Origin of the sequence: Janthinobacterium paucivorans, from assembly GCF_051380805.1 — a bacterium.
GTDB classification, from domain to species: Bacteria; Pseudomonadota; Gammaproteobacteria; order Burkholderiales; family Burkholderiaceae_D; genus Janthinobacterium; species Janthinobacterium lividum_D.
Window position 1 is genome coordinate 410,797 of the sequence record NZ_JBNYXR010000001.1, and the last position, 57,671, is coordinate 468,467.

General features: G+C 59.7%; 44 protein-coding genes and 1 tRNA gene (2 of these 45 only partly in view). 24 read left to right on the forward strand and 21 right to left on the reverse strand.

Annotated features, from left to right (window positions below; all coding sequences use genetic code 11):
- The 5 genes from ACQ4V8_RS01810 to cueR all read left to right on the forward strand — a co-directional run.
- Positions 1-712, forward strand: partial view of a ShlB/FhaC/HecB family hemolysin secretion/activation protein gene (locus tag ACQ4V8_RS01810; RefSeq protein WP_070346471.1) — the 3' portion only. The gene continues 899 nt to the left of window position 1, outside the view; the window shows 712 of its 1,611 coding nt (coding positions 900-1,611); the start codon falls outside the window, past its left edge; its stop codon occupies positions 710-712.
- Between the two features lie 16 nt (positions 713-728).
- Positions 729-6,203, forward strand: a complete 5,475-nt coding sequence (locus ACQ4V8_RS01815) for a YDG domain-containing protein (protein ID WP_436570797.1) — start codon at positions 729-731, stop codon at positions 6,201-6,203.
- A gap of 7 nt (positions 6,204-6,210) precedes the next feature.
- Positions 6,211-6,942 carry a FecR family protein gene (locus tag ACQ4V8_RS01820; protein ID WP_436570798.1) on the forward strand — a complete coding sequence of 244 codons (732 nt, stop codon included), beginning with the start codon at positions 6,211-6,213 and terminating at the stop codon, positions 6,940-6,942.
- 104 nt (positions 6,943-7,046) lie between these two features.
- Positions 7,047-9,494, forward strand: a complete 2,448-nt coding sequence (locus tag ACQ4V8_RS01825) for a heavy metal translocating P-type ATPase (protein ID WP_010399999.1) — start codon at positions 7,047-7,049, stop codon at positions 9,492-9,494.
- A gap of 1 nt (position 9,495) precedes the next feature.
- Positions 9,496-9,915 carry a Cu(I)-responsive transcriptional regulator gene (gene cueR, locus ACQ4V8_RS01830; RefSeq protein ID WP_010399998.1) on the forward strand — a complete coding sequence of 140 codons (420 nt, stop codon included), beginning with the start codon at positions 9,496-9,498 and terminating at the stop codon, positions 9,913-9,915.
- 132 nt (positions 9,916-10,047) lie between these two features.
- On the opposite strand, the gene ACQ4V8_RS01835 is transcribed toward cueR, so the two are convergent.
- From ACQ4V8_RS01835 to ACQ4V8_RS01890, 12 genes are all read right to left on the reverse strand, one after another.
- On the reverse strand, positions 10,048-10,248 hold the full coding sequence (locus ACQ4V8_RS01835) for a heavy-metal-associated domain-containing protein (RefSeq protein ID WP_010399996.1): 201 nt from the start codon (positions 10,246-10,248) through the stop codon (positions 10,048-10,050).
- A gap of 76 nt (positions 10,249-10,324) precedes the next feature.
- Complete coding sequence (locus tag ACQ4V8_RS01840) at positions 10,325-11,266, reverse strand: bestrophin family protein (RefSeq protein WP_010399995.1); 942 nt, start codon at positions 11,264-11,266, stop codon at positions 10,325-10,327.
- The gene (locus ACQ4V8_RS01845; RefSeq protein WP_142303445.1) at positions 11,263-11,556 is read right to left on the reverse strand and encodes a hypothetical protein; all 294 of its coding nucleotides are present in this window, start codon (positions 11,554-11,556) and stop codon (positions 11,263-11,265) included. The genes ACQ4V8_RS01840 and ACQ4V8_RS01845 overlap by 4 nt, the downstream gene beginning before the upstream one ends.
- 232 nt (positions 11,557-11,788) lie before the next feature.
- On the reverse strand, positions 11,789-13,606 hold the full coding sequence (locus ACQ4V8_RS01850) for a PhoH family protein (RefSeq protein WP_436570799.1): 1,818 nt from the start codon (positions 13,604-13,606) through the stop codon (positions 11,789-11,791).
- 311 nt (positions 13,607-13,917) lie between these two features.
- Positions 13,918-14,361, reverse strand: a complete 444-nt coding sequence (locus tag ACQ4V8_RS01855; protein ID WP_010399992.1) for a peroxiredoxin — start codon at positions 14,359-14,361, stop codon at positions 13,918-13,920.
- Between the two features lie 104 nt (positions 14,362-14,465).
- Positions 14,466-15,425, reverse strand: a complete 960-nt coding sequence (locus ACQ4V8_RS01860; protein WP_436570800.1) for a polysaccharide deacetylase family protein — start codon at positions 15,423-15,425, stop codon at positions 14,466-14,468.
- Positions 15,425-16,477 (reverse strand): bifunctional UDP-4-keto-pentose/UDP-xylose synthase, encoded by a 1,053-nt coding sequence (locus tag ACQ4V8_RS01865; RefSeq protein ID WP_436570801.1) that lies wholly within the window; start codon positions 16,475-16,477, stop codon positions 15,425-15,427. Before ACQ4V8_RS01865 ends, ACQ4V8_RS01860 begins: the two co-directional genes overlap by 1 nt.
- A 21-nt stretch (positions 16,478-16,498) precedes the next feature.
- The gene (locus ACQ4V8_RS01870) at positions 16,499-17,416 is read right to left on the reverse strand and encodes a formyltransferase (RefSeq protein WP_010399986.1); all 918 of its coding nucleotides are present in this window, start codon (positions 17,414-17,416) and stop codon (positions 16,499-16,501) included.
- Positions 17,416-18,411: a glycosyltransferase gene (locus ACQ4V8_RS01875; protein WP_029496566.1), complete on the reverse strand. Its 996-nt coding sequence runs from the start codon at positions 18,409-18,411 to the stop codon at positions 17,416-17,418. Before ACQ4V8_RS01875 ends, ACQ4V8_RS01870 begins: the two co-directional genes overlap by 1 nt.
- Positions 18,412-18,422: 11 nt before the next feature.
- Positions 18,423-19,559 (reverse strand): DegT/DnrJ/EryC1/StrS family aminotransferase, encoded by a 1,137-nt coding sequence (locus ACQ4V8_RS01880; protein ID WP_010399983.1) that lies wholly within the window; start codon positions 19,557-19,559, stop codon positions 18,423-18,425.
- 201 nt (positions 19,560-19,760) lie between these two features.
- Positions 19,761-21,434, reverse strand: a complete 1,674-nt coding sequence (locus tag ACQ4V8_RS01885) for a glycosyltransferase family 39 protein (protein WP_436570802.1) — start codon at positions 21,432-21,434, stop codon at positions 19,761-19,763.
- On the reverse strand, positions 21,431-21,823 hold the full coding sequence (locus tag ACQ4V8_RS01890; RefSeq protein ID WP_010399981.1) for an Mth938-like domain-containing protein: 393 nt from the start codon (positions 21,821-21,823) through the stop codon (positions 21,431-21,433). Before ACQ4V8_RS01890 ends, ACQ4V8_RS01885 begins: the two co-directional genes overlap by 4 nt.
- A gap of 418 nt (positions 21,824-22,241) precedes the next feature.
- Between ACQ4V8_RS01890 and ACQ4V8_RS01895 the strand changes: the two genes are divergently transcribed.
- Both ACQ4V8_RS01895 and ACQ4V8_RS01900 read left to right on the forward strand, forming a co-directional pair.
- Positions 22,242-23,471, forward strand: a complete 1,230-nt coding sequence (locus tag ACQ4V8_RS01895) for a pyridoxal phosphate-dependent aminotransferase (RefSeq protein WP_070346475.1) — start codon at positions 22,242-22,244, stop codon at positions 23,469-23,471.
- Between the two features lie 84 nt (positions 23,472-23,555).
- A complete protein-coding gene (locus tag ACQ4V8_RS01900) occupies positions 23,556-24,878 on the forward strand; it encodes a homoserine dehydrogenase (RefSeq protein WP_010399979.1) in 1,323 nt (440 codons plus the stop codon).
- 159 nt (positions 24,879-25,037) lie between these two features.
- On the opposite strand, the gene ACQ4V8_RS01905 is transcribed toward ACQ4V8_RS01900, so the two are convergent.
- The 4 genes from ACQ4V8_RS01905 to ACQ4V8_RS01920 all read right to left on the reverse strand — a co-directional run bounded on the left by ACQ4V8_RS01905 (position 25,038) and on the right by ACQ4V8_RS01920 (position 28,501).
- Positions 25,038-25,391, reverse strand: a complete 354-nt coding sequence (locus ACQ4V8_RS01905; RefSeq protein ID WP_010399978.1) for a ribonuclease E inhibitor RraB — start codon at positions 25,389-25,391, stop codon at positions 25,038-25,040.
- Between the two features lie 141 nt (positions 25,392-25,532).
- Positions 25,533-26,093 carry an outer membrane beta-barrel protein gene (locus ACQ4V8_RS01910; RefSeq protein WP_010399977.1) on the reverse strand — a complete coding sequence of 187 codons (561 nt, stop codon included), beginning with the start codon at positions 26,091-26,093 and terminating at the stop codon, positions 25,533-25,535.
- A 171-nt stretch (positions 26,094-26,264) separates the two neighbouring features.
- Positions 26,265-27,758, reverse strand: a complete 1,494-nt coding sequence (locus ACQ4V8_RS01915; RefSeq protein ID WP_436570803.1) for a sensor histidine kinase — start codon at positions 27,756-27,758, stop codon at positions 26,265-26,267.
- Positions 27,759-27,766: 8 nt separating this feature from the next.
- On the reverse strand, positions 27,767-28,501 hold the full coding sequence (locus ACQ4V8_RS01920) for a response regulator (protein WP_029496563.1): 735 nt from the start codon (positions 28,499-28,501) through the stop codon (positions 27,767-27,769).
- 201 nt (positions 28,502-28,702) lie between these two features.
- On the opposite strand from ACQ4V8_RS01920, the gene ACQ4V8_RS01925 reads away from it, so the two are divergent.
- The 6 genes from ACQ4V8_RS01925 (at position 28,703) to ACQ4V8_RS01950 (ending at position 37,161) form a co-directional block, all read left to right on the forward strand.
- A complete protein-coding gene (locus ACQ4V8_RS01925) occupies positions 28,703-29,764 on the forward strand; it encodes a porin (RefSeq protein WP_010399971.1) in 1,062 nt (353 codons plus the stop codon).
- A gap of 3 nt (positions 29,765-29,767) precedes the next feature.
- Positions 29,768-30,748, forward strand: coding sequence for a Bug family tripartite tricarboxylate transporter substrate binding protein (locus ACQ4V8_RS01930; RefSeq protein WP_010399968.1), 981 nt, complete (start codon positions 29,768-29,770; stop codon positions 30,746-30,748).
- 44 nt (positions 30,749-30,792) lie between these two features.
- Positions 30,793-31,890, forward strand: a complete 1,098-nt coding sequence (locus ACQ4V8_RS01935) for an ABC transporter substrate-binding protein (RefSeq protein WP_010399966.1) — start codon at positions 30,793-30,795, stop codon at positions 31,888-31,890.
- A 78-nt stretch (positions 31,891-31,968) separates the two neighbouring features.
- Positions 31,969-33,759: an ABC transporter permease gene (locus tag ACQ4V8_RS01940; protein WP_436570804.1), complete on the forward strand. Its 1,791-nt coding sequence runs from the start codon at positions 31,969-31,971 to the stop codon at positions 33,757-33,759.
- Positions 33,760-33,792: 33 nt separating this feature from the next.
- Positions 33,793-34,866: an ABC transporter ATP-binding protein gene (locus ACQ4V8_RS01945; RefSeq protein ID WP_010399963.1), complete on the forward strand. Its 1,074-nt coding sequence runs from the start codon at positions 33,793-33,795 to the stop codon at positions 34,864-34,866.
- Positions 34,867-35,274: 408 nt separating this feature from the next.
- Entirely contained in the window at positions 35,275-37,161 is a 1,887-nt protein-coding gene (locus ACQ4V8_RS01950; RefSeq protein ID WP_010399961.1) for an MFS transporter, read from the forward strand.
- A 32-nt stretch (positions 37,162-37,193) separates the two neighbouring features.
- Here the strand turns inward: ACQ4V8_RS01950 and ACQ4V8_RS01955 are convergent, their stop codons facing one another.
- Complete coding sequence (locus tag ACQ4V8_RS01955) at positions 37,194-37,364, reverse strand: hypothetical protein (protein WP_157998756.1); 171 nt, start codon at positions 37,362-37,364, stop codon at positions 37,194-37,196.
- 306 nt (positions 37,365-37,670) lie between these two features.
- Between ACQ4V8_RS01955 and ACQ4V8_RS01960 the strand changes: the two genes are divergently transcribed.
- The 5 genes from ACQ4V8_RS01960 (at position 37,671) to ACQ4V8_RS01980 (ending at position 44,378) form a co-directional block, all read left to right on the forward strand.
- Positions 37,671-38,882: an efflux RND transporter periplasmic adaptor subunit gene (locus tag ACQ4V8_RS01960; protein WP_010399957.1), complete on the forward strand. Its 1,212-nt coding sequence runs from the start codon at positions 37,671-37,673 to the stop codon at positions 38,880-38,882.
- Between the two features lie 15 nt (positions 38,883-38,897).
- Positions 38,898-42,062 (forward strand): efflux RND transporter permease subunit, encoded by a 3,165-nt coding sequence (locus tag ACQ4V8_RS01965; protein ID WP_010399955.1) that lies wholly within the window; start codon positions 38,898-38,900, stop codon positions 42,060-42,062.
- A 1-nt stretch (position 42,063) separates the two neighbouring features.
- Positions 42,064-43,515 carry an AdeC/AdeK/OprM family multidrug efflux complex outer membrane factor gene (gene adeC / locus ACQ4V8_RS01970; protein WP_436570805.1) on the forward strand — a complete coding sequence of 484 codons (1,452 nt, stop codon included), beginning with the start codon at positions 42,064-42,066 and terminating at the stop codon, positions 43,513-43,515.
- 69 nt (positions 43,516-43,584) lie between these two features.
- Complete coding sequence (locus ACQ4V8_RS01975) at positions 43,585-44,199, forward strand: TetR/AcrR family transcriptional regulator (RefSeq protein WP_010399948.1); 615 nt, start codon at positions 43,585-43,587, stop codon at positions 44,197-44,199.
- 102 nt (positions 44,200-44,301) lie between these two features.
- Positions 44,302-44,378: transfer RNA gene (locus tag ACQ4V8_RS01980), tRNA-Pro, on the forward strand.
- A gap of 122 nt (positions 44,379-44,500) precedes the next feature.
- On the opposite strand, the gene ACQ4V8_RS01985 is transcribed toward ACQ4V8_RS01980, so the two are convergent.
- Together ACQ4V8_RS01985 and ACQ4V8_RS01990 are read right to left on the reverse strand one after the other, a co-directional pair.
- Positions 44,501-44,632 (reverse strand): AlpA family phage regulatory protein, encoded by a 132-nt coding sequence (locus tag ACQ4V8_RS01985; protein WP_080570669.1) that lies wholly within the window; start codon positions 44,630-44,632, stop codon positions 44,501-44,503.
- 104 nt (positions 44,633-44,736) lie between these two features.
- Entirely contained in the window at positions 44,737-45,093 is a 357-nt protein-coding gene (locus tag ACQ4V8_RS01990) for a hypothetical protein (protein ID WP_142303444.1), read from the reverse strand.
- A 712-nt stretch (positions 45,094-45,805) separates the two neighbouring features.
- Here ACQ4V8_RS01990 and ACQ4V8_RS01995 point away from each other — a divergent pair.
- The 6 genes from ACQ4V8_RS01995 to ACQ4V8_RS02020 all read left to right on the forward strand — a co-directional run bounded on the left by ACQ4V8_RS01995 (position 45,806) and on the right by ACQ4V8_RS02020 (position 54,415).
- Positions 45,806-45,973, forward strand: a complete 168-nt coding sequence (locus ACQ4V8_RS01995) for a hypothetical protein (protein WP_436570806.1) — start codon at positions 45,806-45,808, stop codon at positions 45,971-45,973.
- Between the two features lie 446 nt (positions 45,974-46,419).
- Complete coding sequence (locus ACQ4V8_RS02000; protein ID WP_070346480.1) at positions 46,420-47,748, forward strand: lysine N(6)-hydroxylase/L-ornithine N(5)-oxygenase family protein; 1,329 nt, start codon at positions 46,420-46,422, stop codon at positions 47,746-47,748.
- Positions 47,745-48,914 (forward strand): MFS transporter, encoded by a 1,170-nt coding sequence (locus ACQ4V8_RS02005; protein ID WP_436570807.1) that lies wholly within the window; start codon positions 47,745-47,747, stop codon positions 48,912-48,914. The genes ACQ4V8_RS02000 and ACQ4V8_RS02005 overlap by 4 nt, the downstream gene beginning before the upstream one ends.
- Positions 48,911-51,319 carry a GNAT family N-acetyltransferase gene (locus ACQ4V8_RS02010; RefSeq protein ID WP_436570808.1) on the forward strand — a complete coding sequence of 803 codons (2,409 nt, stop codon included), beginning with the start codon at positions 48,911-48,913 and terminating at the stop codon, positions 51,317-51,319. The genes ACQ4V8_RS02005 and ACQ4V8_RS02010 overlap by 4 nt, the downstream gene beginning before the upstream one ends.
- Positions 51,320-51,392: 73 nt before the next feature.
- Positions 51,393-53,561, forward strand: a complete 2,169-nt coding sequence (locus ACQ4V8_RS02015) for a TonB-dependent siderophore receptor (RefSeq protein WP_436570809.1) — start codon at positions 51,393-51,395, stop codon at positions 53,559-53,561.
- 95 nt (positions 53,562-53,656) lie between these two features.
- The gene (locus ACQ4V8_RS02020) at positions 53,657-54,415 is read left to right on the forward strand and encodes a siderophore ferric iron reductase (RefSeq protein ID WP_082261002.1); all 759 of its coding nucleotides are present in this window, start codon (positions 53,657-53,659) and stop codon (positions 54,413-54,415) included.
- A 418-nt stretch (positions 54,416-54,833) separates the two neighbouring features.
- On the opposite strand, the gene ACQ4V8_RS02025 is transcribed toward ACQ4V8_RS02020, so the two are convergent.
- Both ACQ4V8_RS02025 and ACQ4V8_RS02030 read right to left on the reverse strand, forming a co-directional pair.
- On the reverse strand, positions 54,834-56,924 hold the full coding sequence (locus ACQ4V8_RS02025; RefSeq protein WP_010399935.1) for a methyl-accepting chemotaxis protein: 2,091 nt from the start codon (positions 56,922-56,924) through the stop codon (positions 54,834-54,836).
- 48 nt (positions 56,925-56,972) lie between these two features.
- Positions 56,973-57,671 carry the 3' portion of a TorF family putative porin gene (locus tag ACQ4V8_RS02030; RefSeq protein ID WP_043462389.1) on the reverse strand. The gene runs 102 nt beyond the window's last position, so 699 of the gene's 801 nt are visible here — the last part of the coding sequence; its start codon lies off the right edge, out of view; it ends in the stop codon at positions 56,973-56,975.

Genomic DNA, 57,671 nt, shown 5'->3' on the forward strand with positions numbered 1-57,671 from the left:
CAGCGACGATTTCGAACCCAAGCTCGTGTATGGCATCGACTACAAGGCTTACCGCAACAGCGTGCAGCTGCTCGGCATGGAGCTGGGCGCTGACGTCAGCGTGCACCCGCTGAGCATCAGCTACATCGGCAACTGGACCTTGCCGGCGGGAGAGGCCAGCGTGGCGCTCACGTTCGCGCATAATATTGCTGGTGGAAAACATGGCGCGCAAGCCGATTTCGAGCGCGTGCGCGCGCATGCCAAGGCGGCCTACAACACCGTGCGCCTGAGCGCCAGCACGGGGCGCGTACTGGCCGACGACTGGCAATGGCGCGCGCTGGCCAACGCGCAAGTGACGCCGGACGCACTGGTGCCGGGCGAGCAGTTCGGCGCCGGTGGTGCCGGGTCCGTGCGCGGCTTTGCCGAGCGCGCGGTGGCCAATGATTCGGGCGTCAATCTGAACCTGGAACTGTACACGCCGAACTGGTGTGGCCAGGTGCTCGCTTACCAGTGCCGCGCGCTGGCTTTCTATGACACGGCCTGGCTGCGCCGCAACCACGCGCTGCCAGGTGAAAGCGCATCGCAAGGCATCAGCAGCGGCGGCCTCGGCCTGCGCTTGCTGCTGAGCCGCTACGCCAATCTACAACTCGATTACGCCCAGGTCGTCAATGCCGGCGACACGGGACAGCGGGGCGCCAAGCGCCTGCATTTCCGTCTCGCCCTGGCCTACTAGCATCAGGATGAACACCATGCACAATCATGTCCAGCACGCCTCCGCGTCCATCTTGACGCCATCATTTTCGTCACCGTTTGCGCCGCCCATGCGCCGCACGGCGCTGGCGTTGCTGCTGGCTGGCTGTTTCGGCGTGGCGCAGGCCAACCCGGCCTCGCCGCAGTTGGTCCATGGACAGGCGACGTTCAGCCAGCAGGGCAATGTATTGTCGATCACGAACACGCCCAATACCATCATCAACTGGCAGAGTTTTTCCATCCACGCGGGCGAAATCACGCGCTTTATCCAGCAAAACGGCACTAGCGCCGTGCTCAACCGCATTACCGGGCAAGACCCCAGTAAAATTTTGGGCGCGCTCGAATCGAATGGCAAGGTTTTCCTGATCAATCCGAACGGCATCGTCTTCGGCCAGGGCGCGAAAGTGGACGTCAACGCTCTACTAGCGTCCAGCCTGGGCATGTCGAATGACGATTTTCTGTCTGGCAAGGGCCAGTTCACGGCCGGCAGCGTGGCCGGCGGCGTCAGCAATGCGGGTGTGATCAATGCGGGCAAGGGCGGGCAGGTACTCCTGATCGCGCCGAACGTGGAAAACACCGGCATCATCACGGCGCCGAATGGCGAAGTGATTCTGGCAGCCGGGCACAGCGTGCAGCTGGCCGACCCCGGCAATCCGCAATTACGCGTGCTGGTTTCGGCACCAAACGATCAGGCGCTGAACCTGGGACAGATCATCGCCCATGGTGGCAGCATCGGCATGGCCGGCGCGCTGGTCAGCCAGCGTGGCGTGCTCAACGCCAATAGCGCCGTCCTCGGCGAGCATGGCACGATCGTCCTCAAGGCCAGCGGCAAGGCGCTGCTCGAAGCGGGCAGCGCCACCAGCGCCACGGGCGCCGCTGGCAAGGGTGGCGAGATATCGGTGCTGGGCGAGCAGGTAGGCTTGCTCGGCAATGCGAGCATCGATGCCAGCGGCGCCACCGGCGGCGGCACGGTCTTGCTGGGCGGCGATTACCAGGGCAAGAATGCGGCCGTGCAAAATGCGCGCCAGGTGCTCGTCGGCAAAGACGCCAGCGTGCATGCCGATGCCATCGACAGCGGTAACGGCGGCAAGATCATTGCCTGGGGTAATGCCTCGGCGCAGGTGCACGGCAGCCTTTCCGCGCGCGGCGGTGCACAGGGCGGCGACGGCGGCTTGGTCGAAACGTCGGGCCATTATCTGGCCGTCGACGGCATCCGCGTCGATACCAGCGCCCGCTCCGGCAGAGGCAAGCGCGGCAACTGGCTGCTCGATCCATTCGATATCGATATCGTGCAGGGCAATGGCGGCAACCTCGAAGACGTCAACCAGTTCATGGAGGGCCCGCCCGCCAGTAGCACCAGCATCGGTGCCGATACCATTTCCGCCGCCAGCAGCAATGTCATCTTGCAGGCCCAGCACCGTATCAATTTCAGCGCCGCCGTCAACATGCTCAATCCGGGCATCGGCCTGAGCGCCACGGCCGGTGAAACGATCAACGTGTACGCTGCCATTACCACCAACGGTGGCAATGTGAGCCTGTCGGCGAACGACGCCAGCAGCGGTGCTGCGACCGGTCCCGGAGCGAACGTGAACTTGAACGCGCCTATTACCAGCAATGGCGGCAACATTTCGCTATCCGGTGCCGGCGTGGCGGGGGCTGCTGCCGTCAATGTCGGCAATGGCAATCTGAGCTTGCGCGCGAATCAAGTGCTGGGCGGCATCAGCCTGTCGGGTGGCGCAAACCAGCTCAGCGGGAGCGGCATCGCCGGCCAGACGGTGACCCTGCAGGCCGATAATGTCACCCTCGGCGGCGGCATCGATGTCGGCGGCACGGCGGGCGGCGCGAATGTCATCATCAAGCCGCTGAGCAGTTCGCGCAGCATCGACCTGGGCAGCAAATCGGGTACGGCCCTGAGTTTGAACGCGATTGAGCTGGCGGCTATCTCAGCGTCTTCGCTGACCATCGGCGACGGCACGAATACGGGTGGCATCAGCATATCGGATGCGCTCGCCAGGACAGGTGATCTGCACTTCAATGCAGCTGCCACCATCACGGCCACTGGCGCCGTGACGGTAGGTGGCAGCTTTGTGCTCGACGGCGGCAACTGGGTGCAAAACGCGGCGACCCTGCCAGCATTCAGCGCCAGAAGCTTTGCCATCGGCAGCGGCGCCAGTTTCCTGCGCGCGGTCGGTGGCGACGGCGTCACTGCCCCTTATCTGCTCGCCGATATTTATGGCTTGCAAGGCATCGCCAGCCTCGACCTTGGCAATAGCTATCGCCTGGCTGGCAATATCGACGCCAGCGGCACGAGTGCCTGGAATGGCGACGCCGGTTTTCGTCCCATCGCGCATAGCGACTCGGGCGGTTTTTCCGGGCTGCTGGACGGCGCCGGCTATGCCGTCAGCGGCTTGCAGATCCACGGCGCGAGCGCGCCGAACGGCAACCTGAACACCGGCTTGTTTGGCAAGCTGGGTAACGGTACGACAGGCACGGTGCGCCAGTTGAACCTGCTGGGTGGCAATGTCAGCGGCAACAACAATGTGGGCGCCGTGGCTGGCGTGGTCGCTGCGGGCGGCACGATAGAGCAGGTGCAAAGCAGCATGAACGTGGCCGGCCAGGATGGCGTCGGTGGCCTGGCGGGCATCAACCGGGGCCGTATTGCCGTCTCGTACGCCAGCGGCGGCGTCAGCGGCGCACGCAATGTGGGTGGCCTTGTGGGCAGCAACCAGGGCACGCTGGCTGATGTCTACGCCACCGGCGCGGTCGGAGTAGCTGGCAATGCGGATGCCGGACTCGCGCGCGAGCATATCGGCGGCCTGGCTGGCGAGAACACGGGCAGCATCAGCAATGCCTATGCCAGCGGCGCTATCGCGGGCGGCGGCTTCAGTGCGGTAGGCGGCTTGGTTGGCAGCAATAGCGGCGCCTTGGCGAGCACTTACTGGAATATGGACAGCTCCGGCCAGGCGCACGATGGCGGTGCCAGCATCGGCCGCACGGCGGCGCAGATGTCGCGCCTATCGAGCTTCGACGGTTTTGTCTTCGGCGCCGCGCCCGTCTGGCGCATCTATGACGGCTACACGTCGCCGATGCTGAGGGCTTTCCTGAAACCCTTGCAAGTGACTCTTTCGGGCAGCGCCACTGGCAAGGTCTACGATGGCCAACTGGCCACCTTCCTCGGTTCGATCGCCTATACAGGATTAGTCGATGGCGATGTCGGCGTGAATGGCAGCCTTGGCTACGGCAGTAGCGCGCGCAATGTGGGCAACTATGCAGCGACGGGCCTGTGGTCGACCAAGTACGATATCAGCCTGGGCGGCACGACAAGCTTTGCCATCACGCCGCGCGCGTTGAACTATAGCGTCACTGGTGCGCAGAGCCGCGTCTACGACGGCAGCTTGCATGCTGCCCTGAATGGTTATTTTGAAGGTGTGGTGACTGGCGACCAGGTCAGCATGGCCGGTTTGCTGGGCCGCTTCCGTGACAGGAACGTGGGCACTGGCAAGAACGTCGACTACCAGATTGCGACTGGGCACCTGACGGGCGCCGATGCGGGCAACTATGTGCTCTACGACTATGCGGGCAGCACCACGGCCGATATTGGCGCGCGCGCGCTGAACCTGTCTGGCGCGGCCGGCAACAAGGTTTATGATGGCACGACGGGTGCGCAGTTGAACCTGCTGGGGGATGACCGCCTCGCTGGCGACAGATTGACGGCCTCGGTCGTAGCCAGCTTTGCGGACAAAAACGTGGGCGCGGGCAAGACTGTACAGCTGAGTGGCGCGACATTGACGGGTGCCGATGCGGGAAATTACTTTATCGTCTTGCCGACAGGCTTGCTGGCCAGCATTACACCGGCCAGCCTGACCCTGGCAGGCGTGAGCGCCACCGACAAGGTGTATGACGGAACGACTTCCGCGACGGTCAGCGCGTCGGTGAACGGCGTGCTGGGCCGCGATGTGGTCAACGTTGTAGGCGGCAGCGGCAACTTTGCCGACAAGAACGCGGGCACCGGCAAGCTGGTGACGGCTAGCGGTTTCCGCCTGGCCGGCGCCGATGCGGGTAACTACACGCTGCAAACGACGGGGGCGACAGCGCAGGCAACGATTGCGCAAAAACAGATGTCCACCTGGATCGGCAGTGGCAACGGCTTGTGGAGCGATGCCGCCAACTGGGACGGCGGCGTGGTGCCGGAAGGCGCGAACGTGCTGGCCGTCGATTTCTCCCGCAGCAAGGGCATCGTCACCTATAGCGCGGCAGCTGGCAGCACCTTCCTGAAGCGCCTGACTTCTGCCACCGGTTTGCTGTTGACCGGCGGTGAGCTGAGCCTCGGTGAAAGCGCGCTCGACGGCTCGGTGCTGGGCGGCCTGGCCGGCCTGGAAATCAATGGCGGCAGCTTGCTGCTGAACGGCAGCCTGTCGGCGCAGCGTTACGCGCAAGGCGGCGGTGTGCTGAGCGGTAACGGTAACTTGCTCGTCGCCAATAGCTTCAGCCAGGCGGCTGGCGCTATTGGGCTCGCTGGCCAACTGGCCATCACGCAAGCGAGCGGCGACTTGCGCTTCGCCAGCCTGGCAGCGAACGAAGTACGCTTGAGCGCCCTGAATGGCGCCATCGGCCAGGACGGTGCGCTGCGTGCCAGCAGCCTGACGGCGCAGGCGCAAAATGGCATCGTACTGGGCAATACGGGTAATCAGGTGGGCAGTTTTACTGCCAGCAATAGCGCAGCGGGAGGCATTGCGTTGAACAATACCTCGGCGCCGGGCAAGCTGCTCCTGGGGCCGCTGCTCACTGGCGCGGGCAATATCGCCATCGATAACACGGGCGGCATCGCCGCTGGCAATATCAATGCCAATGGCGGCAATATTACCTTGACGGCGCATAGCCCCGTCACCGTCAACGGCAAGCTCATAGGCAATGACATTACACTTAATGCCAGCACGGACATGCTGTTGGGCGAGGGGGCACAGCTGGCAGCGGCGCGCGATATCAGCCTGGTCGCTGGCGGCGATATTGGTCTCGAAGGCAATGCCCAGGTCCTCGGTGGCCGCAATTTCAGCGCCAGTGCGGCAGGCAATGTGCGCTTTGCGGATACGGCAAGCCTCACCGTGCCGGCGGTGGCCGGCATGAGCGTGCTGGCGAAAACGGGCAGCATCACCGGTACGCTGGGCGTGCGTTTCAACCGCCAGCGTGCCGACGTCAGTTTGCTGGCGCCGAAAGGTACGGTGGCCATGCCGGACCCTATCTTCCTGCCTGCCGCGACGATATACCCGCTCCTCGTCGATGCCAGCGTCGTCGTCGCCATCGACAATGCCTTGCGCGTCATCAAACAAGCCGACCGTGCCAATGACCCGCTCGCTTCCATCGCGCCAGTCAAAAATGATGACAAGACGAAAGATAGCAAGGATGTCGCCGGTGACACAGGTAAATCAACAGGATATAAATACAATGACTCGATTAAAAAAACCTACTGTAACTAAAGTCCTGTTGTGCTTAGCCCTGATGTACCTGGGTACGCACGCCTGGGCCGGGCAGGTGGCCGGCAGCGTCATGCAATTGAGTGGTCCGCTCATGGCCAAGAAGGCCGATGGCAAGGTGAAAATCCTGGCCGTCCAGTCCGAGGTCGAGCAGGGTGATACCTTGCTGACGGAAAAGGACACCTATGCCTTGATCAAGCTGATCGACAATAGCGAAATTACCTTGAAACCGAATACCAGTTTCGTGATCGAACAATTCAGCTACGCCGCCGAGCAGCCCGACGGCGACCACGCCATCTTCAGTTTGCTCAAGGGCGGCTTGCGTTCCGCCACGGGCCTGCTGGGCAAGCGCAACAAGGAGCGCTTTGAGATGAAGACGCCGGTCGCCACCATCGGCATCCGTGGCACGTATTTCACTGTCGAGTATGTCAGTGCCGGTGGCTATGCGGCACCAGGCTCGTCGCTACCCAAAACGGGATCGCCGGCAGGAGCGACCCTTGCGCCAGGGCTGTACACGTCGGTGACCACCGGACAAATCGTGGTAAGCAATCCAGGCGGCACGCTCGATATCGCCGCTGGCCAGTTCGGTTTTACACCCAGCATCAAGCAGCCGCCCGTGATCTTGCCCGTTAATCCCGGCATGAAGTTCACGCCGCCGCCAGCCTTTTCGGCGCCGCCATCGGGCTTGGGCACCGCCGCAGGTGGCGGCAAGGCAGCGGCCGTCGACTGTATCGTGCGCTAAGTGTTCTGAGAAATAGCTGCGCACGCGACGAATAGCGCTTGACCTTCCCATCATGGGATAGCAGATCCTCGGCCTCTTCGTCCATCTTTCGTCCAGGATCTGCCATGCAGCAGCGTATCCCCGCTCCCACCACTGCCCCTTCCGCCGCCGCACATGCGCAGGCGCTGTCTATCGACGGCATGAGCTGCGCCTCCTGCGTGGGCCGCGTGGAAAAAGCCCTGGCCGCCGTGCCGGGCGTGATCCAGGCCAGCGTCAACCTGGCCACCGAAGTGGCGAAGGTCACATCGAGCATGCCGATTGCCCTGGCCGCCTTGCAGGCGGCCGTGGAAAAGGCTGGCTACACGCTGGCGCAGCGCGAGATCGACCTCAATATCGCTGACATGACGTGCGCTTCGTGCGTGGGCAGGGTGGAAAAAGCCTTGCTGAAGGTGCCGGGCGTACTGGCCGCCAGCGTCAACCTGGCCACGGAGAGCGCGCGCGTCAAGGTAACGGGCGATCTGGAGGCGGGTGCCCTGATCGCCGCCATCGACAAGGCCGGCTATGCGGCCAAGGTGCCTGTCGCCAGTCAGTCCAGTGCGCCCGCTGCCGCACCGAACCGCGCTGGCATGAAAGTGGCGTTCGCAGCCGTGTTGGCCTTCCCCCTCATGCTGCCCATGCTGCTTGCATGGGTCGGCATCCACCTAATGCTGCCCGGCTGGTTGCAGTTTGCCCTGGCCACGCCCGTGCAGTTTTACTTTGGCGCGCGTTTCTACCGGGCCGGCTGGAAGGCGGCCCGCGCCGGCAGCGGGAATATGGATTTGCTGGTGGCGCTGGGCACGAGCGCCGCGTATGGCTTGTCCGTGTATCAGTGGCTGATGCAATTGTCCACCCCTGGCGCGATGCTGCCGCACCTGTATTTCGAGGCATCGGCCGTCGTCGTCACTCTGGTGCTACTGGGAAAATGGCTGGAAAGCCGTGCCAAGCGCCAAACGGCCTCGGCCATCCGCGCGCTGCAAGTGCTGCGTCCGGAATCGGCCCGCGTGCGCCGCGACGGCGTCGAAATCGACTTGCCCGTGGGGCTGGTGCAAGTGGGCGATCTGGTGTTGATACGCCCCGGTGAACGGGTGGCCGTCGATGGCGTGGTGCTGGAAGGTGCCAGTCAGATCAACGAATCGCTGATCACGGGCGAAAGCTTGCCGGTTGATAAACATGTGGGCGACAAGGTGACCGGTGGCGCCATCAATGCCGATGGCTTGTTGCTGGTGCGCACGCAGGCCGTGGGCGGCGAGACCACCTTGTCGCGCATCATTCGCCTGGTGGAAGATGCGCAGGCGGCCAAGGCGCCCATCCAGCATCTGGTCGACAAGGTCAGCGCGATTTTTGTTCCCGTGGTGCTGCTGCTGGCGCTGCTGACCATGTTCGGCTGGTGGTTGGCCAACGGTGAGCTGGAGAGCGCTATCATCAATGCCGTCGCTGTGCTGGTCATCGCCTGTCCGTGCGCGCTGGGTCTGGCCACGCCAACGGCCATCATGGCCGGCACGGGCGTCGCTGCCCGTTACGGCATCCTGATCAAGGATGCGCAAGCGCTGGAAGTGGCGCACGCCGTCACCACCGTGGTCTTCGACAAGACGGGGACGCTGACGGTGGGCAAACCTGCGCTGGCGGCCCTCCATGCGCTCGGCATCGAGGAAGCACGGCTGTTGCAACTGGCGGCCAGCATCCAGCGTGGCAGCGAGCATAGCCTGGCTACGGCCGTGCTCGATGCAGCGGCCGCGCGCCATATCGAGCCCTTGCCCGCCACGGCGCTGCGCGCCTTGCCAGGGCGCGGTTTGGCGGCGCAAGTCGATGGCCTCGAACTCAAGCTGGGCAGCACGCGGCTGATGCAGGAGCTATCTGTTGACCTGGCGCCGCTGGCAAGCCAGGCGCAGGTGCTGGAAAGCACGGGCAACACGATTTCCTGGCTGGCCTCGGGCACACAGTTGCTGGGCTTGTTCGCCTTCAGCGATCAGGTCAAGCCGAATGCGCAGGCGGCCATTGCCCATCTGCACAGCCTGGGCATCGCCACGCTGATGCTGACCGGCGATAATCAGGGCAGCGCCGACGCCGTCGGCAAGCTGCTCGGCATCGACACGGTGGCGGCAAAAATGCTGCCAGCCGATAAAACCGCTAAAATCATCGCACTGAAAGGCGCGGGCGCCACGGTGGCCATGGTGGGTGACGGCATCAACGATGCGCCTGCGCTGGCGGCCGCCGATGTGGGCATCGCCATGTCGACGGGGACGGATGTCGCCATGCACGCGGCCGGCATTACCCTGATGCGCGGCGACCCGGCCCTGGTGGCAGATGCCATCGATATCTCGCGCCGCACCTACGGCAAGATACGGCAGAATCTGTTCTGGGCATTTATCTACAATATGATCGGCATTCCGCTGGCCGCCTTCGGCTTGCTCAACCCGATGGTGGCAGGTGCGGCGATGGCCTTCAGTTCCGTCAGCGTGATCAGCAACGCCCTGTTGCTGCGCCGCTGGAAGGCCCGCAGTCAGTCAGCTAGTGCGCACACCAAGGAGTCATAGGATGAATATCGGCCAGGCGGCAAGCGAAACGGGCGTATCGGCAAAAATGATACGCTACTACGAAAGCATTGCCCTGTTAAAACCCAGCGCGCGCAGCGACGCCGGTTACCGCATTTACACGCCGAGCGACTTGCACGCCTTGCGTTTTATCAAGCGTGGGCGGGGACTGGGGTTTTCGCTGGAACAGATCCGCGAACTGCTGTCGCTGTGGCAAAACGATCAGCGCGCCAGCGCGGACGTGAAAGGCATCGCGCTAGCCCATGTGAGCGACTTGAATACACGCATCGCTGAACTAACGGAAATGCGCGATACCCTGTCGCGCCTGGCACAATCGTGCCACGGCGATGACAAGCCCGATTGCCCCATCTTGCAAAGCCTGGGGCTGGTCGGTGAACCGGAGGCGAAAGCCTGTTGCCACTGACTTGCTGATTGAACGTCGCCCGCTATCTGGAATCGAAGCGTAGAAGCCCTTTTGATGAGGAGGGCGTCTTGGGCCATGACGCGCAAGGGAACGGGCAAGCGACAATAGCCGGCGCATGGGCCGGCTGTGCTGCTACTGTGCGCTGGTGACGGGGTAGCCCGCCTCCACGATGGCGGCACTGATAGCATGCAGTTCGACCGCCGATTCCACCGTGACGCGCTTGCTGGCCAGGTCGATTTGCACCTGTGCGGCAGGATCGATGCCTTGCACCGCTTTCGTGACCGCGCCGACGCAATGGCCGCAGCTCATGTTGTCAACTTCTAACTGATACATGGCAAGCACTCCTTGAATGATTAAGTGTTCTCACTGTAAGCCTTCCCCCGATGGTAAGGTCAAGGGAAAGCGTGGCTCAATTGAGCATGAAGTCGACCGCTTGCATGGGCGGCGGCACATTGTCATCTTGCACCGACGTACGCAAGCTGATTTCAATGGCGCGGCACATGGCTGATAGCGGTAAATCGTTGGCATCTTCGCCGAATGGCTCCTCGATCTCGTCGCCCAGCGCATCGAGGCCAAAGAAGGTGTAGGCGACGATGGCGACGACGAAGGGCGTCATGAAACCGAGCGAGTCAACCAGGCCGAAAGGCAGCAGAAAGCAGTATAGATAAGCCGTACGATGCAGCAGCAGCGAATATGAGAAGGGAATCGGCGTGCTGCGGATACGTTCGCACGAGGCGCCCGCCGCAACCATGGCCGAGATCGTGTTATCGATCTGTGCGGTGAGGATGCTGTCGATACGCCCCTGCTGGACGCAGTCGGCCAGGTCGTGGCCCATCTGCAGCATCAGGTAGTCTGACGGGTTCGCAGCCTTGCATGCCGCTTCCCATTCAGCCGGGCGCAGCAGCGGCTGCAAGTCGGCCGCGCCGCGCGTGTCGCGCAACTGGTGGCGCAGGGCGTGACAAAAGGCGATGCTGCGGTAAATCATGCGCACGCGCACATCGTCCAGGCCCAGCCTGGCGTGGGCGGGCGTATCGCTACGTATCATGCTCTGGCATTGGCGCGAGAAATTACGACTGCGCAACACCAGTTCGCCCCACAGCTTGCGCGCTTCCCAGTAGCGGTCGTAGGCGGCCGTGTTGCGAAAGCCCAGGAAGATGGCCAGTGGCAAGCCGATCAGGGTAAACGGGATGGTGGTGAGGATGATCTTGTGGTCGAACAGGGTGCCGTGGCACCAGGTAACGAGCGTGGCGATCAGGGTGTTGACGATGAGAGTGGTGCGGATGCGCGGCAAGACGGAACCGCGCACTACCAGGAACAGCCGTAGCGCCGAGGGACGCTCACGCACGATCATGCTGCGCTCCCGGTTTGAGCCTGGTGATCGGTAAAGATGGAAAGACGGATTGATAAATGCCGGGAACAAAAAGCCCGCTGTGTGTGCGCGCTGAGCTGGGTGTGCATGGGAGGCAATGTAGGGGCGAGGAACGGAGTATAGGCCGCTGTTTCGCTTTGAGCCAATTCACAGTGATAATGGCGCTTATTAATTTCATGAATGAACATTTCATCTGTAGTTTGCATTCCTGTGGCGCCATGTTCTTCACGAATATTTTTGTTTCCTTTTACCTTTAGAGCAAGTGCAATCACACCCGTCGCAGGCGGAGCCTGGCGTTACCTTGGCAGCGCTTGCCAAGCATATCGGCCGAACGCCATCACCCACGCCAGCAAGGCCGGTGCCTGGTCCGCGGCGTCCATGAGGAAAGAGCGCGGTATTCGAGCATATCGATGCGAACAGTTGCGCGCATGAAAAAAGCCCCGCCTGCATCGCTGCAGCCGGGGCTTTTGAATGACTGTGGCGGCTTGCGCCGCCCGTTCAAACTTACAGTACTTCGCTGGCGTGATCGGCCAGGCGCGAACGCTCGCCGCGCGCCAGGGTGACGTGGCCGCTGTGGGTCCAGCCCTTGAAGCGGTCGACCACGTAGGTCAGGCCGCTCGAGCCTTCTGTCAGGTACGGCGTGTCGATCTGGGCGATGTTACCGAGGCACAGGATCTTCGTGCCGGGACCGGCGCGCGTGACCAGCGTCTTGACTTGTTTAGGCGTCAAGTTTTGCGCTTCGTCAATGATCAGGAACTTATTGACGAAAGTGCGGCCGCGCATGAAGTTGAGCGACTTGATCTTGATGCGTGAGCGTATCAGGTCTTGCGTTGCCGCACGGCCCCATTCGCCGCCATCGGCGTCGGATTTGTTCAGCACTTCCAGGTTGTCGTCGAAGGCACCCATCCATGGCGACATCTTTTCTTCTTCCGTGCCTGGCAAGAAACCGATGTCTTCGCCGACAGGCACCGTCACGCGGGTGACGATGATTTCATTGTAGAGCTTGGTTTCCAGCACTTGCGCTAGACCGGCGGCCAGGGCCAGCAGGGTCTTGCCGGTACCGGCTTGGCCCAGCAGGGTGACGAAGTCGCATTTTGGATTCATCAGCAAGTTCAGCGCGAAATTCTGTTCGCGGTTGCGCGCCGTCACGCCCCACACATTGTTCTTCGTGTGGCTGAAGTCGCGCAGGGTTTGCAGCACGGCGGTCTTGCCGTTGATCTGTTTCACCTGGCCGTAGAACGGCGTTTCGCCGTTTTTCGGTTCCAGGTAGATGAACTGGTTGACCAGCAGCGATGGAATGAAGGGGCCCGTCACGCGGTAGAAGGTGGCGCTATAGCCGTTCTTGCTTTCCTGCCACGATTCCATGTCCTTGCCGTGCTTATTCCAGAAGTCGTCCGGCAGCTGCACGATGCCCGAGTACAGCAAGTCCGTGTCTTCCAGCACATGGTCGTTGAAGTAATCTTCGGCCGGCAAGCCCAGGGCGCGCGCCTTGATGCGCATATTGATATCTTTCGATACCAGCACCACCGGGCGGCCTTCCTGTTCCGACTCCAGCGAGCGCACCACGGCCAGGATCTGGTTGTCCGCCTTGCCTACTGGTAAGCCTACTGGCAGGTCGGCGCTTTGCAAACGCGTCTGGAAGAACAAGCGGCCCTTGGCATCCTTGTTGCCCAGCTTGGACAGCAAGATGCCGTGTTCGATGGCGTCGTCATCCGTGTTGCTGATCAGTGCGTCGAGCGTGCGCGATACCTGGCGTGCATTGCGCGCAACTTCCGTCATGCCCTTTTTATGGTTGTCGAGCTCTTCCAGCGTCATCATTGGCAGGTACACATCGTGTTCTTCGAAGCGGAACAGCGATGATGGGTCGTGCATCAGCACGTTGGTGTCGAGCACGAACAGCTTGCTGATGCCGCGCTGGTCGGCGGCGCGGCTGGCGGACGACTTGAGCTGCACTTCGACCGCCTTGTGTTTGGCCGGATGTGGCTGTTCGGCCTGCTTGACGGATTTGATCGGCGTGACCTTGCCTTTTGCCGCCGGTGCGGCTTTGGCCAGCGCAGCAGGTGCGACAGCCGGGGCGGCCACAGGCACGCTAGCGGCTGGCGCCGGTGCAGGCTTGGCGGCCATCAGGGCTGCCACTTGCTTGATCTTTGTGGCCGCATTGCGGACCGGCTTGGCAACGTCGGCGATCGCCGCTTGAATGACGGGGGCAGCCACTTTCTTGGCTGCCGGGGTTTTGCTGGCCGGGCGCGCTGCGCCTGCGCTTGGGTAATCTTGGGTGGCCAGGATGGTGGCTGGCTTGCTCGGTAATTTTGGCAGTGGCATCAGGATCTCAATCAAAAAATTTCTGGAATGAATCGCCCATGGGCAGCCAGCTTCTGGCGGCACTTCTCATGGGGTGGATGCGGGAGGACAACAATGCTACAGGACGAGAGACTGCCGGAAGCCCGGCAGCATGGCCGGTCATGGATGCCATCGGCGGGCTACAGGCCCGCCTGGCGGAGTGGGTGGAGGCGCTTCGTTGACTCAAAATGGCGATAGGTACCGTGAACTGAACTGCGGTTGAGCTAAGGTTGAGATAATTGCGAACTAAGCTGGCTCGATGCCGACAACGCGCATACGATCAAAACAGATGATCAACTCAGATGCGCTACGAATTCCAGCACTTCTTCCACGTGAGTTGCGACCTTCACGCCTCTCCATTCTTTCACCAATCGGCCCTGGGCGTCAATCACAAACGTACTGCGCTCGACGCCACGCACGGTCTTGCCGTACATCTGTTTCATCTTCATGACGTTAAACAGTAGGCAAACGGCTTCGTCCGGGTCGGAAATGAGTTCGAACGGCAGTTCCAGCTTGGCTTTGAAGCTTTCGTGCGAGCGCAGCGAATCGCGGCTGATGCCATAGATTTCCGCGCCGGCGGCGACAAATTGCGGATAGGCGTCACGGAAGGCGATGTTTTCAGTCGTGCAGCCGGGGGTGTTGTCCTTCGGATAGAAAAACAGCACCGTGGCCTTGGCTGGGCGGCCCAGCAACTGAAAGGTCTTGCCGCTGGTCATGGTGGCGTTAAAGTCGGGCATGCTAACGAGGGATAGGCTATCAGCCACAGGTTCTCTCCTGAACGGTGATCATCAGCGCTGTTTTTTTTAATCTGGCAACGCATCCAGGTGCAACAATACAGCATTCAGGCCGCTTTGCCCTGCACAATCAGGCGTCCCGAACGCCCAGGTAACTGATCCCAGGTGACGGGGCAAACGGGCAAGTCGGTATGGCGTATCTTTTCATAATAATCGCCCATCGCCGCAAACTGGTAGCCCTGAGCTTTCCAGCCAGCCAGCAGTTGTTCGAAAATGGGGGCGAGTTTCTGTCCTTCAAGTTCCGCATGCAAGGTATATACGTGGTCGCGGGGATTTTCCTGCGTCAGCGACAATATATGCGCGGCAACATTGCCGGTCGTGATCAGCTTGCCGTCGATTTCGCAGCCGAGCAACTCGTCCAGGGTGGGCAAGGTGGTGGGCAATTGCACGCATTGCAAGATGGTGTTGCCATTGCGCACGCGGTGTGGACCATTGCCCGGATGCAGCATGGCGCCGCGCGCGTCGAGCATGGCGCGGCCATCGGAGGCAAAGCGGTAGCCGGCCGTGTCGTGTTCGACAAAGGCGCTGACATTCATTTGCCAGCCGGCCGCGCCGTGTGTGCGCGCCTTTGTTCCAAATACCTGTTCGTAGCGGTTGGCAGCCTTGCGCATCATGTTGACGGTCCAGGCGGTGTTGCGCTTGGCCACGTTGTCTTGCCACAGGGTGTGATCCCAGGTGTGGATGCCGCACTCGAAGCCGGCATCGCGCACGGCGCGCAATTGCGCAGCGCATTGCTTGCCGATATCGGGTCCCGGCAGCAAGGTGCCATACATCAATGTTTTCAAGCCATAGTGCTCGACCACCGAAGTGCGCGACACTTTGCTGAAAAAGCCGGGTTTCAAGGCCCGCCGCAGGGCCCAGCCCGTATGGTCGGGGCCCAGCGAAAACAGAAAGGTAGCCTTGGCCTGGTGCGCGGTCAGCATGCGCACCAGATTGCCCATGCCTTCACGGGTGCCGCGATAGGTATCGACGTCGATTTTGAGGGTCAGGAACGGCTTGCTCAACATTAATCCATCAATGCTTTGGCTTGTGCTACCTGGCTGCGGTAGGCGTCGAAAATATTGCGCAGGGAATCGGCCATGGTGGTGCTTGGCGCCCAGCCCAGTTCCTCACAGGTATTCGTGATTTTCGGCACGCGGTTTTGCACGTCCTGGTAGCCGGCACCGTAGTAGGCGCCCGAGGTCGTTTCCACGATTTTCACGTGTTTCGCGCCTTCGGCGTATTCCGGGTACTCGGCGGCCAGGCTCAGCATCATGCCGGCCAGGTCGCGGATCGAGTAATTGTTAACTGGATTGCCAATGTTGTAGATCTTGCCGCTAGCGATGCCATTCTTGTTGGCGATGATACGGATCAGCGCATCGATACCGTCATCGATATAGGTGAAGGCGCGTTTTTGCGCGCCGCCATCGACCAGCGAGATGTTCTCGCCGCGTACGATATGGCCGAAGAATTGCGTCACCACGCGTGAGGAACCTTCTTTCGGCGTGTGGATCGAGTCCAGGCCGGCACCGATCCAGTTGAATGGGCGGAACAGCGTGAAGTTCAAGCCTTCCATGCCGTAGCCCCAGATTACGCGGTCCATCAACTGCTTGGCGTTCGAATAGATCCAGCGTGGCTTGTTGATCGGGCCGCAGATCAGTTCCGAGTTTTCCGGATCGAATTCCTCGTCATGGCACATGCCATACACTTCCGAGGTCGACGGGAAAACCAGGTGCTTGCCGTACTTGGCAGCCGAGCGCACGATAGGCAGGTTGGCTTCAAAGTCCAGTTCGAACACGCGCAGCGGTTGCTTGACATAGGTCGACGGCGTGGCGATGGCCACCAGCGGCAGGATCACATCGCATTTTTTGACGTGGTACTCGACCCATTCCTTGTTGATCGTGATGTCGCCTTCAAAGAAGTGCATGCGCGACTTGTAGTTGTCATCTTCCAGCAATTCCGTGATGCGGTCCGTGTTCATGTCCATGCCGTAGACATGCCAGTCTGTGGTTTCCAGGATGCGCTTGGACAGATGGTGGCCGATGAAGCCGTTGACGCCTAAAATGAGGACTTTTTTCATATGAGATTCTCTTGAGTGATATCAGTGTGTGCTGGCGCGGGCGGTCAGCCTGGCCTGCAATTGATGAGCCGAAATTGGCTCCCCGGCAGCCCTCAGCGCGGAAATGGCCAACAGGCGACCGTCTCCGCAGACGCCAAAGATGCAATTATCCACTACCGCCAAGCCGAGTGGCAAACTTCCTGCGCAACGCTTGCTCAAACGCGCTTTTTCGATGGTGTAAATGACATTGTCAACTTCGGTGAAGGCACCCGGATAAGGAGGGGCGACGGCGCGGTGCAGGTTGTATACTTGCTGCGCGGGTAACGTCCAGTCGACGCGGCCGTCTTCCGGCTTGCGTCCGCCAAAATAGCCGCCTTGGCGCAGATCGTTCAATAGGCGCGGTGCCGTACCGTTCAGCAGGGCCGGCAGCACGCCCCACAGCGTTTGTTCTGCCGCCACGGTGACCTTGCCGAAGACTTCATACGCCGTATCGTCGGGCAGGATGGGCACGGCCGTTTGTGCCACGATGGCGCCGGCGTCGGGCTTGACGGTCATTTCATGCAGGCTGGCACCCGTTTCCGTGGCGCCATGCAGCACGGCCCAGTTGACGGGCGCGCGACCGCGGAACTGCGGCAGCAGCGAGCCGTGCATATTGTAGGCGGGAGCCACTTCCAATATGCTAGCGGGCAACATGTGGCGATAATAAAAGCTGAACAGCATGTCCGGCTTGGCCGCTTGCACCTGCTCCAATAGTTCCGGCGCGCGCGCGTCCAGAGGCGTGATGCAGGCGATGCCTTCGGCCAGGCACAGGCTGGCGACGGATTCGAACCACAGGTTTTCCGTGGCACTGTCTTCATGCGTGACGACCAGGGCGATATCGACGCCACCGGCCAGCAGCACCTTGATGCAGCGCACACCGACATTGTGGTAGCCGAAGACGACGGCGCGTGGCGCGCCCATCAGCGGCTCACCTGGCGCTTGTCCAGGCGCACATATGCTGGCGCCTCCGCTTCCGCCTGGGCCATGCCGTCTTGCAAGATGGTTTGCACCACATAGCGGGGACGGGCACGCACTTGCTGGAAGATGCGTCCCACGTATTCGCCCACCAGGCCGATGCCGAACAGGATCACGCCCATGAAGAAGAAGGCGATGGCAAACAGGGTAAATACGCCTTCGGCCTCCGCGCCCAGCAGGAAGCGGCGCACCAGCAGGAATACCACCAGCAATGCCGAGCCCAGCGACATCGCCATGCCCAGCATGGAAAAGATTTGCAGGGGAATCAGCGAAAAGCCCGTCACCAGGTCGAAATTGAGGCGGATCAGGCTGTACAGCGAGTATTTCGATTCGCCGGCAGCCCGTTCTTCATGTTCGACGGTAATTTCCGTGGGCTTGCGGGCAAACGTGTAGGCCAGGGCCGGCACGAAGGTGTTGACTTCGGCGCACTGGTTGACCAAGTCGATGACATTGCGACCATACGCGCGCAGCATATTGCCCTGGTCGGTGATCTTGATATTCGTGATCTTTTCGCGCAGGCGGTTCATCATCTTCGACGCCAGCGTGCGCCAGGCAGAATCTTGCCGCTTGCGCCGGATCGAGCCCACATAATCGTAGCCTTCGCGCATCTTCGCCACCAGGTTGCCGATTTCTTCCGGCGGGTTCTGCAAGTCGGCGTCGAGCGTGATCATGATCTGCCCGCGCGAGGCTTCAAAGCCGGCCAGGATTGCCATGTGCTGGCCGTAATTTCCGTTGAACAAGATCACGCGCGTGACGTCTGGGCGCTGGCGGAACTGTTCCGCCAGAATGGCCACCGAATTGTCGCTGCTGCCATCATTGACGAAGATGATCTCGTAGCTCGTTTGCAAGGCATCGAGGGCCGGATACAGACGGGCGAACAAGCTGGCCAAGCCATCTTGCTCGTTGTAGATTGGAATGATAATGGATAGTTCAGGTTTCATCGATGCGCTGCTCATTTGATGAGGATGGATTTGACGCTGGCGACAGCCCGCTCCACGTCTTCTGTGGTCATGGCGTAGAACATCGGCAAGGTCACGGTCAGGCGGCCGATCTTTTCCGAGACGGGGAACATGCCTTCGGTAAAGCCGCGTTCGCGGTACAGGGAAAACAAGTGTATTGGTGCGTAATGATAGCCCGTTCCCACGTTTTGCTGCGCCATTTGCTGCATGAACGCGGCGCGCGTGCCGGGGCCGTTGTCGGGCAGGATGATCTGGAACAAATGCCAGTTGCTGTTTTCAAAGTCTTGCACGGGCAGCTGCGCGCCGCTTGCCGCTTCGAAATCGCTGCCCAATTGCGCGAAATAATGGCGTGCCAGCGCGCGGCGGTGGGCCGTGATGGCCTCGATGTTGGCGAACTGGCCCAGGCCGATGGCAGCCATGATGTCGCTCATATTGTATTTGCCGCCCAACACATCGACATCGATGCCGTCGACGCCGCTGCGGGTGACGCCTTGCAGCCGGTATTTCTCGGCCAGCTTGGCTTCTTCCAGGTTGTTGAGGACGAGACAGCCGCCTTCGCCCGTGGTGATATTCTTGTTGGCCTGGAAGCTGAACGAGACAAAGTCGCCAAACGCACCGATGCGCTTGCCCTTCCAGGTGGAGCCGAACGCTTGCGCCGCGTCTTCCACGACGCGTAAATTATACTTTTCAGCAATTGCGTACAGGCGGTCCATATCGACGGGCAGACCCGACAGGTAGACGGGAATGATGGCTTTCGTGCGTGGCGTGATGGCCGCTTCAAGTTTGTCGAGATCGATATTGCGCGTGACCGGGTCAATGTCGGCAAATACGGGCGTGGCGCCGACTTCGATGATGACGTTGGCAGTCGCTACCCACGACACGGGCGTGGTGATGACTTCGTCACCAGGGCCGACACCGGCGATGCGCAGTGCGATTTCCATGGTGCAAGTGCCAGAATTGAAGGTGCGCACCGGGCGCCCGCCAAAATACTCTGACAGTTGGGCTTCGAAGGCTTGCACCTTCGGGCCGCTGGTGATCCAGCCCGAGCGCAGCACTTCGCCGACGGCGGCGATGGTTGCTTCATCGATGGTGGGTTTGGAAAAGGGCAAAAAGGGCAGGGTAGAGGTCATGGGGCGCGGTTCTTGGGTCTATATATTGTCAGGGGCGGTGTCGTCGAGGCCGTCAATGCGGTCAAGGTTCGCTGGCAGGCAAGCTTATTTTATATCGTCAGTATGGCGGCGCAGCCGCTGCAGCGGTGAAAAAATCCGCTACTGCGACTGCTGCTGCAGTGGTGAGGGCGCGCGCCGTGCTGCCTCGCGCGCCTGTAAACTTTATTTGTTGGCAATCACCATGCGGCGCGCATCCTCGGCAATGACACGCATGGGTACGCCACGTTGTTGCAAGTCCTTGTAACGCTGCAGGCTGATAATGGCCATGTCGCGCACGCCGGCGTTGGCATCGTTGGTCCACTGTGTGATGAATGCATCGATGCTCGGGATAGACAGTTCAGGCTGCTGTTTCAGGCCAAACGTAAATTCATCCCAGTAATCGACGAGGATCACCGGCCGCTGCAGGTAATACGTGAGCGACTGTTCATAGATGCCGACCGAATAGAGTTTGGTGTCGGCCGTCAGTTCTGCCTGGATCTGCGGCAGTATGGCGGTGCCTGCGCGGTTCTGGCCATACAGTTCGGAGCCGGCCAAGATGCAGTGCGTGGCCAGGAAGCCGGCGCCGGCGATCGTCAGCACGGTCATGTCGCGGCGCAGCTGGCGCGCATGCAACAAGGCCAGCGCGCCGCCGGCCAGGGCGAAGAAGCCGGCCGCCATCACCCATGCCTGGTAACCCTTGAGTGCTGCCAGTTCGGCCGGATCGCGTCCGCTAGCGTGATTGAAACCGATCGGCCCGCCGATCAGGATGGCCGCGCCCAGCACGCACAGCAGGCCGGCGGCCAGCATGCGCTGGCGGCGCGAGGCCGATTCCAGGAACAGCCCCACCAGCAATGCCAGCGCCGGGAAAATGGGGACGATGTAGCCAGGTAACTTCGAGGTCGAATAGCTGAAGAAAAAGAAAATGAAGATGGCCCAGGCCAGCAGCATCAAGCGGGGCTGGAAGGTCCCTTCCTGGCGCTTGAAGGCGGCGGCCAGGCTTTGCGGCAACACGCCTATCCACGGCAGGATGCCGGGAATGAGCAAGACCAGGAAGTAGTACCAAGCGCCTTCGCGCTGGTGTCCCTTCATCAGGAAACGCTGGAAATGCTCATGGATGAAAAAGAAATGCGGTTGCTCCGGATTGCGCAGGGCGACCAGCACGAACCAGGGCGTGGCGATGGCAAAGAACACCAGCAAGCCCTTGACCAGGTGCAAACGCGTCCAGATGCTCCAGTCGCGCGCACACAGCGTGTACAGCACCAGTACGGCGCCAGGCAGCACGATGCCGATCAAGCCCTTGGCCAGCACGGCCAGCGCCATGCCGCCCCAGCAGACCAGCATCCAGTTGCGCCGTTCATGCGCGGTGGCATCGTCGCGCTGGGCGATCAGCAGGCTGCCCAAGGTTATGCTCATCATGCCCGACAGGCCCATGTCGAGCGAATTGATCTGGCCGGAAGCGAGCCAGAACAGACTGGACGCCAGCACCAGGCCGGCATACAAGCCCACGCGCGGACCGAACACTTTCTTGCCTGCGCAAGCGGTCATGCACACGCCGATGATGCCGCACAGGCCAGTCCACAGGCGTGCCTGCCATTCGCCCAGACCGAAGGCGGCGAAAGTCAGCGCATTCATCCACGTTTGCAGCGGCGGCTTTTCAAAGTATTTGATGCCGTTCAGGCGCGTAGTAATCCAGTCGCCCGTGACGAACATTTCGCGTGCCATCTCGGCGTAGCGGCCCTCGTCGGGCGGCACCAGGGTGCGCACGCCCAGCGCATACAGGGTGGTGACGATGAAAATGCCCAGCAGTGACCACATCAACAGCCGCGAGCTATGCAGTTCGTTGACGTTGATCTTCATGCAGCGCTGCCTGCGCCGGGAGCCATGATCAGGGCCAGGGTAACTTTGCGGCCCTCGCCCATCAGGATGTTGTAGGTACGGCAGGCTGCCTGACTATCCATGCACTCGACGCCAATGCGGCGCATGGTCAGCGCGGCCGTCAGTTTCGGATGCACGAAACGCTGGCGCTCGCCCGTGCCGAGGATGACCACATCTGGCGCGTCGGCCAGGATTTGCGCGAAATGCGCCTCGCTCAGTTGCTCGAAACTGCCCACGTCCCACGCCCGTGGCGGCATTTCCGGCATGATGATCAGGCTATAGTTGTACGGCTGGGCATTGATCTCCACGCCATTTTCGTCGTAGCCTGTGACGGTTTGGTATTGTAGGGTGCTGCTGGCATGAAGTTTCATGACGATGTCCGGGCTGTTCGTGTCGGTTGATCGGTGCGCGCGCGGTTCGGTAGCGCTGCGGCCAAGGGCGTAAGCATGCCATAAATGCTAAAAAAGAGCGACTGAAAAGCAACATCCTTTCCAATTTGCAATCTGTTGGCTATGCTTTGGCGCAACAGTGGTAGCCGCCGCCCGCCATAGTAATAGGCAAAGATTAAGGGAAGATGAAGAGCGTCCGGTAGGAAAAGCATGCGCGTGCCTGATAGCGTGGCATAAACGGCGCGAAATGCTGCAGTTTGCCATGTTTAATTTGATAAAATGGGCTGCTTTCGGCGAGAATGGCTGTTTTCGCATTGCAGTCTCAGGGGTTCACAGTTCTGGCGCGGCTTTCATGCTGCAAGCGTAGGCCGGCCGCGCCGCATCACGACAGGGATTTATTTTGCGACCGATTCAGAAATCGAATAAATTGGCGGACGTCTGCTACGACATCCGCGGGCCGGTCCTGGAAAAATCCAGGCAAATGGAAGAAGAAGGCCACAAGATCACCAAGCTCAATATCGGCAACCTGGCCGTATTCGGCTTCGACCCGCCCGATGAAATCGTGCGCGACATGATGCTCAATTTGCACAACGCGGCCGGCTATACGGATTCGAAAGGCATGTTCGCGCCGCGCAAGGCCGTCATGCACTACACGCAGAGCAAGAATATCGCCGGCGTGACCATCGATGATATTTACTTGGGCAACGGTGCCTCGGAATTGATCGTCATGGCGATGAATGCCTTGCTCAACAGTGGCGACGAGGTGCTGGTGCCGGCGCCTGACTATCCGCTGTGGACGGCCGCCGTCAGCCTGTCGGGCGGCAATCCCGTGCATTATGTCTGCGACGAGCAGAACGAGTGGTATCCCGATATCGAGGATATGCGCCGCAAGATCACGCCGCAAACGAAAGCCATCGTCGTCATCAACCCGAACAATCCTACCGGCGCGCTGTACCCGGTGCCGGTGCTGCAGCAGATCGTCGAACTGGCGCGCCAGCACCAGCTGATCATTTTCGCCGACGAGATCTACGACAAGGTGTTGTACGACGAAGCCGAGCACGTGTCGATCGCCTCGCTGGCCGACGACGTATTGTTCATCACCATGAACGGCTTGTCGAAAAATTACCGCTCCTGCGGCTACCGCTCCGGCTGGATGGTGGTCTCGGGTGAAAAACGCCACGCAAAAGACTACATCGAAGGCCTCAATATGCTGGCCTCGATGCGGCTATGCGCCAACGCGCCGGGGCAGTTTGCCATCCAGACGGCGCTTGGCGGCTACCAGAGCATACAAGACCTGGTGGGGCCTGGCGGGCGCCTGTTGAAACAGCGCGACCTGGCGCACAAGCTGCTGACCGATATTCCGGGCGTCACCTGTGTCAAGCCCAAGGCCGCGCTGTACATGTTCCCGCGCCTGGACCCGGAGATCTATCCGATCGCCGACGACCAGCAGTTTGCCTATGAATTACTGGCCGAAGCGAAGGTCCTGATCGTGCAGGGCACGGGGTTTAACTGGATCGCGCCCGACCATTTCCGCGTCGTCTTCCTGCCCAACTCCGATGACCTGACCGAGGCCATGGGACGCATCGCGCGCTTCCTCGAAGGTTACCGCAAGCGTCACGGCCGCGGCTGAACCAGCCAGCAGCATCTCGATCAACCATACCGATCAACCTGGCGCCCTCTCAAGGGCGCCACTTATGAGCACTCAAGCACAATTATGAAATCCATCAAGATCGGTCTGCTGGGCCTGGGCAATGTCGGTTACGGCACGTTCAGCGTCCTGAAACGCAACCAGGAAGAAATCAAGCGTCGCGCCGGCCGCAGCATTGAAGTCGTTGCCGTCGCCGTGCGCGATGTGGCGCGCGCCGAAGCGCTGGTCGCCGGCGCCTGCAAGGTCGTCAATGACCCGCAGCTGATCGTCAACGATCCCGAGATCGACATCGTCGTCGAACTGATCGGTGGCTACGACCTGTCGAAAACCCTGGTGATGCAGGCCATCGCCAACGGCAAGCACGTGGTGACGGCCAACAAGGCCCTGCTGGCCGTGCATGGCAACGAAATCTTTGCCGCCGCCCAGGACAAGGGCGTGATGGTGGCATTCGAGGCGGCTGTCGCCGGCGGCATCCCCATCATCAAGGCGCTGCGCGAAGGCTTGACGGCCAACCGCATCGAATGGATCGCCGGCATCATCAACGGCACCACCAATTTCATCCTCTCAGAAATGCGCGACAAGGGCCTCGATTTCGCCACCGTGCTGAAACAGGCGCAGGAACTGGGCTACGCGGAAGCCGATCCCACCTTCGACATCGAAGGCATCGATGCCGCGCACAAGGCCACCATCATGTCGGCCATCGCCTTCGGCATCCCGGTGCAGTTCGACAAGGCCTACGTGGAAGGCATCAGCAATCTCAATGCCGTTGACATCCGCTACGCCGAGCAACTGGGCTACCGCATCAAGCTGCTGGGCATTACCAAGCGCGCCACCGTCAATGGCGTGGAAGGCATCGAGTTGCGCGTGCATCCGACCCTGATCCCGGCCAAGCGCTTGATCGCCAATGTGGAAGGGGCCATGAATGCGGTGCTGGTACACGGCGACGCCGTTGGCGCCAGCCTGTATTCGGGCCGCGGCGCGGGCGCCGAACCGACCGCCTCGTCGGTGATCGCCGATCTGGTCGACATTACGCGCCTGGCCACGGCCGACCCGGAACACCGCGTGCCGCACCTGGCCTTCCAGCCGAACGCGATGACCGATATCGCGATTTTACCGATGTCGGAAATTACCACCAGCTACTACCTGCGCATGCACGTGGCCGACCAGCCGGGCGTGCTGGCCGACTTGACGCGCATCCTGGCCGAACGCGGCATTTCGATCGACGCCATGCTGCAAAAAGAGCCGGCCGAAGGCGAGACGCATACCGACATCATCATGCTGACGCACCAGACGCAGGAAAAGAACGTCACGGCGGCCATCGAAAAGATGGAAGCGCTCCAGAGCGTGGTGGGTATGGTGACCAAGATCCGCCTGGAAAACCTGAGCTGATTTTTACAAAGCTGCATGCAAAACGGCGCCCTCGGGCGCCGTTTTGCGTTTGTGATGTAGGTCGGATTAGTGGGGCCGCCGAGGCGCAGCGTAATCCGACATCACCACCGGCCGTGCCAACAATGTTGTCGGATTACGGTCCTTCGGACCTCATCCGACCTACGCTGCGGTAGCGACCGGACCGACATCCATGCCGTCGTAGCTGGCCAACTGGTTTTCCTGGGCAAACACCATCAGTTCGCCATTGCGTGCATGCAGGCTCTCGACGTCATGCACTTCGGCTTTTTCCACATGCAGCACCCACACGGGGGCGGCGGCCGGGTCGTCCAGTTCGGGCTGATACAGTTCCACCGGGCGGTAGCCCTGCAGTGCCAGCAAGGTGGCGGCCTGCTCCAGCGGCTCGGACGTGGGATTGGTGAAGTAATAGCCCCACAGTAGCGGCTGGGACAAATCCCACGGCGCGTTCTCGGCGATATTGGCGAACAGTTCGGTTACATCTTCTTTGGTCATCATGGCGGGGCTTTCAGTCAATTCCAGGGCGCGATCTTAACATCGGTGCCGCTGGCGCGCCACGCGCGCATAAAAAAACCGGCTTGCCAGCCGGTTTTTTGTCAGCCCTTACAGCGGCTGGGGTTGCATTCGCGCAAGCGTGAATTAGAACTTGTAGCGCAGGCCGATCGACAGCAGGTCGGCTTTTACAGTCGCGCCGTTCACGCTCAGCGTCTTGCCAAAGTTTTCATACTCAGCAACAGCCGACAGGTTCTTGTTGATGTTGTAAGCAGCGCCGATGCCAAACAGGGCAGCGGTTTTGTTTTTCGACACGTTGAAATTGAAACCCATCGCGTCAACATTAAATTTGGTGCGATTTTGCGACACGCCAGCCTTGGCGAACAGCGAAAACTGTTCGTTCAGTGGCAGGGTGCCGGTGGCGGCGACGTAAAATGCGCTGGTGTCAACGCTCAACGAATCATTGTTTTCGCTATCTTTCACTTTGCCGAAATTGACATAGCCGGCTTCTGCGCCGAAGTTTTGCGTGAAGTCGTAGCCAGCGTAAGCTTTGTAACCGGTTTTGTTGTCTTTGCCAGAACCGAAATCACCCGACAGTTTCAATTCCGAACGGCCGACGTTAGCGCCGATGTAAGCGCCTTCAGCTTGGGCGAACAATGGGAATGCCAGGGCGGCGCCGACGACGGCTGCGAACAATTGCTTTTTCATTTTTAATCCTATTGATAATTAACGCGCAGAGATTGTCTCGTTGCGTAATGGGAGACGAATTATATAGGGATAAATATGTTTGTGTAAGGCAATTATTTAAAAAATATTGAAAATAAACCATGTGTTGGTTTGGGGCAACACTTAATGTCGAAGATATATCCGTACAGTGCCTCAGGTGATCGCCCTGAAATGCACGCTGACCTTCAGCCCATGCCCATTGGAGGCCGTTGACAACTCCAGCCGGGCGCCGTGCAGGGCGGCGATGTCGCGCACGATGGCCAGGCCCAGTCCTGCGCCGCCAGGGTTGCTCTCGAGCGCCGCGCCGACCCGGTAGAACGGCGTCAATACGCGTTCGCGTTCACCCGGCGCGATGCCGGGGCCGCTGTCTTCCACCTCCAGCATGGCGCCGTGTCCGTTCTCTGTCTGCGCCGCGCGCACGCGCAGGATCACGCTGCCGCCCTGCGGCGTGTAGCGCAGGGCATTGTCGACCAGGTTGGCCAGCAGTTCGTGCAGCAGCAAGGCCTGGCCATGCACGGGCGCGTCGTCGGGCGCCTCCAGCGACAAATCGATATGCTTGCCGACGGCAGTCATGGCCATTGCCAGTCCTAACTGCTGCGCCACGCGGCGCAGCGAGACCAGATCCATGGCCAGGCTGTCGCTGCCATGCTCTATGCGCGCCAGGGTCAGCAGGCGGTTGGCCAAGAGTACGGTCGAATCGGTGGTGCTGGCGATCGAGCGTACGATGTCGCGCAGGGCGGCCATGTCGGACGCCGTGCCGGCCTGGCGGTCGCACTCGCGCAGGGCCAGTTCGGCCTGGGTTTTCAGCACCGTCAACGGCGTGCGCAGCTGGTGCGAGGCGTCCGCGATGAAGCGACGCTGGCTGGCGATCAGTTGCTGCAAGCGCGACATGGAGCCGTTCATGGCGCTCACCAGCGGGCGCATTTCTTTGTGCACCAGCGTGGGATCGACGTCGGACAGATCGGACAGGGTGCGCGTCTCGACTTCCGTTTTCAAACGCATCAGCGGCCGCAGCACCAGGCGTACGGCAAACCACACGAGCGCGCCCATCACCAGTATCATTGCCGCCTGCCAGCTCAGGGTATCGAACAGGATCTGGTTCGACAGGCCGCGCCGCGCATCGAGTGTTTCAGCAACCTGTATCAGGGCGATGCCGCGCATCGAGTCGTCATACACCGGTTGCAGCAGGGCGGCGATGCGGATCGGCTTGCCATGGTAATCGGCGTGGTAGAAGCGCACCAGGGCCGGATAGTTTTGCGAACGGGGCACGTTTTTCGGCACGCGCGGCAAGTCGCCATAGCCCGAGACCAGTTCGCCGTTGATGCCTGTGACCTTGTAATAGATGCGGCCGAGGGTATCGGTTTCGAAGCTGTCGAGCGCCACGTAAGGTACTTCTGCCACCACCTTGCCGCCGACGATGGAGACGCGCTCGGCCAGTGCCCGCGTCGATGCCAGCAGGGAGCGGTCATAAGCCATGTCGGCGGCGTCGAGCGCATTGCGGTAGACAAAAAAAGCGTCGAGCAGCACCAGCATCGCCAGCGGTATGAGCAGCCAGCGCAGCAACTGGCTGCGCAGGCTGCCCAGCGGCCGGCCCAGCGCCCAGCGCCGGCGCAGGCGCTCGAACAGGGGCCTGCGCGGGCGTTGCATGGCGTCGCTCATTTTGCTGCAGCCAGCGCCATGGCGCTGCGCGGCTGCAGCAGGTAGCCGATGCCGCGCAGAGTAGTGATGACGGCGCCGTCGGGCGCGCCGCTGTCGATGCCGTTTTCCAAGCTGCTTTCAAGTTTTTTGCGTACGCGGTGGATATACAGTTCGATGGCGTCCAGATTAACGTCGTCGGCCAGCGCGAAGACTTCGTCGAATAGCTTTTCCTTCGAAACTGCACGTCCGGAGCGCGTGATCAGCGCTTCGAGCACCGCGTGTTCGCGCGGCGTCAGGGGAAAAGGGGCGCCGGCATAGCTGAACATGCGCGTGACGGTGTCGAAACTGAGCGCGCCGCAGGTATGCACCAGCGCTTCGTTGCCCTGGCTGCGGCGCAGCAGGGCTTTCACGCGCGCCTCCAGTTCGGCCAGTTCGAACGGCTTGGCCATGTAGTCGTCGGCGCCCAGGTTCAGGCCCTGCACTTTTTCATCCAGGCCGCCACGCGCCGTGAGTATCATGACGGGAGTCTTGCCGCGCGTGCCCCCACGCGCGCGCAGGCGGCGCAGCACGTCCAGGCCGTCCATCTTCGGCAGGGTCAGGTCGAGCAGCACCAGCGAGTATTCCTGCGTGTGCAGCAGGGCGTCGGCATCGGCGCCGTTGTGGGCGGTCTCCACCGTCAGGTGCGCGTCGCGCAGGGCCTTTGCCAGCCAGTGCGACAGCTCCAGATGGTCTTCCACTAATAATATGCGCATGGTCTCCGCCATTCGTTGAAATGCTCCAGTGTAAGCGTGGCGGCAGGGGGGCGATGAATATGTTGGGCTCGATTGTGGCTGGCTGGCGACACTTGTCGTGCTGAAAGCCAATTGAAAGGCTGACGCTCATATAGTGTGACTCTGATTCATGAAATGGATCAGGCATATCACTAATAACTATATCTAAGGGAGACACTTCACATGAAGAAAACTGCATTCTCGCTGGCCGCCATGGCGGTGCTCGCCGCAGCCGGCAGCGCCCAGGCCCAGTCGAACGTGACCCTGTATGGTCGCCTTGACGCTGGTATCAGCAACACCAGCAACGCCGGTCCGAACAAGAGCTCGATGACGCAAGTGAGCTCCGGCGGCATGAACACCTCGCGCTGGGGCATCCTGGGCAGCGAAGACCTGGGTGGCGGCCTGAAAGCGGTCTTCAATCTGGAAGGCGGCATCCTGGTCGACACGGGCGCAGCCGACGGCGCGCTGTTCAAGCGCCAGGCCAATGTGGGCCTGGAAGGTGCGTTTGGCCGCGTCGTGCTGGGCCGCTCGTTTACCACCGTATATGACTTTGTGCTGCCGTTCGATCCGATGGCGTATGCGCCGTTCTACTCGTGGGCTACCTCGGCCAACGCGACGGGCCCGAGCAAGTATGGCATGACAACCGCCTTCGACAACCTGGTCAAGTACTCGGGCAAGACGGGCGACTTCAGCTACGGCGCCTCGTATGGTTTCGGCGAGCAGTCGACGGGCAACTCGGACAGCGCCAAGCTGTCGACGGCAGTTACCTACAAGACCGGTCCTGTCAGCCTGCTCGCGACGTATGAACAGGTGAACGGCAATGCCATCGCTGGCGGCGCGCGCGACAAGACCACCGTGTACCACCTGGGCGCCATGTATGACAATGGCCCGTGGAAGGTGCAGGCGGCGGCGCGCGACTACAAGCTCGATCCGGCTGCCGCCGGCAAGGCCGACGTGCGCGGCACCTTGTACTGGGGCGGCGTCAGCTACATGACCACGCCGGCAATCACCCTGACGGGCGTGATCTACTACCAGGACGTAAAGAATGTGGCGGCCAACCTGAATGCCGATCCGATCATGTACGTGGCGCGCGTGCGCTATGCGCTGTCCAAGCGCACTGACCTGTACGTGGCCGGCGCTTATGCCAAGGCCAAGCACAATCAGCTGGTCAGCCTGTCGCGCGACGATGCCGGTTTCGGCGACACCCAGCGCGGTGTGATGGCCGGCATCCAGCACCGCTTCTAAGGCATGACGATGCTGCGTTCCCTGCTGCTGTCTTTGCTGTGCCTGCTGCCCGCCGTGGCGGGGGCGCAGGCGTTTGCTGCGGCCGAGTGCGTGGTGCCGTCCAAACCGGGCGGTGCCATGGACCTGACCTGCAAGCTGGCAAAAAAAGGCCTGGCGCAGGAGGGCGCGGCAGGCCTGGCGGGCCCAATGCGCATCAGCTATCTGCCCGGCGGCATCGGTGCGGTGGCCTGGCACTCGATGGCATCGCAACGACGCCGTGCGGAAGCGAACACCCTGGTGGCGTTTTCGGGCGGTTCGCTGCTCAATTTGGCGCAGGGCAAGTTCGGCAATGCGAAGGCGAGCGACGTGCGCTGGGTGGCGGCGCTGGGTGCCGACTACGGCATGATCGCCGTGCGCAGCGATTCGCCCTACAAGAGCCTGGCCGACCTGATCGCGGCGCTGCGCCAGCATCCAGACCAGGTACTGATCGGCGTCTCCGGCACCATCGGCAGCCAGGACTGGCTGAAGATGGCGTTGCTGGCGCGCCATGCCGGCATCGATCCGAAAGTGCTGCGTTTTGTGGCGCTCGAGGGCGGCGGCGAAGTGTTTACGGCGATGCAGGCCGGTTACGTGCAGGTGGTCTCGGGCGACACCTCGGAGGCCACCCTGAACGCCAGCGCCAACCATGCGCGCGTGCTGGCGGTACTGTCGGAAAAACGTCTGCCTGGCGTGTTGGCCGGCGTGCCGACTGCGCGCGAGCAGGGCTTCGACGTGGTCTGGCCGATCATTCGCGGCGTATGGATGGGCCCCCAGGTACCCGAGGCGAATTACCAGCGCTGGGTGGCTACCTTTGACCGCGTGATGGCTACGCCGCAGTTCGCGCAGTGGCGTGCGCAGGCCGGCCTGTACCCATTCGCCCTGACGGGGCCGAAGCTGACAGCGTATGTCAAGCAGGCGGTCGATGAGTATGCCAGGCAGGCGAATGAGCTTGGCTTGATGCGCTGAACGACATCCTAATAAAAAACCTATTCATAGACGGAGACAACCCCATGCAAACCAAGACCCTGCTTCAAGCTGCCCTTGCCACCGCGTTTGCCAGCCTGGCCGGCGCCGTATTTGCGCAAGTGCCGGCCGGCTATCCGGCCGACTATCAAAAGATCATCGACGCGGCCAAGAAGGAAGGCAAGGTGGTGATCTACAGCGCCACCGACAGCAAGGCTGCCGCTCCGCTGATCAAGGACTTCAGCGCCCTGTATCCCGGCATCTCGGTCGAATACAACGACATGAATTCCACCGAAGTGTATAACCGTTTCATTTCCGAAGTGGCCGCCGGCGGCAATACGGCCGATGTGATGTGGTCGTCGGCGATGGACTTGCAGATGCGCCTGGCCTCCGATGGTTATGCGCTCAAGTACAAATCGGTCGAAGCGGCGAAGATTCCCGGTTGGGCCATGTGGGATGACCAGGCTTACGGCACCACATTCGAGCCGGCCGCCATCGTCTACAACAAGCGTTTGCTCGATCCGAAGGAAGTGCCGAAGAATCACGACGACTTCGTCAAGCTGATCGCCACGCCGAAATTCAAGGACAAGGTCACCACCTACGATATCGAAAAATCGGGCGTGGGCTTCATGTTCATGGCGCAGGATGCCAAGGAATACCCGCAATTTCTGGCGCTGCAAAACGCGTTCGGCACGGCCAAGGTGCGCGTGCAGTCGTCGACGGGCACCATGATGGAGCGCATCTCCTCGGGGGAAAACCTGATCGGCTACAACGTGCTGGGTTCTTATGCGCTGGTGCGCGCCAAGACCGATCCGTCCATCGGCGTGGTGCTGCCCAAGGATTACACCCTGATCCTGTCGCGCGTGCAGTTCATCAACAAGAATGCGAAGAACGTCAACGCCAGCAAGCTATGGCTCGATTACATCTTGTCGCAGCGCGGCCAGACCATCATTGCCAATGGCGCCAAGCTATTCGCCATCCGCGCCGACGTCACGGGCGAGACCACGTCGGCCGACCTGATCAAGCAAATCGGCGCAGCCAATGTCAAGCCGATTCCCGTACACCCGATCATCCTGCAGTTTTTGGGACCTGCCAAGCGCATGGCCTTCCTGAAGCAGTGGAAAGAGACCGCCGGCAAGAAGTAGGAATAGCCAACGCCGTCTTGGCCGCCCGCGAGCCTGGCTCGCGGGCGCACGCCGCCCCCTTCATACATTGGATTCATCATGCAAACTGCCATCTTGCCGCTGCCTGCACGGTCGCGCTCTCCCTTGTCGCGCCTGAACTGGTCGCGCGGCATGGTCGTGACGATCACGCTGATCGCCATTTTCCTCCCGCTGTTCCTGATTTTTTACCAGAGCTTTTTGAACGCGCCGTTTTTCATGCCCGTGCGCGAATTCGGCTTTGATTCCTACCGTTTCATCTTCGATGATCCCGATTTTGCCATGGCCTTCAAGAATGGCCTGATGCTGGCCTTCGGCCTGACCGTCATCGCCGTGCCGCTGGGCGGCATGCTGGCCTTTCTGATGGTGCGCACCGACTTGCCCGGCCGCGGCTGGGTGGCGCCGATGCTGCTGGTGCCCATTTTTGTCTCGCCGATGGTGATGGGCTTTGGCTACGTCGTCTCGATGGGGCCGGTAGGCTTTTACTCGACCTGGGCCAAGGAGTTGCTCGGCTTCGTGCCCTGGAATATTTACTCGTTCACCAGCATCGTCATCATCGCCGGTCTGACGCATGTGCCGCACGTCTACTTGTACGCCTCCTCGGCGCTGAAAAGCCTCGGTTCCGATGTCGAAGAAGCGGCCCGCGTGGCCGGCGCCTCGCCGATCCAGGTGATGCTCAATGTGTCGCTGCCGATGATCATGCCGGCGCTGGCATATGCGGGCGTGCTGGTGTTCTTCCTTGGCTTTGAAGTATTCGGCCTGGTGCTGGTGCTCGGTGATCCGGAAGGCCATCTGGTGCTGCCGACCTATCTGTACAAGCTGACCAACAAGCTGGGCACGCCGTCCTACCATCTGATGGCCGCCGTCGCCGTCTGCCTGGTGATGGTGACCATGCCGCTGGTGATGCTACAGCGCTGGTTGCTCAAGTCGGCCAACAAGTATGTGTCGATCAAGGGCAAGGGCGCGCGCAGCAAGGCCATGCCGCTGGGTCGCTGGAAATGGCTGGCCTTTGCCTTGCTGGCCGGCTGGCTGATCTTCACCATCATCTTGCCGTTGACGGGTATCGTATTGCGCTCCTTCGTGCAGTACTGGGGCGAAGGCGTGCACTTGGCCGACGTGCTGACACTGCAGCATTTCCGCGATATTTTTGAGCAGCCATCGCTGGTGCGCGGCATCGTCAACACCATCCTGATCGGTGTCGTCGGCGGCGCCCTGGCCGTGGGCTGCTACAGCTTCATCGCGCTGGCCATGCACCGCAAGCAGGACGGCATCACGCGCCTGCTCGACTACAGCGTGCTGGTGCCGCGCGCCGTGCCGGGCCTGCTGGCCGGCCTGTCGTTCCTGTGGGTGTTCCTGTTCGTGCCAGCCTGGCTTGACGGCATGCTCAAGGGCATGGACAACAGCGTGGCCCTATGGCTGAGTGGTCATGTCATCCCCGTGCTGCGCGAAGTGCGCTCGACCATCTTCGCCCTGTGGCTGGCGTATTCGGTGGTATGGATGGCGTACGGCATGCGCCTCATTTCTACCGCGCTGCTGCAAGTGGGACCGGAGCTGGAAGAGGCGGCGCGCGCCGTCGGCGCCAGCCGCGGCCAGGTGACGCGCGACGTGACCTTGCCGCTGATCAAATACGGCTTGCTGGGCGCCTGGCTGATGGTCTTCCTGATCTTCGAGCGTGAATATTCGACCGGCGTGTACCTGCTTTCGCCGGGTACGGAAGTGATCGGCGCCATGTTGGTATCGCTGTGGGCTGGCGGCTCGACCGACCTGGTGGCGGCGCTGTCCTTCATCAATATCACCCTGGTGGCCATCGGCCTGGGCATCGCGCTGCGCTTTGGCGTGAAGTTGCATAACTGAGCTGCATAACTAAAAATAGACTGAGACCACATCATGAATGAATTGACCGTCAATGAGTTGTACCTGGACTACGGCACTGGCGCTGCGGCCAACCAGATACTGAAGGGTGTCTCCATGCACCTGAAAAAAGGCGAAGTGGTCGCCTTGCTGGGGCCTTCGGGGAGTGGCAAGACGACCTTGCTGCGCGCCGTCGCCGGGCTGGAAAGCCCGAAGGCGGGCACCATCGAGATCGGCGAGCGCAATGTCTACGATGGCGCGAAACACTTCGAGATGCCGGCCGAGCATCGCAACCTGGGCCTGGTGTTCCAGTCGTACGCGCTGTGGCCGCACAAGACCGTGTTCGACAACGTCGCCTATGGGCTCAAATTGCGCAAGATGGGAAGCACGGAAATCGCCGCGCGCATCAAGGAAGTACTGACGCAGCTGGGTCTCGGTCATTTGGGCGAACGCTATCCGCATCAGCTGTCCGGTGGCCAACAGCAGCGCGTGGCAATCGCTCGAGCGCTGGTGTACAACCCACCCGTGATCCTGCTCGACGAACCGCTGTCGAACCTGGACGCCAAGTTGCGCGAGGAAGCGCGCGCCTTCCTGCGCGAACTGATCGTGCGCCTGGGCCTGTCAGCCCTGATGGTGACGCATGACCAGGGCGAGGCGATGGCCATTTCCGACCGTATCTTGCTGCTCAATAACGGCAGGATCGAGCAGCAGGGCACGCCGCAAAGCATGTATGAAACGCCCGACACCCTGTTTACGGCCGAATTCATGGGCAGTAACAACCGCCTGCCCGGCAAGGTGCTGCAGCGTAATGGCAGTGCCGTGGGCCTGCTGATCGATGGCGCCGCCATGCAGGGCGTGGCGCGTGGCGCCAATGTCGGCACGGACGTCACCACCATGATCCGCGTCGAAGAGGTGAAGATCAGCGCCACGCAGGTGGACAACGCCATCGAGTTGCCGCTGCTGACCTGCATGTATCTGGGCGACCGCTGGGAATGCCTGTTCGAGCGCGCTGGTGCCGAGAACATCAGCCTGCGCGCGTATTCGCGCCACAAGCTCGAAGCGGGCAAGTACTGGCTGCACATGCCAGCCGATAAGCTCTGGGTGTTTTAACGGTGCCGAGGTGGCCATCCCGGCCACCTCGTTCGTGCAGCAAGTTCCTTCATTCCCCTGCACCACGATTTCCTGCACCGACGCTTCGCGCTGGCGCATGAAGCGCACGATGGAGTCGACCGTGACGACGTCGATCTGGCGCGTCATGCTATCGCGCGGGCGGCTGTTCATTCTTGATCTGCGATAGCAAACGCCAGGCCCCACGTTACGAGTGCGGTGTTTTATTGCCCTGAGACCGGCGATTTTGGTCGGACCAAGGCAAGTGTCTAGCCCTGCTTGGCTGCATCACTGGCATTGGCCGCGGCGTACTTTTTGTATTGACGCCGGGCAAGAGGACGACATTCACATTGTCGTGCACAGGATAGTGCTGTATTTTAGCGATTCCTTCAGCCCGCCTCCTCCCATGCCATGAGTCAAAGCAGCCAGTTTTCCTTATTGTCGCAGCGCCGTTTCGGGCCCTTCTTCTGGACCCAGTTCTTTGGCGCCTTCAACGACAATCTGTTCAAGACGGCCCTGATGGTGATCCTTGCCTACGATGCACTGAGCTGGACCACGCTAGACCCGTCCACCATTACCAACCTGATTCCTGGCCTGTTCATCCTGCCCTATGTCGTGTTCTCGGCCACGGCCGGCCAGTTGGCCGACAAATTCGAAAAGGCGGGCCTGGCGCGTTTCGTCAAATGGATGGAACTGGCGATCATGGCGGTGGCCGCCGTCGGCTGGATGACGCATACGCTGTGGCTGCTGGTGGCCGCCGTGGTGGGCATGGGCGTGCATTCGACCCTGTTCGGCCCCGTCAAGTATGCCTATCTGCCGCAGCAGCTAAAACGCGAGGAATTGGTCGGCGGCAATGGCCTGATCGAGATGGGCACCTTCGTCGGCATTCTATTGGGTGAAATCCTGGGCGCCGTCTTGATTGTGCACAAGCCGTTGGGCGTGGAACTGGTGGCCGGCGCCACGATTGCCGTGGCCGTCTTCGGCCTGCTCGCCAGCTATCGCGTGCCGCGCACGCCTGCGCCCGAGCCAGACTTGAAGGTGAGTCTGAACTTTGTCGCCGAATCGTGGCGCAACCTGAATTTTTCACGCAAGAACCGCCCCGTCTTCCTCGCCATGCTGGGCAATTCCTGGTTCTGGTTTTATGGCGCCCTGATCCTGGCCCAGTTCCCCGTATATGCCAAGGATTTCCTGCATGGCGACCATAGCGTGTTCGTACTGCTGCTGACGGTGTTTTCCATCGGCATCGGCACCGGTTCCCTGCTGTGCGAGCGCCTGTCCGGCCACAAGATCGAGATCGGCCTGGTGCCGTTTGGTTCCATCGGCCTGTCGCTGTTCGGCATCGACCTGTATTTCGCCAGCAATGCCTATGCAAATACGCAAGTAGTCGACGCGCTGGCGTTTGTGAGCCAGGCGGGCGTGCCGCGTATCTTGCTCGACATCGTCATGATCGGCGTGTTTGGCGGTTTCTTCATCGTGCCCCTGTTCGCCCTGATCCAGACGCGCTGCGACCCGAAACACATTTCGCGCACCATTGCCGGCATGAATATCTTGAATGCCCTGTTCATGGTGGCGGCCGCTGGCGTGGCCATCGTACTGCTGGGGCAGGGCTTTAGCATACCGCAGCTGTTCCTTGTCACGGCGATTCTCAATGCGCTGGTGGCGGTCTATATCTTTTCGCTGGTGCCGGAATTTCTCATGCGTTTCCTGGCGTGGATACTCATCCAGACCGTGCATCGGGTGAATGTCGTCGATGCCGAGCGTATCCCTGCGGAAGGCGCAGCGGTGCTGGTGTGCAACCATGTCAGCTATGTGGACGCCATCGTCATCATGGCGGCCAGTCCTCGCCCCATCCGTTTCGTCATGGACCACCGCATCTTCAAGATGCCGCTGATGGGCTGGATTTTCCGCACGGCCAAGGCCATCCCCATTGCGCCAGCCAAGGAAGATCCTTTCCTGATGGAAAGGGCCTTCATCGATATTGCGCAAGCGCTGCACGAGGGGGAATTGGTGTGCATCTTCCCTGAAGGCAAGCTGACGCGCACGGGCCAGATCAGCGAATTCAAGGGCGGTATCGCCAAAATCGTCGAGCGCAGCAAGGTGCCCGTGATTCCGCTGGCGCTGCGCGGCTTGTGGGGCCATCTGTTGAGCCATCGCAACGGCCACCTGTTCGAGCGCGCCTTCAAGGCTGGCTTGCGTTCGCGTTTGTCGCTGGCCGTGGGCATGCCGGTGGCACCCGAGGCCGCCACGCCGGAGTTGCTGCAACAAAAGGTGCAGGAATTGCGCGGCAAGTGGAAATGAACGTCATTGCGTGCCACTAGCGGCACGCCCCGTTATTGCAGCATACGCAAGCGGCACCGGTGATTGCCATGCGCCTGGTTTTGCCGTTCCAGTTCGGACAGCGCAGCGAGCAGCAGGCGAAGCCGGCGACGCCCATTGAGCTCGGCGAGGGCGCGCGTCCAGGCCGCTTGTGCCCTGTATTGCGCCCCGTGTTGCGCCCCCATATCGCATCCTTGTCGCTCAGTTCAGCAAAGAAATCTTGAGCCTGCTAAAGTCGTTGCTCAATATACCTTTCCCGCTCTACCGTTTTACCACTGCGGCTAGGTCCCGGCGCCACTTTGCCGGCCTGCCGCCGCTGTTGCTGTCCTTATTTTGTTTATAAATTGATAATTTAATCCGCTTGAAAGTTACTATGTTTCAATTGTAACGACGCTTGACGATTTTAGAATGATCGTTCATTCTTTGATCTGCGTTAATAAATTTCCTCATTTCTAACGACACTAGCCAGCTTCTTTTTCAGAAAGTCCAAGATGCAACCAACCTTTTTCTTGACGTCGCCGCGTACGAGCGGCGCTATTGCTGTTTTGTGCGCCACTGTAGTGATGGCCGGCTGCAGTAAAAAACAGGAAGCACCTCGCGCGCAGCAAGCGCCACAGGTGGTCGTGTTTACCGTGAATCCGGCCGCGTTGCCGATGAGTGCCGAATTGCCGGGCCGCACGAACGCCTACCAGGTCGCCGACGTGCGCCCGCAAGTTGGCGGTTTGATCCAGAAGCGCCTGTTTGTCGAGGGTAGCGATGTGAAAGCCGGCGCGGCGCTGTACCAGATCGATTCCGCCACCTATCAGGCCGCTGCCAATTCGTCCAAGGCCGCGCTGTCGAAAGCCAAGGCCAACCTGCTGACGGCCGGCCCGAAAGCGGCACGCTACAAGGAATTGGTTGCCATCGAAGGCGTGAGCCGCCAGGAATACGATGACGCTGTCGCCGCGTTCGAACAAGCCAAGGCAGATGTCGAGTCCGCCACCGCAGCGCTGGAATTGGCGAATATCAATCTGAAATACAGCACCGTGACGGCGCCGATCAGCGGCCGCACCAGCCGCTCGAGCGTGACAGCTGGCGCGCTGGTGACGGCGGGCCAGGCCGAAGCGCTGACGAGCGTGCAGCAGCTCGACCCGATCTATGTCGACGTGACCCAGTCGAGTACCGACCTGCTGCGCCTGAAACGCCAGATGGCGGACGGTTCGCTGAAAAAAGTGGGTGAAGGCCAGGCCAAGGTCGACCTGATCCTGCCCGACGGCAGCAAGTACAGCGAAGCGGGCAAGCTGCAGTTCTCCGGCGTGACAGTCGATCCGAGTACCGGCAACGTGATCTTGCGCGCGCTGTTCCCGAACCCGAAAGGTGAATTACTGCCAGGCATGTACGTGCGTGCGCGGCTGGAAACAGGCGTGGATGAAAAAGCCATCACCGTGCCGCAAGTGGGCGTGACGCGCAACCAGAAGGGCCAGGCAACGGCCTTGATACTGAACAAGGAAAACAAGGTCGAGCAACGCGTGCTGACCACCAGCGGCACGGTCGGCAACGACTGGCTCGTGACATCCGGCCTGGCTGCGGGCGACCGCGTGATCGTGGAGGGCTTGCAAAAAGTCAAGCCAGGTGCCCCGGCCGTTGCCGTGCCGGCCAAGGCTGAAGCTGCTCCTGCGCCCGCTGCCGCTTCTGCCGCCGCATCGGCTGCCAGCGCCCACTAATCGAGGAGAATATCAATGGCCCGTTTTTTCATTGATCGCCCGATTTTTGCATGGGTGATCGCCATCGTCATCATGCTTGCCGGCGTGATTTCGATCCTCAGCCTGCCGATCGCGCAGTATCCGAGCATCGCGCCGCCGTCGATTTCGATCAGCGGCTCCTACCCTGGCGCTTCCGCCAAGACGGTGGAAGATGCGGTGACCCAGGTCATCGAACAAAAGATGAAGGGTATCGACGGCTTGCGCTACATTGCCTCGTCGAGCGATGCCACTGGCGGCATCAGCATCACGCTGACGTTCATCAGCGGCACCAACCCGGACATTGCCCAAGTGCAGGTACAGAACAAGCTGCAACTGGCGACGCCACTGCTGCCGACCGCTGTCACGCAGCAAGGCCTGGTCGTGTCGAAAGCGACGAAGAACTTCCTGATGGTGTTCGGCTTCATTTCTGAAAACGGCAAGATGGACCAGACCGACTTGAGCGACTATGTGGCCGCCAACGTCGTCGATCCGCTCAGCCGTGTGGCTGGCGTGGGCGATGTAACACTGTTCGGTTCGCAGTACGCCATGCGCATCTGGCTCGATCCGGCCAAGCTGCAAAGCTTCAACCTGACCCCGGCCGATGTGATTACGGCCGTGCAGGCGCAGAATGCGGAAGTGTCGGCCGGCGAACTGGGCGGCACGCCGTCTGTCAAGGGCCAGCAGTTGAACGCCACCGTATCGGCGCAAAGCCGCTTGCAAACGGCCGAGCAGTTCGGTGCCATCTTGCTCAAAACCACTACCAACGGTGCCATGGTGTACCTGAAGGACGTGGCCAGCATGGAACTGGGGCGCGAGAACTACAACACCGTGGCCCGCTACAACGGCAATGCGGCCACCGGCGTGGCGATCAAGCTGGCGACGGGCGCGAATGCGCTCGATACGGCGAATGCGGCGAAAGCCATGCTGGGCAAGCTGAGCCAGCAATTCCCCGAAGGCATGAGCTACCAGGTGGCGTTCGATACGACACCGTTCGTGAAACTGTCGATCGAAGAAGTGGTCAAAACCCTGGTCGAAGCGGTCATCCTGGTATTTTTGGTGATGTATCTGTTCCTGCAAAACTTCCGCGCCACGCTGATCCCGACCATGGCCGTGCCGGTCGTGTTGCTCGGTACCTTCGGCATCCTGAACGCGTTTGGCTATTCGATCAATACGCTCACCATGTTTGCCATGGTGCTGGCCATTGGTTTGCTGGTCGATGATGCCATCGTGGTGGTGGAAAACGTCGAGCGCGTGATGAGCGAAGAGGGCTTGTCGCCGCTGGAAGCGACGCGCAAGTCCATGACGCAGATCACCGGCGCGCTGGTCGGTATCGCCATGGTACTGTCGGCCGTGTTCGTGCCGATGGCCTTCTTTGGCGGTTCGACGGGCGTGATTTACCGCCAGTTCTCGATCACCATCGTCTCGTCGATGGTGCTCTCCGTGGTTGTCGCGCTGGTATTTACGCCAGCCTTGTGCGCGACCTTGCTCAAACCGGTCGAGAAGGGCCATCACGCCACCAACAAGGGTTTCTTTGGTTGGTTCAACCGTAGCTTCGACAGCAGCAGCAACACCTACCAGGGCTGGGTCGGCAGCATGATACGCCACCGTGGCCGTTCGATGTTGCTGTACGTGATACTGCTGGCAGGCCTGGTATTGCTCTTCATGCGCTTGCCGACATCGTTCTTGCCGGAAGAAGACCAGGGCATCTTGTTTACGCAGATTCAATTGCCGACTGGCGCCACGCAAGAGCGCACCCTGAAAGTGATCGAGCAAGTCGAAGAGCACTTCATGAACAGCGAGAAAGACAACGTCGCTTCCGTGTTTGCCGTCGCCGGTTTCAGCTTCGGCGGTAACGGTCAGAACACGGGTATCGCCTTCGTGCGCCTGAAAGACTGGGCGCTGCGCAAGGACGTGGCGCAAAAAGCGCCGGCCGTGGCCGGTCGCGCCATGGGCAAGTTATTGCAGATCAAGGATGCGATGGTGTTTACGTTTGCACCGCCTGCCGTGCTGGAACTGGGTAACGCCACCGGTTTCGACATGCAGTTGCAAGATGTTGGCGGTGTCGGCCATGACGCCTTGATGGCCGCGCGTAATCAGTTGCTGGGTATGGCGTCGAAAAACCCGGCCATGGTCGGCGTGCGCCCGAACGGCCAGGAAGATACGCCGCAGTACAAGATCGATATCGACCAGCAGAAAGCTACCGCGCTGGGCTTGCAGATCTCGGAAATCAACCGCGTGCTGAGCGTGGGCTGGGGTAGTTCCTATGTCAACGACTTCCTCGACCGTGGTCGCGTGAAGAAAGTGTTCATGCAGGGCAATGCCGAATCGCGCATGCTGCCGGAAGACTTGAACAAGTGGTTCGTGCGCAATAGCGCTGGCCAGATGGTGCCTTTCTCGGCCTTTGCCACTGGCAAGTGGATTTATGCGTCGCCACGTCTGGAACGCTACAACGGCTTGCCGTCGGTAGAGATCCTGGGTACGCCGGCGCCGGGCCAGAGCACGGGTGCGGCCATGAATGCGATGGAAGCGATGGTGGCGCAGTTGCCGCCGGGCATAGGTTTCAGCTGGACCGGCGTGTCGCTGGAAGAGCGTGAATCCGGTTCGCAGACGCCGCAGTTGTATGCGCTGTCCTTGCTGATCGTCTTCCTGTGCCTGGCTGCGCTGTATGAAAGCTGGTCGATCCCGTTCTCCGTGCTGCTGGTGGTGCCGCTGGGTGTGATCGGCGCCGTGCTGGGCACGTGGATGTTTGGCTTGTCGAATGATGTGTACTTCCAAGTGGGCTTGCTCACGGTGGTGGGCCTGTCGGCGAAGAACGCGATTCTGATCGTCGAGTTTGCCAAGGAAATGCAGGAATCGGGCATGTCGCTGCTGGACGCGACCTTGCATGCGGTGCGTCTGCGTCTGCGGCCGATTCTGATGACCTCGATTGCTTTCGGTCTGGGCGTATTGCCACTGGCCATTTCCAGCGGCGCCGGTTCCGGCAGCCAGAACGCCATCGGTATCGGCGTGCTGGGCGGCATGCTGACGGCCACCTTCCTCGGTATCTTCTTCGTGCCGGTGTTCTTCGTGCTGGTGCGCGGCTTCTTCTCGAAGCACGATGCGCCAGCCACGCCGGCGACGCCTGGCTCGCCAGCCGTCACGCTTTCTAAGGATGCGCACTAATATGAAAAAAACGCTACTCTCCATGGCGGCACTGGCTTTGCTGGCCGGTTGCAGCCTGGCTCCCACGTATGAGCGTCCGGCAGCGCCGGCGCCTGCGGCGTGGCCGACGGGCCCTTCCTACAAGGCCGACACGGCTGACACGGCCGCCGCCAAGCCGGTGGCCGACGTCGCCTGGCGCGAGTTCTTTGCCGATGCGCGCCTGCGTCAGGTACTGGAACTGGCGCTGGCCAACAACCGCGATCTGCGCGTCTCTATCCTGAACATCGAGAAGGCGCGCGCCACGTACGGCATCGAACGCGCCGCCCTGATGCCGACCTTGTCGGCCTCGGGCGGCCAGACGGCCACGCGCGCGCCGAAGAACGCCGGCGCCAACGGCGAAGCGTCCATCAATCGCCAGTACACGGCGAACCTGGGCGTGTCAGCCTACGAGCTGGACTTCTTCGGTCGCGTGCGCAGCCTGTCCGACAGTGCGTTGGAGCAATTCCTGGGCACGCAAGAAGCACGCAGGGCGCAGCAGATCAGCCTGGTGGCCGAAGTGGCCAGCACCTATCTGAACCTGGTGGCCGACCAGCAGCGCCTGCGCGTGGCGCAAGATACCTTGAAGAGCCAGCAGTCGTCGTATGAGCTGGCCGTGCGTCGCTTCAATGCCGGTGCTACTTCCGGCCTGGATAAGTACGATGCCCAGACCAGCGTCGAGTCGGCCCGTTCCGACGTGGCTGTGTTTACCAGCCAGGTGGCGCTGGATCAAAATGCGTTGGCCTTGCTGGTCGGCGGTCCCGTGCCGGCCGACTTGCTGCCGCCAGCCGAGTTCGGCACTGTGACCGCCCTGGCAGATATTCCGTCCGGCTTGCCGTCGGACGTGCTGCAGCGCCGTCCCGACGTGCTGGCGGCCGAGCGTACCCTGCGCGCGGCGAATGCCAACATCGGTGCGGCGCGCGCGGCTTTCTTTCCGCGCATTTCGCTGACGGCGACGGCCGGTTCGCTCAGCGACAACCTGTCGGGCCTGTTCAATGCAGGCAGCGGCACGTGGAGCTTCATTCCAAAGATCAGCTTGCCGATCTTCGATGCCGGCGTGAATCGCGCCAACCTCGATATCGCCAAGGTGCAGCGTGAAATCTCCGTCGCGCAATACGAAAAGGCGATCCAGGTCGCCTTCCGTGAAGTGTCCGATGCGCTGGCCCAGCGTGGCACCATCGACGAGCGCTTGCAATCGCAGGTTGCGCTGGTCGCAGCGTCGACGAAGAGCTACGCCATCCACGACGCGCGCTACAAGCAGGGTGCCGAATCCTACTTGAACGCGCTGGTGGCCCAGCGCGCGCTGTACTCGGCGCAGCAAAGCCTGATTACGGCGCGCCTGGCCAAATCGACCAACCTGGTGACCTTGTACAAGGTGCTGGGCGGCGGTTGGCAGCTTGAGCAGACAGCCGTCGCAGCCGCTGGCGGCGTCCAATAATCACGGGGACGCCGACGCCGGCCTTGCCCTTGTCCGCAGGGGCAGGGCTGGCGCGCTACTGGAAAAGTCATGAAGCAAGTTGAAAAGAAGCACCCCGATCCCGAGCGCGCCAACACGCGCCGCAAGCAGGTACTCGATGCGGCCGAAAGCTGTTTCAGTCGCCGCGGCTTTCACGGCGCCAGCATGGCCGAGATATCCAAGGCGGCCGGCATGAGCGCGGGCCATATCTATAATTATTTCGATAGCAAGGATGCCATCATCGCCGCCTTCGTTATTCAGAAGATGGAGCGTGTCACCAATATGATTCAGGACCTGGCGCAGCGCGATGACCCGCTGCAGGCCGTGGTCGACAATGCCAGCGAACATGTGATGGAGAAGCTGGACCCGAAAACCTGGGTGATGCCGTTGGAAATTTTTGCCGAGGCGTCGCGCAACCCCGTCATCGCGGACATGTTGCACTGCGCGGACCAGCGCTCGCGCCAGCTGCTGCTATCCATTATCCGGGATGCGCGCATCAAGCGCGGCTTGCCGGCTGACGAAGAGATGCTGGAAGGCCGCCTCAATACCATGATCGCCATGTATCAGGGCTTGCCCGTGCGGCTGGTGCATAATCCCGAGGTCAAGGCCGAACCCTTGATCGCCGGTTTCCGCATCGTCTTGACGGCATTGCTGCTGGGTGAGTAGAACGCTTCCCTCCAGGCTGAAAAAAACTTTGCGCAGTTCAATATGAATCCTGCGTAAAGCATGGCAAAAACCTAAAAGCCTCTGCTATAATTCCCACCTCGTCGGGGCGTAGCGCAGCCTGGTAGCGTACATGCATGGGGTGCATGGGGTCGGAAGTTCGAATCTTCCCGTCCCGACCAAAAGAATCAATGACTTAGGCCAATCTTCGGATTGGCCTTTTTCATGTCCGCGATTTTTACCCCTACATTTACCCCTACAGATCAACGGCCTCATATTACCCCTCGCGGCACGTCTTGAAACCTCAGCTTTTCCCCTTGCTCGCTGTGATGCATTTTTGCTGCCAGGCGGCCACCTCGGCCGAATCGCAAGCAATTGCGAGCGGTCCGATGTGCACCGAAGGTGGGAAGCTGCCATCCTTTGCGCTACGCGAGATTGGGGTGGCGGGGGCAGTTCATACGGTCGCGGGCTTTTTATTTTCCTGCTTCAGAATTTGGAATTATTCTGAAGCAGAGTCGCCAAGATAAGATTTTGACCTGATTACGTTGTTACGGCCACTACAGTGGTTCCAGCGGCGGCGGCAGCAGCGGTTACAGCAGCCGTGCCGCCGGCCATGCCTAGTCCGCCTGCTGCCAGGCTACCCCCACCGAGTGCGGCTAAGCCAGCGGAAGAAGCTGCGGCGCCAGTGAGCGTTCCACCAGCAACACCAAGGCCCGCAACGCTGGCTGCTGCGCCAATCGCTGGAGCAAAGGCAAATGCTGTCCCCCCCGTTGCAATGCCGACACCAAGCATTGCGACAGATTTAATTGGATTTTCACAAACATAATCGACGATTGAATCAAACCAGCCCATGTCTTTTCTCCCTAGAAGTCCAAGTGATATGCGTTCAAATTGCAACTTATATTGCAATTTAGAAAGTATAGCATTGTTTTTAATCTATTGTTAAAAGCATCAATAAGGTTGCGTAGTAGGCGTCTTTCTATTTGAAGTTCACATGTTCTGACTACTGAAATCCTCGGGCGGCCTCGCTGCTGATGTGGTGCAGGTTGTCGCTGCACCTGTTGAGATGGTCGTCAACGTCGCGGCAGCCGCAGATTCACTGATCATCCTCTGCCACCTGACCGGGTTACAACTGCACCATGAGCGCTTGACTTAATGGGTACGCAAGGAGGTGAGTGCTCACGCTCCCTTTGCTCGCCCTCGCCGGCTGATCCGATGGATATCGCGTGCGCTGGGCCTATGAAGCTCACGAACCTCTAGCCCCGCATTACTGCCACGCCCACAGGCATCGCCACGATGCCATCTGGCGACTAGCGCGCAGACAAGACAAGTAGCACCCAGCGCGGCTATGGCTACAAGTGGCAGCAAGCTCGCGCCGCCGATCTGGCCAAGCATCCGTTCTGCGTGTACTGCCTGCGCCGGCGATTTTTGCAGCGCCGCGCCGCTGGCCGCGTATGTCGGCGCCTGGCAGTCGGCCTGAGACAATCACGACCGTCAATCGCTCGTCATTGCACTTAACAGCGACGACAGCGGTTCGCTGGAACTGGCACTGACCGGCGAGACCTATTTCAAGGCCGATTGCCCTGGCCCCGTGGTCGCGACAGAGATCATGAGCACCAAGCGCACCAAGCGCACCAAGAGCACCGGCAAGCCGGACGGCACAGCCGACATGCTGATCAAGCTGTCGGGAAACGCCGCGCCAACGAGCTTGCGTGTCGACAAAATCACCTCGTCGGCCCCAGCCTATCCATTCCAGCGCAAAGGTGCCACCGTTTAGTATGTGCTGCGAAATAATATTATTTTATGCGAAATGGTATTGATTATCATTTGCATTTGAATTATTGTAGAGCTTGTGACATGATAGATCAAAGAGAAACAGCGCCAGTCTTATCGGCAGCCACTCTTCTTGTGACAATCAAAGCTACATCATAGCTACTCCAGGAAGGTCCTCGACCCCCACCCAGACGGCAACAACCTGCGACGATCCACAGGCAACGGTTTGCTTTCCCCGCCAAAACCATCCCCCAGGATTTTCAGGTAACGCGCACTCGCATAACGCAGTACTTGCCTGACCTCAAGTTATCGGTCTGCAAGCTGCTCAGCACGTTCGACTCGTTCAATTCAGTCACCTCGCGCAAGGAGGTAATGAATTTTTTATGCCAATAAAAATTGGGGCTTTACCTCATTGAACTTTTGCCTCAATCCTCCTGGAGAAAAAGTCTCATGCAGCTGCAAACTTATGATTTCATCGCCATTGGCCTGGGCCCATTCAATCTCAGTCTGGCTTGTCTCACCGAGCCCTTAACCGACGTCAACGCATTGTTTCTGGATCAGGTGGAGCAGTTTGAATGGCACGCGGGCATGATGTTGCCTAACGCCACTTTGCAAACACCATTCATGGCGGACCTGGTCACGCTGGCCGACCCCACCAGCCCTTTCAGTTTTCTCAATTACGCTAAAACGCAGGGTCGGCTCTACTCTTTCTATATCAAGGAAAGCTTTTTCCTGATGCGCAATGAGTACAACGCTTACTGTCAGTGGGCACTTGCACAGCTGTCTAACGTCCGCTTGGGAAACCGCGTAGAACGTGTGGAGTACGATGCAGCAGAAGCGCTATACCTGGTGCATAGCCGCGACCTTCGCAGCGGTCAAATCTGCACTTACCGTGCGCATAAGCTGGTACTGGGCACCGGCACCAGTCCGTTTATTCCAGAGTGCTGCCGCCACTTAGGTGTGCGTGCGCGACATGCTGCCAGTTATCTGCGCGACAAAGCTAGCCTGCAACGCAGGCGCTCCATCACCATTATCGGCAGTGGTCAAAGTGCAGCAGAAATTTACTATGACCTGCTGCAAGATATTGACCGATGCGGTTATCAGCTCAATTGGCTGACGCGCTCGCCACGCTTTTATCCGCTGGAATACAGCAAGCTGACGCTGGAAATGACCTCGCCTGATTACATCGATTACTTTCACGCTCTTCCCGCTACTAAGCGCGACCAACTGATCCGGCAACAGCACGGCCTGTATAAAGGCATTAATCTCAGCTTGATCAACGACATTTTTGATCTGCTCTACAACAAACGCCTGAACGGCGATATACCCACACGTTTGCTCACCAACGCCGACCTGCGTTTTTGCCATTACGACGAAGTAAGGGATCGTTACGACATGGTGCTGCGCCAGACTGAATCCGGTCAGGACTACCAACAGCAAAGCGAAGCACTCGTACTGGCGACCGGTTATCACTACCAGTTACCTGAGTTCCTGGCGCCAATCCGATCGCGTCTGCGATGGGATGAGAAAAAAAGATTGGACGTCGCGCGTAATTACAGTGTCGATCATGCCGCCAGCGAAGTATTTGTGCAGAACGTTGGCTTATACAGCCACGGTTTGAGTACGCCCGATCTGGGCATGGCTTGCTATCGCAATGCCACTATCGTGCGCGAAATCACCGGTGTCGAACATTACGCCATTGAGCAGCGCATTGCCTTTCAGCAATTTGCACTGCCGCTGGGTAGCGAAGTCATCCCAGAAGAGGCTAGAGCTGCATGAATACCGCCTTTTTTTTACTATCGATGACGGTCGTCGCTGTCATCAGCGACACCATGCTCATTCCGTTTTACCCCCAGTTCTTCGCGCAACGCTTTGGGATGGAAAGTCCCGAGCATGTCGGTGCATATCTGGCGGCAATGAGTGCCACCGTGATCGTGGCGCTGCCCATCTGGGCAAGAGTCGCACGCAAGCTGGCGGTCATTAAATTGCTGGTGGTTACTCAGATCGCGGCCGGCCTGTTGTGTTTGTACTGCATGCACATTGAGTCACTTGCGATGTTTTGGCTGGTCTCGCTGTGCATGATTGCTTGCAAAGCCAGCTATCTCTTGATTTACCCCTTCATGATGCGCCTGCAAAAGCCAGAGCGACATGTCTTCATGGCTAGCCTGCTTTCCATCGTGATCCACTTTGGTGGCATTTTCGGCGCCATCATCGGCGGTGTTGTACTGGATCGCTGGTCAGTTGAAGACGTGTTCTTGTTTATGGCAGCCGGTGATGCCATCCAGACGCTGATCTGCATCTACCTGCTGTGCAGCGGCAAGGTCACGCAAAAACCCGATGAGGCTCAGGTGCTTGGCCATGGTGCGAGCTCTCGCGCTCGCCGTCCCCTGTATCTGTTGGGAATAGCGATGATGCTGTTCTATTTCAGCGCCTATCTGGTTCGCCCTTTCTTTGCAGAGCACTGGCAACTGGTCTCCGGCATTGATAACACAACGGTATCGGGTCTGGCGTTTGCCATTCCAGCTGGCATGGCACTGCTGGCACTGTGGAGCAATCATGCTGCCAGTCGCAGCCACTTACTGCTCAATCGCCCGCTTCCCTGTCTCATGCTGGGGGCGCTGGGACTGTTGTTGCAAGCCTGGCCGCAGCCTGTCGCTATCGTGCTGGGACGCTGCCTGTTCGGTTGGGCAATGTTTCAGGTCACCGTCCATCTCGATGTGCTGCTTTTCCAGCGAAGTAAGCCAGACGACTACGCCAGGGACTACAGCCTGATCAATCTGTTTCAAAACCTCGGCGTGATTGGATCGTCATTTACTGCCGGCTCACTGGTGGCAAGCCAGGGGCTTTCTGCACCTTTCTTGCTGGCCGCTCTTGGCTTTGTCTTCTCTGTGCTGAGCTATCCCTTGCTATGTCACGTCTCCTCAAAGAAAGCGGTGACTGCATGAAACCAAGCATTCTTTTTGAAAAGCAGCATGCCCGCCTGGGTTCTTTGCAGATACGCCTGCTGCAAGCGCAAGACATACCGGTGCTGCATCGTTGGTTCAACCTCGACTATGCACGTTTTTGGGGCATGCAAGGACAAAGTCTGGATCAGGTCCACCGCTTTTATCAGCAGTTGCAAACGAGCGGACACGCCAATGCTTACGTTGGCATCGTCAAAGACGAGCTGAGTTTTTTGATGGAAAGCTACGCTCCTGCACATGACGAGCTAGGACAACACTATCCGGTACAAGCTGGCGACCGGGGCATGCATTTTTTTGTGGGCCCGGCAGAAAAACCTGTGCACGGCTTCACTCAGGCCGTGCTGGAACTGATCCTGGAGTTCCTGTTTCACGAGCCTTCGATTCAACGCATCGTGGTCGAGCCAGATGTGCGGAACCAAAAAATCCATGCGCTTAATCGCAAAGCAGGTTTTGTCTATCAAGCAGACATCGAGCTTAGCAACAAACTAGCCAGCCTGGCGTTTTGCAGTCGCGCCGATTTTGCCACCGCCTGCATGCACTTGTATCACCCTTCAAACATGACACAGAGGACTTCATCAATGGATATCCGCATTCCCACTTTGCAACATCCACTCAGCCATCTCAACAGTGCCAATTGGGCACAGGCAAATCGTCACCTGGTACGCAAAATACTGAGTGAATTTGCGCATGAAAAACTGCTGGAGGTGTTGCCGCAAAAAGAGGTCAATACCTACCGCGTAAATATCAGCGCGCAAGAGATCAGTTACGTGTTTACGGCGCAGCGTTACGCGCTCGATCATTTGGATATCGTGCCGCAGTCCATACGCAAATTTCAACACGATACGGAAGTTGCGCTCGATGCACTCACCTTGATCATTGAGTTAAAAGACCGGCTCGGTATCAGCACCCAACAACTGCCGATTTATCTCGATGAAATCAGCGCCACACTTAACAGCAAAGCGTTCAAGCAGGTAAAGCAGACACTGAGCTCGGCAGAACTGGTGCAGGCATCTTATCAGCAAGTAGAAACTGGCATGAGTGAAGGCCATCCGGTTTTTATCGCCAACAATGGACGCATCGGCTTCGACAGCCAGGATTTCTTACGCTATGCGCCAGAGAGTGCAACTGCGCTGGAACTGGAGTGGATCGCCGTGGCAAAAACACATGCCAAATTTTCCAGTGTGCGCGAACTCGACTATGCCACTTTGCTGGCCTCGGAGCTGTCCGAAGCCACACTGGCATCGTTCAAATCCAGACTTGCTGATGCCGACTGCCAGATCGGCGACTACTACTTCATGCCAGTCCATCCCTGGCAGTGGCGTGAAAAAATCTCGACCTGTTTTGCTGCCGATATCGCGAACGCGCATATCGTCTATCTGGGTAGCAGCGAAGACCAATATCTCGCCCAGCAATCTATCCGTACCTTCTTCAATATATCGAAGCCGCAGCGTCGCTACGTCAAAACTTCGCTATCTATTTTGAATATGGGCTTCATGCGCGGTCTGTCTCCTTACTACATGAGTGCCACGCCGCAAATCAATGAATGGCTCACAGAGCTGGTCGCTGCCGATAGTGTCTTCAAAGAAAAACGCTTCACAGTACTGCGTGAGGTCGCTGCCATTGGTTATCACAATCGCTATATTGAGGCCGCGGTAGAAAAAGATACGCCGTACAAAAAAATGCTGTCAGCCCTGTGGCGCGAGAGTCCTGTTACTCAACTGCGCGCAGGCCAGCAATTGATGACGATGGCCTCGCTACTGCATGTCGATAACGAGGGCCACTCGCTGGCTGCGGCACTCGTCAAACGCTCTGGTCTTGATGCCCACGAGTGGCTGCAGCGCTATCTGGATACGTATCTGACCCCGCTTCTGCATGCCTTCTTTGCCTATGACCTTGTATTTATGCCGCACGGTGAAAATCTGATTATCGTTCTGGAAGACGCCGTTCCACAATTTGTCTTCATGAAGGACATCGCCGAGGAGATTGGCCTACTTAACAGTGATCGCCAACTGCCACCCGGCGTGGATCGTATCTCGGTGAAGATCGAAGACGATATGAAGATCAATTACATCTTTCTCGATATTTTTGACTGCTTCTTCCGTTACCTGGCACCTCTGCTCGACAGGCAGGCAAATTTACCGGAAACACAATTCTGGCAAGCGGTAGCAAGCTGCGTGACGAACTACCAAAGCAGTCACCCTCAGTTTGCTTCTAAGTATCGTCAATTTGATCTGTTCAAACCCGACTTTGTGCGTACCTGCCTCAATCGTCTGCAACTCAATAACAACCAGCAAATGATAGATCTGGATGACAGAGAAAAAAATCTGAAATTTGCCGGCATGCTCGACAACCCATTGCATCAGTTCCGCCTGTCCAGCAAGGCTTGAGCCAGTGACCAGATATGAACAATCGCAACGACCACAACCATCGACTTCCTGTTCAAGAAAGAGAGTCAGATTCATGAAGCGCGCTAAAACACGCAAAGTCCTCGGTTTATTATTGGCCAGCACCAGCCTGACAGAACTAGCTGTCGCTCGCGCCGAAACGAGCTCCGATCCGGCCGTGCTAACCGAGATTACCGTCACGGCCAAACGTCCATCATCAACGACGACTGAAGATTCGCAGTCCTACACCGCGCCCAGAGCCTCCAGTGCAACTGGTCTTGATCTGTCCCTGCGAGATACACCGCAATCGGTCAGTGTGATCACTCATCAACGCTTGCAAGACCAACGGCTCGAACGCGTGATTGATGTCATCAATGCCACGACGGGCTTGAGTGCCAAACAATACGAGGCAGACCGTTTCAGCTTGTTTTCACGCGGCATGAGCATTACTAACATTTTGTACGATGGCGTCCCCACCTTCTATGACACCCGTTTTAACTATGGCGACAATACGATGGACACCGCGCTGTACGACCGTGTGGAAGTCGTGCGCGGCGCTACTGGCCTGACCACTGGCCCCGGCAATCCCTCGGCCTCGGTCAATCTGATGCGTAAAAAACCGACTGCCGATTTCCAGGGGAGTGCCTTGCTGGGGCTGGGGGCGTGGAATGCCTGGCGCAGCGAAGTCGATGTTGCCGGCCCTATCAATGCCAGCGGCAGCGTGCGTGGGCGTCTGGTCGGCGCGCACCAGGAGAACCAGTCTTTCCTCGACCGGTACCGGCAACAGCGCGACGTTCTCTATGGAGTGATCGAAACTGACCTGAGCAGCGATACGCTCCTCACAGTCGGCATGGATTATCAAAAAAATCGTACTCACGGCACGATATCGGGTGGCTTACCGCTGTTCTATAGTGATGGCAGCAGAACCAATTATCCGCGCTCGGCCTCCACGGCGCAGCCCTGGTCTAAATCAGATACTACGGCGTTCAATGGATTTGCCAGTCTCAGACATACGCTCAACGAAAATTGGCAACTGCAAGCCAGCTTCGCTTATGGTCACAACCAACTGCAGATGAATAATGCCTACGTCTACGGCGCACCAAATGCGCAAACCAATGTGGGTTTGAACAGTGGTGCCTTCAGCAAGATTGAAGCGACACGCATTCAACATGCTGGCGACCTGCGCCTGAGTGGAAATTACCAATTGTTGGGCCGCCAGCATAAGCTCAATGCAGGCTTGACTCTCAACGAGCAAAGCTTTAATACTCCGTATTACTATCCGAGCGCAGCACTGCCACCGCTCGGTGACTTCCTCACTTCAGGCTACGGCATAGCCGAGCCTGCATGGAGTTCGACCAGCACGATAGGTTCCGATGGCCGCAACAAACAGCAGGCACTCTACACTGTTACGCAACTGTCGCTGACCGACCCGCTATCGCTCATTGTCGGCGGACGCTTCACCAACTACCACAGCAAGACTAACAACTTCGGTACGCGTAGCGATGCTGACTACAAGGAGTTCTCCTTCTATGGTGGCGTCAATTATGCGCTCACCGATACCACGTCGGTCTATGCCAGTTATACGGATATCTTCACGCCGCAAACCGTGCTCGATGCCAATGCAAAAGCACTGGTACCAGAAATTGGACAGAACCGGGAGATCGGCGTCAAAGCAGCCTTGCTGGGTAATGCAGTCAATGTCTCTGCCGCCGTGTTTGATATTGATCGCCAACACATAGCGCAAGCGGTACCTGGACAGTATCTGCCGGGACGCGTTCAGGTCTATCAAAGCGTCGGCAGTGGTAAGACACGCGGTTTCGAAACTGAAATTTCCGGCCAGTTAGCCAAGGGCTGGAACCTGACTGCTGGCTATACGGTATTTTCCAGCCATGACGATAAAGGGCAGGCACTCAGTACCACCTTGCCACGCCGTCAATTCAAACTTTTCAGCAGCTACCAGCTCCCTGGCGCATGGAATCAGCTGACCTTAGGCGGCGGCGCCAACTGGCAAAGTCAGAACAGCAATATCGTCAACCGACCTGATCGCAGCAAGGTCAAGCTGGAAGAAGGTTCTTACGCGCTCTGGAATCTGATGGCGCGCTACGAGTTTGACAAGCAGCTGTCGCTCACGGTGAATGTGGAAAACGCGTTCGACAAGACTTATTACTCGCAGCTAGGCCAATACGACCAATACCAGTATGGCAAGCCGCGCAATATCAACGCTACGCTGCGCAAACGTTTCTGATCCGGCACATCAGCGCAAACATCAGGGTGCATAACGCAAGCGATGCACCTTGCTCCGCGATCTTTTCCAACGCTGTCATGCCTTCATGAGGTGTCATGTCACTGCAAGAATTATTCGCCATGATCAGCCAGGTTCTGCCTGGCCTGGACGGTAGTATCTCCGGTCGCCATGGGCAATCTCATCACATGACAATTGATGTCGATCATGCGCCTGCATTGGCAGTACAACATCTGTATCAATTTTTGCAAAGTAACTACCCGGAAGCCGGTCCGCATTACTGGTCGTGTCGTTGCTGGAACCTGTTGATATGGCAGCCGGTATATCTTTGTGTGCTCAGCACACATGTAGCGCACTGTGTACCGAGCCTGAACGGGATGAAGCAAACGTTGCGCCCTGGGCTTGTTGCCGGATTTTCTCTTCCGCAGCAAGCGCTACCTACCGCAAAAACCGAGAGCTTGATTAAGACTGCAGCAACAAATATCGTTGTACTGCGCGAGTCGCTGTATCTCGCATTATGCAAGCACACCAGACTGCCAGAAAAACTGGCCAATATGCTGGAGGCCGATTGCGTAACGTCGGCACTGCTACATGCCCAGCAACATCGAAAGACGATAGCCAATAGCGACATAAAATACTGGAGCCAACAATGGCTTGATGCGCTGCAACTGCCCTGCACCGATGCAGTGATAGAAGTAAAAATGGAAAAGCAAGCACCACGCCTTGCCATCTGCAGACAATCGTGCTGCCAGCATTTTCGTCGCGCTGATGGGGAAAAGTGCCATGACTGCCCCAAACGCAGCATGCAAGAACGCCATCAGATTTTACGAATGGCATATTGCGCAGCCTCCGATTAGCGCAAATCTGCAAACAGTAGCCGGGTATTGTGTGCATTGAACGTGAGTGGCAAGCGCTTGATGAACGCAAGTTTGGCATCGGCAATATCAGTGTCGCTGGCGGAGTGTGTTAGCCTTGCTCTTGCCCTTGCCCTTGCCCTTGCCCTTGCCCTTATTCGTGTCACCTGGTTCGCGCGCGGCTCGATTCGAAGAATTGAGCCACCCTCGACGGTGTGAACAAGCGCGCCAACGTTGTCAAGCCGATGGCTGACGGATTGCGGGATTCAGCCTGTCGCGTCCTGAAAATCAAGGACGGGGCTTCCCGGTAAAGCGCGATGGAGAAAATAATTGCCTATGGAAAAACACCAAGGCGCACGATGCTGCTCCGGCTGCGCCCGCGCAAAGACGATCTTTGCGCGGTAGCGACGCTTTACTGCGCTTAAAACTCTTCCCAGTCATCGCCTGCCGGTGCCTTGGCCGGTGCCTTGGCAGGCGCGTGCTGCGCTGCTTGCGGCTTGGTGACGCTCAGGCGCTTGGCGGGCTTTGGTGTGCTTGGCGTTGCCACGCGCGGCGTTGCCACGGTGACTGCGGGTGCCGTCTGGCGCACCTGCTCGCCCAGCTTGAACACGCTGACCACCTGGGCCAGGTGGCTGGCCTGGTCTTGCAAGCTTTCGGCGGCGGCTGCCGCTTCTTCGACCAGGGCCGCATTTTGCTGCGTCACGCCATCCATCTGCGCCAGCGCCTGGTTGACTTGGGCGATGCCATCGCTTTGCTCGCTGGTGGCGACGCTGATGTCGGCCATGATGGCGGTGACCTTGCGCACGCTGTCGACTACTTGCTCCATGGTGGCGCCCGCTTCATCGACGAGTTTGCTGCCTGTGGCCACCTTGCCGACGGAATCGTCGATCAGCTGTTTGATTTCCTTGGCTGCCGCGGCAGAGCGCTGTGCCAGGTTGCGCACTTCCGTGGCGACGACGGCAAAGCCGCGTCCCTGTTCGCCCGCGCGCGCCGCTTCCACGGCGGCGTTCAGGGCCAGGATATTGGTCTGGAAGGCGATGCCGTCAATCACGCTGATGATGTCGACGATCTTGTTCGACGACTCATTGATCGAGGTCATGGTCGCTATCACCTTGCCGACCACTTCGCCACTCTTTTGCGCCACATCCGACGCGGAAGCCGCCAATTGATTGGCCTGGCGCGCATGGTCGGCGTTTTCCTTGACCGTGCCCGTCAGCTCTTCCACCGAGGCCGCTGTTTCTTCCAGCGAACTGGCTTGCTGTTCCGTGCGCGCAGACAGGTCGTTATTGCCTTGTGCAATTTCAGCGCTGGAACGCGCCACGTTGTCGGCGCTCGCTTGCACTTGCAGCAGCACGGCGTGGATCTTTTCCACGAATTGGTTGAAACCCTTGCCGATGATGGCCAGCTCGTCGGTGCCCTTGACTTCCAGCTTGACGCGCAGATCGGCGTCGCCGCTGGACAGGTCCGTCATGGTGCGGCCCAGGGCGCGCAGCGGGCGCATGAGCTGGCTGACGACGAGGATTAAAATACCGGCCGTTGCCGCCGCGCACAGCAGGGCGACGATCAGGGTGTAGATCAGCAGCTCGCGGGCCGAGGCGATGGACACGCTTTTCGGGAAGTTCAGTTCCACGCTCCATGGAGCGATATCGGGGTGGATCTGCAGGGGCTGCAGCAAATGGATGTAGCCCTGTTCATCCTCGTATTCATAAGGCTGGCCCTGGCTAATCTTTTCCAGTCCGGCAGTCGGCACGTCGTCGGCCTTCTTGCCCAGCCGCGCAGGCAAGGGGTGGCTGGCGTACAGGCCGCCGTTCGAGATCAGGGCCAGCTTGCCACCCTCGATTACTTTCAGGTCGGCCAGGATTTTTGCCAGGCGCGTGAGCATGAAGTCGGCGCTGGCCGTGCCCTTGAAGCTGCCATCAATCATGATGGGCGTGACCAGCGACGCCATCAGTACATCCTTGCCGTCGACGGGATAGATGTACGGTTCCGTAAAGAAGGTTTTCCCTGTGCGCTTGGGCACGTCATACCAGTCGTTGGCACCGGGTTTCGGGTCGAAGACGATGGGTTCGACTTGCAGCTTGCCGCCGACGCCCCGCGTCCAGTAGGGCATGAAGCGGCCGCTGGCGTCGTAGTTCGGTTTCTGGTTGGCAAATTCCGCATCCTTGCCGTCGAGTGCGTTCGGCTCCCACGTGACGGCCGCACCGATCAAGTCTTCCGAACCGCTCAAGGTGGCCTTGGTCAGTTCATTGATTTGCTCGCGCTGCAGCGGCAGGCTGGCGCTTTTGGTGCCGCGCATGGCACCGGCCAGGCTGCTGACGCTGGCCAGATTGCTACCGATACGTGCCTGCAACGCAGCTGCTACTTCGCGCGCCGAGGTGCGCGCCAGTGCCAAAGCGGCTGCCTCGGCGCTGGCGCTGCTCTTGTAGCCGATCACCGCCGCCGTGATGCCCAGGCTGAGGACGGCAAGCGCGGTGGCGGCGACGCAGATTTTGCTGTTGAGGGAAAGTTGCATGATGCTGTTCCTTGGTAAGGAGTGGTATCGGTGCCTCGGGCGGCGCGCCTAGAACGTCTTGCTGATGGCCACGACCAGCGTGGTCGCGGCAGGGTTCGAGGTGTCGAACTGGCCGGCTGCATTCGGGATGCCCAGTGTGTAATTGTCATAGGCGTTGGTGGCACCCCAGGCGCGCGTGACGGCGGCGCTAGCGCTCCAGCCGCCGTCGAAGGCCCGTGTGATGCCGACCTTGGCGTCGCGCCAGTTCCAGATGGCATTGCCAGTGCCGGCCACCCGGCCATTGCCGGCATGCAGATTCAAGGTCCAGGCATTGCCCAGGTCGACATTCGCGCCTACGTCCAGGTAGCCCGTGCCACGCGCATTGGTGACGCCGAAAAAGTCCCGCGTGACGGTATGGTTGTACTTGGCGTACAGCATCCTGTAGCTCAGGCCCAGCGACAATTCGCCATAGTCGTATTTGACGCCTGTGGCGCGGTAGACGGCACCCGGATACGCGTAGTAATACGCCAGCACGCTATAGCCGAGCTCGCCCGCCGTGCCGCTGTAGCCGCCATACAGGTCCCATTCGATGCGGGCGTCTTCGATATAGCGGTCGCTGACGGTGGAAGCCCACGTTCCCAGCGACCAGCCGCTCGGGTGCACGTAGTCGGCGCCCACTTGCAGCGCGGGTTTGCCCCAGGTCTGGCGAAAGCCGCGTGAAATGTATTGCGAGGTGAGGCTGGCATTGGCGCTGAAAGTAGCGGCAGT

Coding starts and splice junctions, on each gene's coding strand:
- ACQ4V8_RS01885 (WP_436570802.1), bottom strand. CDS start 21,434: ATGAAGATCAACGTCAACGAACTGCATAGCTCGCGGCTGTTGATGTGG.
- ACQ4V8_RS02005 (WP_436570807.1), top strand. CDS start 47,745: ATGAATACCGCCTTTTTTTTACTATCGATGACGGTCGTCGCTGTCATC.
- ACQ4V8_RS01865 (WP_436570801.1), bottom strand. CDS start 16,477: ATGAAAAAAGTCCTCATTTTAGGCGTCAACGGCTTCATCGGCCACCAT.
- ACQ4V8_RS01935 (WP_010399966.1), top strand. CDS start 30,793: ATGCAAACCAAGACCCTGCTTCAAGCTGCCCTTGCCACCGCGTTTGCC.
- adeC (WP_436570805.1), top strand. CDS start 42,064: ATGAAAAAAACGCTACTCTCCATGGCGGCACTGGCTTTGCTGGCCGGT.
- ACQ4V8_RS01835 (WP_010399996.1), bottom strand. CDS start 10,248: ATGTATCAGTTAGAAGTTGACAACATGAGCTGCGGCCATTGCGTCGGC.
- ACQ4V8_RS01875 (WP_029496566.1), bottom strand. CDS start 18,411: ATGAAACCTGAACTATCCATTATCATTCCAATCTACAACGAGCAAGAT.
- ACQ4V8_RS01925 (WP_010399971.1), top strand. CDS start 28,703: ATGAAGAAAACTGCATTCTCGCTGGCCGCCATGGCGGTGCTCGCCGCA.
- ACQ4V8_RS01870 (WP_010399986.1), bottom strand. CDS start 17,416: ATGGGCGCGCCACGCGCCGTCGTCTTCGGCTACCACAATGTCGGTGTG.
- ACQ4V8_RS01840 (WP_010399995.1), bottom strand. CDS start 11,266: ATGATCGTGCGTGAGCGTCCCTCGGCGCTACGGCTGTTCCTGGTAGTG.
- ACQ4V8_RS01910 (WP_010399977.1), bottom strand. CDS start 26,093: ATGAAAAAGCAATTGTTCGCAGCCGTCGTCGGCGCCGCCCTGGCATTC.
- ACQ4V8_RS01960 (WP_010399957.1), top strand. CDS start 37,671: ATGCAACCAACCTTTTTCTTGACGTCGCCGCGTACGAGCGGCGCTATT.
- ACQ4V8_RS01825 (WP_010399999.1), top strand. CDS start 7,047: ATGCAGCAGCGTATCCCCGCTCCCACCACTGCCCCTTCCGCCGCCGCA.
- ACQ4V8_RS01905 (WP_010399978.1), bottom strand. CDS start 25,391: ATGATGACCAAAGAAGATGTAACCGAACTGTTCGCCAATATCGCCGAG.
- ACQ4V8_RS02015 (WP_436570809.1), top strand. CDS start 51,393: ATGAAGCGCGCTAAAACACGCAAAGTCCTCGGTTTATTATTGGCCAGC.
- ACQ4V8_RS02010 (WP_436570808.1), top strand. CDS start 48,911: ATGAAACCAAGCATTCTTTTTGAAAAGCAGCATGCCCGCCTGGGTTCT.
- ACQ4V8_RS01950 (WP_010399961.1), top strand. CDS start 35,275: ATGAGTCAAAGCAGCCAGTTTTCCTTATTGTCGCAGCGCCGTTTCGGG.
- ACQ4V8_RS02000 (WP_070346480.1), top strand. CDS start 46,420: ATGCAGCTGCAAACTTATGATTTCATCGCCATTGGCCTGGGCCCATTC.
- ACQ4V8_RS01945 (WP_010399963.1), top strand. CDS start 33,793: ATGAATGAATTGACCGTCAATGAGTTGTACCTGGACTACGGCACTGGC.
- ACQ4V8_RS01975 (WP_010399948.1), top strand. CDS start 43,585: ATGAAGCAAGTTGAAAAGAAGCACCCCGATCCCGAGCGCGCCAACACG.
- ACQ4V8_RS01915 (WP_436570803.1), bottom strand. CDS start 27,758: ATGCAACGCCCGCGCAGGCCCCTGTTCGAGCGCCTGCGCCGGCGCTGG.
- cueR (WP_010399998.1), top strand. CDS start 9,496: ATGAATATCGGCCAGGCGGCAAGCGAAACGGGCGTATCGGCAAAAATG.
- ACQ4V8_RS01900 (WP_010399979.1), top strand. CDS start 23,556: ATGAAATCCATCAAGATCGGTCTGCTGGGCCTGGGCAATGTCGGTTAC.
- ACQ4V8_RS01860 (WP_436570800.1), bottom strand. CDS start 15,425: ATGTTGAGCAAGCCGTTCCTGACCCTCAAAATCGACGTCGATACCTAT.
- ACQ4V8_RS01890 (WP_010399981.1), bottom strand. CDS start 21,823: ATGAAACTTCATGCCAGCAGCACCCTACAATACCAAACCGTCACAGGC.
- ACQ4V8_RS01850 (WP_436570799.1), bottom strand. CDS start 13,606: ATGCCACTGCCAAAATTACCGAGCAAGCCAGCCACCATCCTGGCCACC.
- ACQ4V8_RS01955 (WP_157998756.1), bottom strand. CDS start 37,364: ATGGGGGCGCAACACGGGGCGCAATACAGGGCACAAGCGGCCTGGACG.
- ACQ4V8_RS01815 (WP_436570797.1), top strand. CDS start 729: ATGCACAATCATGTCCAGCACGCCTCCGCGTCCATCTTGACGCCATCA.
- ACQ4V8_RS01880 (WP_010399983.1), bottom strand. CDS start 19,559: ATGACCTCTACCCTGCCCTTTTTGCCCTTTTCCAAACCCACCATCGAT.
- ACQ4V8_RS01930 (WP_010399968.1), top strand. CDS start 29,768: ATGACGATGCTGCGTTCCCTGCTGCTGTCTTTGCTGTGCCTGCTGCCC.
- ACQ4V8_RS02025 (WP_010399935.1), bottom strand. CDS start 56,924: ATGCAACTTTCCCTCAACAGCAAAATCTGCGTCGCCGCCACCGCGCTT.
- ACQ4V8_RS01855 (WP_010399992.1), bottom strand. CDS start 14,361: ATGCCCGACTTTAACGCCACCATGACCAGCGGCAAGACCTTTCAGTTG.
- ACQ4V8_RS01995 (WP_436570806.1), top strand. CDS start 45,806: ATGAGCACCAAGCGCACCAAGCGCACCAAGAGCACCGGCAAGCCGGAC.
- ACQ4V8_RS01920 (WP_029496563.1), bottom strand. CDS start 28,501: ATGCGCATATTATTAGTGGAAGACCATCTGGAGCTGTCGCACTGGCTG.
- ACQ4V8_RS01965 (WP_010399955.1), top strand. CDS start 38,898: ATGGCCCGTTTTTTCATTGATCGCCCGATTTTTGCATGGGTGATCGCC.
- ACQ4V8_RS01940 (WP_436570804.1), top strand. CDS start 31,969: ATGCAAACTGCCATCTTGCCGCTGCCTGCACGGTCGCGCTCTCCCTTG.
- ACQ4V8_RS02020 (WP_082261002.1), top strand. CDS start 53,657: ATGTCACTGCAAGAATTATTCGCCATGATCAGCCAGGTTCTGCCTGGC.